General features: G+C 36.5%; 52 protein-coding genes, 2 tRNA genes and 1 pseudogene. 37 read left to right on the forward strand and 18 right to left on the reverse strand.

Translation table 11 applies throughout. From position 1 onward, the window contains the following. Window positions 1-149 precede the first annotated feature (149 nt). Window positions 150-899, forward strand: coding sequence for an N-acetyltransferase (locus tag G7Y57_RS15025; protein WP_165025947.1), 750 nt, complete (start codon window positions 150-152; stop codon window positions 897-899). On the opposite strand, the gene G7Y57_RS15030 is transcribed toward G7Y57_RS15025, so the two are convergent. Then, window positions 876-1,259, reverse strand: coding sequence for a Crp/Fnr family transcriptional regulator (locus G7Y57_RS15030; RefSeq protein WP_165025948.1), 384 nt, complete (start codon window positions 1,257-1,259; stop codon window positions 876-878). The two genes, G7Y57_RS15025 and G7Y57_RS15030, sit on opposite strands and share 24 nt — an antisense overlap. 134 nt (window positions 1,260-1,393) lie before the next feature. Between G7Y57_RS15030 and G7Y57_RS15035 the strand changes: the two genes are divergently transcribed. Beyond that, on the forward strand, window positions 1,394-2,029 hold the full coding sequence (locus G7Y57_RS15035; protein ID WP_165025949.1) for a viroplasmin family protein: 636 nt from the start codon (window positions 1,394-1,396) through the stop codon (window positions 2,027-2,029). A gap of 26 nt (window positions 2,030-2,055) precedes the next feature. After that, window positions 2,056-2,874 carry an FRG domain-containing protein gene (locus G7Y57_RS15040; protein ID WP_165025950.1) on the forward strand — a complete coding sequence of 273 codons (819 nt, stop codon included), beginning with the start codon at window positions 2,056-2,058 and terminating at the stop codon, window positions 2,872-2,874. Window positions 2,875-2,881: 7 nt separating this feature from the next. On the opposite strand, the gene G7Y57_RS15045 is transcribed toward G7Y57_RS15040, so the two are convergent. After that, complete coding sequence (locus G7Y57_RS15045; RefSeq protein WP_165025951.1) at window positions 2,882-3,211, reverse strand: hypothetical protein; 330 nt, start codon at window positions 3,209-3,211, stop codon at window positions 2,882-2,884. A 175-nt stretch (window positions 3,212-3,386) separates the two neighbouring features. Here G7Y57_RS15045 and pheS point away from each other — a divergent pair, with 175 nt between their 5' ends. Next, window positions 3,387-4,406, forward strand: a complete 1,020-nt coding sequence (gene pheS / locus G7Y57_RS15050) for a phenylalanine--tRNA ligase subunit alpha (protein WP_165025952.1) — start codon at window positions 3,387-3,389, stop codon at window positions 4,404-4,406. A gap of 86 nt (window positions 4,407-4,492) precedes the next feature. Further along, window positions 4,493-5,203 carry a DNA alkylation repair protein gene (locus G7Y57_RS15055; RefSeq protein ID WP_165025953.1) on the forward strand — a complete coding sequence of 237 codons (711 nt, stop codon included), beginning with the start codon at window positions 4,493-4,495 and terminating at the stop codon, window positions 5,201-5,203. 13 nt (window positions 5,204-5,216) lie between these two features. Here the strand turns inward: G7Y57_RS15055 and G7Y57_RS15060 are convergent, their stop codons facing one another. Continuing rightward, window positions 5,217-6,308 (reverse strand): FISUMP domain-containing protein, encoded by a 1,092-nt coding sequence (locus G7Y57_RS15060; RefSeq protein WP_165025954.1) that lies wholly within the window; start codon window positions 6,306-6,308, stop codon window positions 5,217-5,219. A 576-nt stretch (window positions 6,309-6,884) separates the two neighbouring features. Between G7Y57_RS15060 and ilvD the strand changes: the two genes are divergently transcribed. The 9 genes from ilvD to G7Y57_RS15105 all read left to right on the forward strand — a co-directional run bounded on the left by ilvD (window position 6,885) and on the right by G7Y57_RS15105 (window position 15,102). After that, entirely contained in the window at window positions 6,885-8,714 is a 1,830-nt protein-coding gene (ilvD, locus tag G7Y57_RS15065; RefSeq protein WP_165025955.1) for a dihydroxy-acid dehydratase, read from the forward strand. 147 nt (window positions 8,715-8,861) lie between these two features. After that, complete coding sequence (gene ilvB / locus G7Y57_RS15070; protein ID WP_165025956.1) at window positions 8,862-10,562, forward strand: biosynthetic-type acetolactate synthase large subunit; 1,701 nt, start codon at window positions 8,862-8,864, stop codon at window positions 10,560-10,562. Further along, on the forward strand, window positions 10,555-10,947 hold the full coding sequence (locus G7Y57_RS15075; protein WP_165025957.1) for a VOC family protein: 393 nt from the start codon (window positions 10,555-10,557) through the stop codon (window positions 10,945-10,947). The genes ilvB and G7Y57_RS15075 overlap by 8 nt, the downstream gene beginning before the upstream one ends. A gap of 9 nt (window positions 10,948-10,956) precedes the next feature. After that, complete coding sequence (gene ilvN / locus G7Y57_RS15080) at window positions 10,957-11,505, forward strand: acetolactate synthase small subunit (RefSeq protein ID WP_165025958.1); 549 nt, start codon at window positions 10,957-10,959, stop codon at window positions 11,503-11,505. Window positions 11,506-11,517: 12 nt separating this feature from the next. Beyond that, on the forward strand, window positions 11,518-12,255 hold the full coding sequence (locus G7Y57_RS15085; protein WP_165025960.1) for an acyl-[acyl-carrier-protein] thioesterase: 738 nt from the start codon (window positions 11,518-11,520) through the stop codon (window positions 12,253-12,255). A 41-nt stretch (window positions 12,256-12,296) separates the two neighbouring features. After that, window positions 12,297-13,343 carry a ketol-acid reductoisomerase gene (gene ilvC / locus G7Y57_RS15090; RefSeq protein ID WP_165025961.1) on the forward strand — a complete coding sequence of 349 codons (1,047 nt, stop codon included), beginning with the start codon at window positions 12,297-12,299 and terminating at the stop codon, window positions 13,341-13,343. Between the two features lie 195 nt (window positions 13,344-13,538). After that, complete coding sequence (locus tag G7Y57_RS15095) at window positions 13,539-14,102, forward strand: hypothetical protein (protein WP_165025962.1); 564 nt, start codon at window positions 13,539-13,541, stop codon at window positions 14,100-14,102. Window positions 14,103-14,275: 173 nt separating this feature from the next. Beyond that, on the forward strand, window positions 14,276-14,887 hold the full coding sequence (locus tag G7Y57_RS15100) for a 30S ribosomal protein S16 (protein ID WP_165025963.1): 612 nt from the start codon (window positions 14,276-14,278) through the stop codon (window positions 14,885-14,887). A 139-nt stretch (window positions 14,888-15,026) separates the two neighbouring features. Further along, a tRNA-His gene (locus tag G7Y57_RS15105) sits at window positions 15,027-15,102 on the forward strand. A gap of 383 nt (window positions 15,103-15,485) precedes the next feature. Here the strand turns inward: G7Y57_RS15105 and G7Y57_RS15110 are convergent. Beyond that, complete coding sequence (locus tag G7Y57_RS15110) at window positions 15,486-15,653, reverse strand: DUF362 domain-containing protein (RefSeq protein ID WP_165025964.1); 168 nt, start codon at window positions 15,651-15,653, stop codon at window positions 15,486-15,488. 338 nt (window positions 15,654-15,991) lie between these two features. On the opposite strand from G7Y57_RS15110, the gene G7Y57_RS15115 reads away from it, so the two are divergent. Genes G7Y57_RS15115 through G7Y57_RS15125 form a run of 3 tightly spaced genes read left to right on the forward strand, consistent with a single transcriptional unit; the run spans window position 15,992 to window position 17,378 of the window. Then, window positions 15,992-16,645: a porin family protein gene (locus G7Y57_RS15115; protein ID WP_165026055.1), complete on the forward strand. Its 654-nt coding sequence runs from the start codon at window positions 15,992-15,994 to the stop codon at window positions 16,643-16,645. 14 nt (window positions 16,646-16,659) lie between these two features. Continuing rightward, a complete protein-coding gene (locus tag G7Y57_RS15120) occupies window positions 16,660-17,085 on the forward strand; it encodes a GNAT family N-acetyltransferase (RefSeq protein ID WP_165025965.1) in 426 nt (141 codons plus the stop codon). Then, window positions 17,082-17,378, forward strand: coding sequence for a nitrous oxide-stimulated promoter family protein (locus G7Y57_RS15125; protein ID WP_165025966.1), 297 nt, complete (start codon window positions 17,082-17,084; stop codon window positions 17,376-17,378). Before G7Y57_RS15120 ends, G7Y57_RS15125 begins: the two co-directional genes overlap by 4 nt. Here the strand turns inward: G7Y57_RS15125 and aroC are convergent. The 10 genes from aroC to G7Y57_RS15175 form a co-directional block, all read right to left on the reverse strand. Further along, entirely contained in the window at window positions 17,371-18,447 is a 1,077-nt protein-coding gene (aroC, locus tag G7Y57_RS15130) for a chorismate synthase (protein WP_165025977.1), read from the reverse strand. The two genes, G7Y57_RS15125 and aroC, sit on opposite strands and share 8 nt — an antisense overlap. Window positions 18,448-18,482: 35 nt before the next feature. Then, window positions 18,483-19,046 carry an L-threonylcarbamoyladenylate synthase gene (locus G7Y57_RS15135; RefSeq protein ID WP_165025980.1) on the reverse strand — a complete coding sequence of 188 codons (564 nt, stop codon included), beginning with the start codon at window positions 19,044-19,046 and terminating at the stop codon, window positions 18,483-18,485. Further along, window positions 19,039-19,578, reverse strand: a complete 540-nt coding sequence (locus G7Y57_RS15140; RefSeq protein ID WP_165025982.1) for a GNAT family N-acetyltransferase — start codon at window positions 19,576-19,578, stop codon at window positions 19,039-19,041. The genes G7Y57_RS15135 and G7Y57_RS15140 overlap by 8 nt, the downstream gene beginning before the upstream one ends. Before the next feature lie 3 nt (window positions 19,579-19,581). Next, window positions 19,582-20,037: a BT0820 family HAD-type phosphatase gene (locus G7Y57_RS15145; RefSeq protein ID WP_165025985.1), complete on the reverse strand. Its 456-nt coding sequence runs from the start codon at window positions 20,035-20,037 to the stop codon at window positions 19,582-19,584. A 3-nt stretch (window positions 20,038-20,040) separates the two neighbouring features. After that, the gene (locus G7Y57_RS15150) at window positions 20,041-20,514 is read right to left on the reverse strand and encodes a hypothetical protein (protein ID WP_165025987.1); all 474 of its coding nucleotides are present in this window, start codon (window positions 20,512-20,514) and stop codon (window positions 20,041-20,043) included. Window positions 20,515-20,522: 8 nt separating this feature from the next. Next, entirely contained in the window at window positions 20,523-21,146 is a 624-nt protein-coding gene (gene recR, locus G7Y57_RS15155; RefSeq protein WP_165025990.1) for a recombination mediator RecR, read from the reverse strand. A 111-nt stretch (window positions 21,147-21,257) separates the two neighbouring features. Beyond that, complete coding sequence (locus tag G7Y57_RS15160) at window positions 21,258-21,743, reverse strand: hypothetical protein (RefSeq protein WP_165025992.1); 486 nt, start codon at window positions 21,741-21,743, stop codon at window positions 21,258-21,260. Between the two features lie 187 nt (window positions 21,744-21,930). After that, window positions 21,931-22,767, reverse strand: a complete 837-nt coding sequence (locus tag G7Y57_RS15165; RefSeq protein WP_165025995.1) for a hypothetical protein — start codon at window positions 22,765-22,767, stop codon at window positions 21,931-21,933. A gap of 153 nt (window positions 22,768-22,920) precedes the next feature. Continuing rightward, window positions 22,921-24,537 carry an ABC-F family ATP-binding cassette domain-containing protein gene (locus G7Y57_RS15170; protein WP_165025997.1) on the reverse strand — a complete coding sequence of 539 codons (1,617 nt, stop codon included), beginning with the start codon at window positions 24,535-24,537 and terminating at the stop codon, window positions 22,921-22,923. A 99-nt stretch (window positions 24,538-24,636) separates the two neighbouring features. Beyond that, a complete protein-coding gene (locus tag G7Y57_RS15175; RefSeq protein ID WP_165026000.1) occupies window positions 24,637-25,830 on the reverse strand; it encodes a lactonase family protein in 1,194 nt (397 codons plus the stop codon). Between the two features lie 164 nt (window positions 25,831-25,994). On the opposite strand from G7Y57_RS15175, the gene G7Y57_RS15180 reads away from it, so the two are divergent. Next, the gene (locus tag G7Y57_RS15180; protein ID WP_165026002.1) at window positions 25,995-26,255 is read left to right on the forward strand and encodes a type B 50S ribosomal protein L31; all 261 of its coding nucleotides are present in this window, start codon (window positions 25,995-25,997) and stop codon (window positions 26,253-26,255) included. Window positions 26,256-26,330: 75 nt separating this feature from the next. Here the strand turns inward: G7Y57_RS15180 and G7Y57_RS15185 are convergent, their stop codons facing one another. Then, window positions 26,331-27,044, reverse strand: a complete 714-nt coding sequence (locus G7Y57_RS15185; protein WP_165026005.1) for a DUF4276 family protein — start codon at window positions 27,042-27,044, stop codon at window positions 26,331-26,333. Between the two features lie 6 nt (window positions 27,045-27,050). Further along, on the reverse strand, window positions 27,051-28,196 hold the full coding sequence (locus tag G7Y57_RS15190; protein WP_165026007.1) for an AAA family ATPase: 1,146 nt from the start codon (window positions 28,194-28,196) through the stop codon (window positions 27,051-27,053). 152 nt (window positions 28,197-28,348) lie between these two features. Here G7Y57_RS15190 and G7Y57_RS15195 point away from each other — a divergent pair, with 152 nt between their 5' ends. The 9 genes from G7Y57_RS15195 to G7Y57_RS15235 all read left to right on the forward strand — a co-directional run bounded on the left by G7Y57_RS15195 (window position 28,349) and on the right by G7Y57_RS15235 (window position 43,500). Then, the gene (locus G7Y57_RS15195) at window positions 28,349-30,631 is read left to right on the forward strand and encodes a cation:proton antiporter (RefSeq protein WP_165026010.1); all 2,283 of its coding nucleotides are present in this window, start codon (window positions 28,349-28,351) and stop codon (window positions 30,629-30,631) included. Window positions 30,632-30,651: 20 nt separating this feature from the next. Next, window positions 30,652-32,865, forward strand: coding sequence for a tetratricopeptide repeat protein (locus tag G7Y57_RS15200; protein ID WP_165026012.1), 2,214 nt, complete (start codon window positions 30,652-30,654; stop codon window positions 32,863-32,865). Between the two features lie 94 nt (window positions 32,866-32,959). Then, window positions 32,960-34,705, forward strand: a complete 1,746-nt coding sequence (locus tag G7Y57_RS15205) for a phospho-sugar mutase (RefSeq protein WP_165026015.1) — start codon at window positions 32,960-32,962, stop codon at window positions 34,703-34,705. Window positions 34,706-34,945: 240 nt separating this feature from the next. Beyond that, complete coding sequence (locus G7Y57_RS15210; RefSeq protein ID WP_165026017.1) at window positions 34,946-35,410, forward strand: MarR family winged helix-turn-helix transcriptional regulator; 465 nt, start codon at window positions 34,946-34,948, stop codon at window positions 35,408-35,410. Window positions 35,411-35,424: 14 nt separating this feature from the next. Next, window positions 35,425-36,531, forward strand: coding sequence for an efflux RND transporter periplasmic adaptor subunit (locus G7Y57_RS15215; RefSeq protein ID WP_165026020.1), 1,107 nt, complete (start codon window positions 35,425-35,427; stop codon window positions 36,529-36,531). A 54-nt stretch (window positions 36,532-36,585) separates the two neighbouring features. Then, a complete protein-coding gene (locus G7Y57_RS15220; RefSeq protein ID WP_165026023.1) occupies window positions 36,586-39,759 on the forward strand; it encodes an efflux RND transporter permease subunit in 3,174 nt (1,057 codons plus the stop codon). A gap of 7 nt (window positions 39,760-39,766) precedes the next feature. Further along, entirely contained in the window at window positions 39,767-41,176 is a 1,410-nt protein-coding gene (locus G7Y57_RS15225) for an efflux transporter outer membrane subunit (RefSeq protein WP_165026025.1), read from the forward strand. 160 nt (window positions 41,177-41,336) lie between these two features. Further along, window positions 41,337-42,464: a UDP-galactopyranose mutase gene (gene glf, locus G7Y57_RS15230; protein ID WP_165026028.1), complete on the forward strand. Its 1,128-nt coding sequence runs from the start codon at window positions 41,337-41,339 to the stop codon at window positions 42,462-42,464. A 4-nt stretch (window positions 42,465-42,468) separates the two neighbouring features. Next, the gene (locus G7Y57_RS15235; RefSeq protein WP_165026031.1) at window positions 42,469-43,500 is read left to right on the forward strand and encodes a galactofuranosyltransferase; all 1,032 of its coding nucleotides are present in this window, start codon (window positions 42,469-42,471) and stop codon (window positions 43,498-43,500) included. A 29-nt stretch (window positions 43,501-43,529) separates the two neighbouring features. On the opposite strand, the gene G7Y57_RS15240 is transcribed toward G7Y57_RS15235, so the two are convergent. Further along, window positions 43,530-45,233: a SulP family inorganic anion transporter gene (locus G7Y57_RS15240; RefSeq protein ID WP_165026033.1), complete on the reverse strand. Its 1,704-nt coding sequence runs from the start codon at window positions 45,231-45,233 to the stop codon at window positions 43,530-43,532. A gap of 259 nt (window positions 45,234-45,492) precedes the next feature. Here G7Y57_RS15240 and rbr point away from each other — a divergent pair, with 259 nt between their 5' ends. Then, the gene (rbr, locus tag G7Y57_RS15245) at window positions 45,493-46,071 is read left to right on the forward strand and encodes a rubrerythrin (protein ID WP_165026036.1); all 579 of its coding nucleotides are present in this window, start codon (window positions 45,493-45,495) and stop codon (window positions 46,069-46,071) included. A gap of 193 nt (window positions 46,072-46,264) precedes the next feature. Here rbr and G7Y57_RS15250 read toward each other — a convergent pair whose 3' ends face one another. Then, window positions 46,265-46,708, reverse strand: a complete 444-nt coding sequence (locus tag G7Y57_RS15250) for a hypothetical protein (RefSeq protein WP_165026038.1) — start codon at window positions 46,706-46,708, stop codon at window positions 46,265-46,267. Window positions 46,709-47,085: 377 nt separating this feature from the next. Between G7Y57_RS15250 and G7Y57_RS15255 the strand changes: the two genes are divergently transcribed. The 9 genes and pseudogenes from G7Y57_RS15255 to mobV form a co-directional block, all read left to right on the forward strand. Next, window positions 47,086-49,182 carry a S9 family peptidase gene (locus G7Y57_RS15255; RefSeq protein WP_165026040.1) on the forward strand — a complete coding sequence of 699 codons (2,097 nt, stop codon included), beginning with the start codon at window positions 47,086-47,088 and terminating at the stop codon, window positions 49,180-49,182. 430 nt (window positions 49,183-49,612) lie between these two features. Then, window positions 49,613-49,686: transfer RNA gene (locus G7Y57_RS15260), tRNA-Asp, on the forward strand. 187 nt (window positions 49,687-49,873) lie between these two features. After that, entirely contained in the window at window positions 49,874-51,205 is a 1,332-nt protein-coding gene (locus G7Y57_RS15265) for a HEPN domain-containing protein (RefSeq protein WP_165026042.1), read from the forward strand. Further along, window positions 51,206-51,943 carry a hypothetical protein gene (locus tag G7Y57_RS15270; protein WP_165026044.1) on the forward strand — a complete coding sequence of 246 codons (738 nt, stop codon included), beginning with the start codon at window positions 51,206-51,208 and terminating at the stop codon, window positions 51,941-51,943. Window positions 51,944-51,970: 27 nt separating this feature from the next. Next, on the forward strand, window positions 51,971-53,434 hold the full coding sequence (locus G7Y57_RS15275; protein WP_165026046.1) for a S41 family peptidase: 1,464 nt from the start codon (window positions 51,971-51,973) through the stop codon (window positions 53,432-53,434). Window positions 53,435-53,653: 219 nt separating this feature from the next. Further along, window positions 53,654-53,938, forward strand: a complete 285-nt coding sequence (locus G7Y57_RS15280) for a helix-turn-helix domain-containing protein (protein WP_165026048.1) — start codon at window positions 53,654-53,656, stop codon at window positions 53,936-53,938. A gap of 5 nt (window positions 53,939-53,943) precedes the next feature. After that, entirely contained in the window at window positions 53,944-55,158 is a 1,215-nt protein-coding gene (locus tag G7Y57_RS15285; protein WP_165026049.1) for a VapE domain-containing protein, read from the forward strand. A 257-nt stretch (window positions 55,159-55,415) separates the two neighbouring features. Then, window positions 55,416-56,390: a toprim domain-containing protein gene (locus G7Y57_RS15290; protein ID WP_165026051.1), complete on the forward strand. Its 975-nt coding sequence runs from the start codon at window positions 55,416-55,418 to the stop codon at window positions 56,388-56,390. A gap of 264 nt (window positions 56,391-56,654) precedes the next feature. Then, a pseudogene (gene mobV, locus G7Y57_RS15295) lies at window positions 56,655-57,029 on the forward strand (MobV family relaxase); the annotation flags it as partial. Window positions 57,030-57,156 lie beyond the last annotated feature (127 nt).

A 57,156-nucleotide genomic window follows, 5' to 3' on the forward strand; every position in this document is an offset into this window, starting at 1 on the left:
GTTTTTTTACAATACTCTATTAATTTGTTATCTTGTTCGTCTTTATCTTTCATGTTTTTTGTTTTTAAATTAGTGAGTGGGGGTTAACCCCCTTGACATTTTTTGTGTAAAGTACTATATAGTTACCTTAATTTGAAGCAAGGGTGTACATGAATACTGATTTTGTAAATTTAACAACAGAAAATCTTGCTAATGAGCATTTATGCTGCATTATCCGCAGTAAAAAACCTCATCAAGGTGTTGACGCTAAGCGACAATGGCTTTCAGACCGACTAAATGAAGGTCATGTCTTTAGAAAGTTAAATGCAAGAGCTACGGTTTTTATTGAATATGCTCCTCTTGAAACAGCTTGGGTTCCCATAACTGGTGACAACTATTATTACGTGTATTGCCTATGGGTTTTAGGTGATCACAAAGGAAAAGGATATGCTAGATCGCTGATGGAGTATTGTTTGGCTGATGCCAAAGAAAAGGGTAAATCCGGCATTTGTATGCTTGGAGCAAAAAAACAAAAATCTTGGCTTTCTGACCAATCATTTGCGAAGAAGTTCGGCTTTGAGGTGGTCGATACGACCGATAATGGATATGAATTGCTTGCACTTTCTTTTGACGGAACAACGCCAAAGTTCGCTCTAAATACTAAAAAACAAGAAATTGAAAGTGAAGATCTAACAATTTATTATGATATGCAATGCCCCTATGTCTATCAAAACATTGAGATGATAAAACAGTATTGTGAAATGAATGACGTTCCTCTATCTTTAATTCAAGTGGATACGCTACAAAAAGCAAAGGAACTGCCTTGTGTTTTCAATAACTGGGGTGTGTTTTATAAAGGAAATTTTGAGACCGTAAATTTGCTAGATATCACCTACTTAAAGAGAATACTCAAAAAATGAAAATACGATTTCGTTTTTTTGATAAAATGTGCAGCGACCATAAAATAATTCACTTTCTTCTATTGCTTTGATATTAAGGATAGATGGGGATTTTTTCAGACGACTAGGGTTATTTGTAACCCATTCTTCATCAAAAGCAAAGTCTGTAGTCACCTCATCTGCATTATCAAGAGTTTTTGTGTAGATTAAAACACCACTATTTACAAATGCAATAAAGTCTGATACTTGATCTTCCTTTAATAAATAGTCATTTTTCTTAAGTACCTTAGTATTTATATAACTAAGAAATAATGATAACTCATCACTAGTCAATGATATTATCGAGTTTATACAATTTACTACTTTAGCTGTTTTATCCAAAAGTTCTCTAATTATTATAAAGCGTAAATTTAGCTTTTTTACTTTATAATTTGGAAGAGTATGTATCTTATCATTTTCTACTCTCCTACTTTATTCGTTAATTTGTAACTATAACTTATAACTCTCATTCCCCTGTGGCAAAGAAAAAATTTTATACGGTATGGAACGGTGTCAAACCCGGTGTATACAGCGATTGGAAAGAATGTAAGAACCAGATTGATGGCTACGATGGGGCTATCTATAAATCGTTCCCCACACTCGAAGATGCCGAAAGAGCCTATAATGACACACCATGGAGTTATGTAGGGAAAAATGCCGAAAAGAAGAAATCTTCCTCATCAGCCTCTATACAGAACAATCCGGAGATTATTAAAGACAGTTTGTCTGTAGATGCTGCGTGTAGTGGCAATCCGGGATTGATGGAATATCGTGGAGTATATGTAAAAACAGGCGAAGAGGTCTTCAAACAAGGACCATTCGAAATGGGAACTAACAATGTCGGCGAGTTTTTAGCATTGGTACATGGCTTAGCTCTATTAAAGCAAAAAAAGGCAACGATACCTCTCTATTCTGATAGTGCAAACGCTATAAAATGGGTGAAAGACAAAAAGTGCAAGACAAAATTGGAACGTCTGCCTGAAAACGTTTCTCTCTTTTATATGATTGAACGTGCCGAAAAATGGCTGAAAGAAAACTCATATACTACCCGTATTATTAAATGGGAAACGGCTAAGTGGGGTGAGATCCCCGCCGATTTTGGACGAAAATAGAATTCCATAAACATAAAAGCTATATTATGAGACGCATAACACCCGAACTTACAGCCGAGTTGTTCAACCATTTTGGCAATCCTCAACAAGTACGTGTAGGGGCAGGTGAAGCGTACAAAATAGCGACCTTCAGAGAACTTGTAGAATGTATAGCAAAACTATCGTTCAAAAATAAAGACCATCTGCTTTTCTATCGCGGACAAAATAAAGATTATAAAAATAAAGCTGGAGTATCATCTTTTTATCCAACCATCTATCGTGGAGATTATCTCCCACAAAAAGAACTAAATAAACGATTCGATACTTTAAAGACGGCAAGTAAAACACTAGTCGAATTATTCGAAACACAAAAAATAGAAGGTTATAAAGATGTAAAACGCAGAAAATCCATTCAATGGAGCATACTCCAACATTATGAAGTATGCCCTACCCCATTACTCGACTTTACCCACTCGCTCCGTGTAGCATGCTCGTTCGCCACGATTGACAACAACACTGATAAGGCTTATATATCGGCCTTTGGATTACCTTATCTTACGAATCGAATAAGCGTCAATTCGGAACATGATACTATTAATGTACGTTTACTGAGCATCTGTCCTCCAACAGCTTTACGTCCTTACTTTCAAGAAGGATATCTCATTGGGACAGATGGTATATCAAATAGTTATGACACAAAGGGGGAATTGGATTTTAACAATAGACTTGTTGCAAAATTTGAAATACCAAACAACCCATCATTTTGGGGCGATGGCTTCCATCAAATACCTAGAAACTCTCTTTATCCACAAAACGATCCGATAGAAGATATTTGCAAACAGATAAAGAATATCATAAATAGATAACAAGTATTTATTTTTTCTTATTCCTATGGATATGAAATAAGACTAATACAAAAACAGCATTTAGTATAACCATTGATATAAATATGCCTCTGCCTATTGGAATAAGAGACTCGACTTCCGATGCAATCATAAAAGATGGAATCAATCCGATTGCTCCAAGACTGAACCAAAAAATTCCCAATCTGTGATTGAACCGTTTAGCATCTACAATGTCATCGGTTTCGCGAGGACGCATCCGTAAAGGATCGAAAGGTATATCTGACAGATACGTTCTTAATGCTTGTATCCATACGACAGCAATTAGGGCGAAGAAAACCAGAAGAAGAATATAGTCCATGGATGTGTTCTTTTTGCGTAAAGTTAAGATAAAAGAAGAATGAAAAACATTCTACACTTAACAAATGTCCCTTACATCCATCGCCAATAGAAAAGAAAAATGTATTTTTGTATTCCATTAGAAAATTACAAAAACAGCCGTCAACTTATTACAGTTGACTGTTAACTGAAAAAATATGATTGACAAAATTAACAAGCTACTTGCCGAAATTGAAACGATCAAGGCAGATAAAGCAGACGAAATTGAGAACATACGTATCAAATACCTCAGCAAAAAAGGCGAAATATCGACATTGATGAACGATTTTCGCAATGTTGCAGCAGAGCAAAAGCGCGAAGTAGGTATGATGCTTAACGAACTGAAAGAAAAAGCTCAAGAGCGTATCAATAAACTGAAAGATGCACTTGAAAGCGGACAAACAGGTGACGATAGCATCGACCTTACACGTACTGCTGCTCCCGTAGCACTAGGCACTCGCCACCCTTTATCAATTGTAAAAAAAGAAATCTGTGATATATTTAAACGCCTTGGGTTTTCTATAGCCGAAGGTCCCGAAATAGAAGATGACTGGCATGTGTTCTCTTCGTTGAACTTTGCCGAAGATCATCCTGCTCGCGATATGCAAGATACATTTTTTATAGCTCGTGATCCTGAAATAGTATTACGTACACATACTTCTTCTGTACAAACACGCGTTATGGAGAAACAACAACCTCCTATCCGTATTATTTGTCCCGGACGAGTATACCGTAACGAAGCTATTTCTTACCGAGCACATTGTTTCTTCCATCAGGTAGAGGCACTATATATAGACAAAAACGTATCGTTTGCCGACCTTAAGCAAGTATTGATGTTCTTTGCCAAAGAAATGTTCGGTGCAGATACTAAAATACGACTTCGTCCGTCCTACTTCCCATTTACAGAGCCTAGTGCCGAAATGGATATTTCATGTAATATCTGTGGAGGGAAAGGATGCCCGTTCTGTAAACACACAGGTTGGGTAGAAATACTTGGTTGTGGCATGGTAGATCCTAATGTTCTTGAAAATTGTGGTATAGACAGCAAGGTATATTCGGGTTATGCCCTAGGAATGGGTATTGAGCGTATTACTAATCTAAAATATAGGGTAAAAGACTTGCGCATGTTCTCGGAGAACGACAAACGCTTCTTAGAGCAATTTGAAAGCGCACATTGATATTTGCCGAATAAAAAATATTGAAAAGGTTATCCGGATGGGTGACCTTTTCTTTTTTAGGAAAGGAATTTATTATTCAACAGCATATGAAAAACATATTAGCCGATATCCGCCAGACACTCATTGATGGTATTGACGAAAATACACAAAAGACCAGTCAGAATTACTTTAAAGAACAAATAAAGTTTTATGGAGTAAGAGTGACACTTGTTACCAAGATCAGTAAAGATGTTTATGGTCTGATTAAAGAAAAATCTAAAAAAGAGATATACATCCTTTGTGATGAATTATGGCAATCAGGATATATCGAAGAATCGTTCATTGCCTGTAATCTATCCTACTATATACATGAAAGGTATGAGTCTGGAGACATCGAAGTATTCGAAAAATGGGTAAACCAATATGTAACCAACTGGGCATCATGCGATACCTTATGTAACCATACGATAGGAACATTTATCGAGATGTTTCCCCAACATATATCTATTTTGAAGGAGTGGGCTAAATCTCATAATCGTTGGATGAGGCGGGCATCTGCCGTAACCCTTATCATCCCCTCTAGGAAGGGCCTATTTCTTAATGATATATTTGATATTGCAAACACTTTATTACTTGACGAAGATGACCTTGTTCAAAAAGGCTATGGCTGGATGCTTAAAGCTACAAGCGAAGCTCACCAGAAAGAAGTATTTGGCTATGTAATATCTAAGAAAGCAATAATGCCACGAACATCACTTAGATATGCTATAGAAAAAATGCCGCAAAGCATGCGGGCTGAAGCAATGAAAAAAGAATAGAATATTTTATTCGTTAGTTCTTCACGCAACGAACAGAAAAATAATTGAATGTATTATTAGTTCCTTGAGCCATTCCTACAACATTCAAAGCAAAATAGTTTGCAAAACCGTTAACAGCGATACTACTCCAAAAATAGCCTGTTGCACCATAACTACCTACATTTGCTGATGCATAACCTGCTAGTAATGCATTAAAACCACCTTCTGCATAAGAACGGCTAGCTCCTTGAGTAGCTGTTGCACTTAGCGGTACTTTAGTCGGAGACTTCATATTTCTCACATAATCCGCTGTACTAGCACTATTGCCATGTAAACAAGGATTATTGGTTACAGAAGCAATCAATGCCGCTTGCTCTACAACATTGGGTATATGCCAACCATTAGGACAAATACCTTGGTATTTAACACCTTCTACAGATGATGAAATATCTATTGTGCCAGTTGCTGCAAACCAGTTATAAAGAAATCCCATTTCCTTCATTTGATTGAAATAATAAGGATCCGCACCATCTATCAACCCTGTGCCATAAGGATTCGGATTAAGAGCTGGATAACACCAATAAGGTGTTGTGGTTCTCATCGCCCAAGGGCCCTTTAGTGTAGGAGGAGAAACAATCCCTGTATCATATTGTGTTGCACGCAGATTCTCAAGCATCCACCAATTATCACCGAATTTCCCAATGTGATAAGTTATTGGATTAGCTGGATCTCTTTTATCTACTAATACATCTACTTCTGCCGGAAAGCCATTACCAATGGCATCCCATTCATTTCCATCCCAAACATGAAGACCTTTGAATAAATTCTTACACAGATTTTCATTTATATTGTAAACAACAAGCCCTGTGTGATCCGCATTGAGAACTTTGCTTATTGTATCTGCCACCGATAACATCGGATATAAAGCGGTACGGCTTTGCAGTGCTACCCGAGGTAAACCCAAACCTTTTTCAGAATTAGCATTACCGGTAAATGTGCCATCCTGTTCGAGATCAAGCAAAGAACCTTTAACCGGCATTTTTCCAGAACCGATTGTAACCTGTGCTTTAACCGACATATTGCAAAAAACAATAATCGAAAGAATTAAAAATAAAAATTGCTTCATAGTGGGAATGTGTAATTTATGTAAACAATAACACTCAAAATCAAACATTTGTCATCTAACTTACTTTTTTGCCATAACAAAGATATTTTATTTTAGTTATTTCACCACCATAGATTTACATTATTTTCTGCCAATTAATTTTCAATGCAACATCCTGATATATAATACCAATCGTCGGGACCAGCATCTTCATATCTTCCATTATTTAGAAACAACAAAACTATTAGAAAAGAGTAGAGTATTACTAATCCACAAATAAGCTGTCTCTCCATAATAATGGATAGATATTAGAGATATTACACACACATTTTAGCTTAATAACTAAAAAATAACTGATAATCCTTGTTTATAAAAAAAGAATCTATAACTTTGTGTAATACTTTTAGATGATAATAATGACAAATTGTATTCTACATGTCCTCGTCCTCAATGTTCTCCTCGTCGATCAGAGCAATTGAGAAAGGTATGTACATATGATAATGTATAAATATAAGGAAATAACAACATAGACCTTTCTCATTTGCGTGAGAAAGGTTTTTTTTTAGCAACTATCAAGAGATAAAATAGAATAAAATTATGGGATTCCAACTAAGAAGTTCTACAAGTACACAAGGACGCCGCATGGCAGGGGCTAGAGCCCTATGGCGAGCCAATGGCATGAAAGAAGAACAGATGGGCAAACCACTGATCGCAATAGTAAACTCTTTCACACAATTTGTTCCGGGACACGTACATCTGCACGAGATAGGGCAAAAAGTAAAAGCTGAGATAGAGGCATTAGGTTGCTTTGCAGCCGAATTTAATACAATAGCTATTGACGATGGTATCGCTATGGGACACGATGGTATGTTATATTCCCTACCCTCTCGCGACCTGATAGCCGATAGCATAGAATATATGGTAAACGCACACAAAGCCGATGCAATGGTATGCATCAGCAATTGCGATAAAATCACTCCGGGTATGTTAATGGCCTCGATGAGATTAAACATCCCTACTATTTTCGTTTCGGGTGGACCGATGGAAGCCGGTGAGTTAGATAATAAACACCTCGACTTGATAGATGCCATGATAAAGGCAGCCGATGACAGTGTATCGGACAAAGAAGTAAACGCAATAGAACGTGCTGCATGCCCTACTTGCGGTTCATGCTCGGGTATGTTTACTGCCAACTCGATGAACTGTCTTAACGAAGCAATAGGTTTGGCACTACCGGGTAATGGAACAATCCTTGCGACACATGCCAACAGACTAAAACTTTTTCATGATGCAGCAAAACAAATAGTAGAAAGTGCATACCGCTACTATCGCGATGGAGATGAGTCGGTTCTTCCACGTAAAATCGCTACTAAACAAGCCTTCCTTAATGCTATGACACTTGATATAGCAATGGGTGGCTCTACCAATACAATACTTCACTTACTGGCAATAGCACAAGAGGCTGAAACAGATTTTACGATGGATGATATCGACAGACTGTCACGTAAAACTCCTTGCTTGTGCAAAGTTGCACCCAATACTCAAAAATATCATATACAAGATGTAAACCGTGCAGGCGGCATACTCAGTATAATGAACGAATTGGCAAAAGCTAATCTGATAGATACATCTACCAGTCGTGCTGACGGACTTACACTGGCACAGGCTATTGACAAATATGATATAACAAAAGCTAATCCATCGGAAGAGGCTATAAAATTATATAAATCTGCACCGGGCAATAAATTTAACTTGGTGATGGGTTCACAAGACAATTATTATAAAGAACTCGATACTGATAGAGCCGAAGGGTGTATTCGCGACGCAGAACATGCCTATACTAAAGATGGCGGCTTAGCTATCCTTAAAGGAAATATAGCACTTGATGGCTGTGTAGTTAAAACTGCAGGTGTAGACGAGAGCATATTCAAATTTTCAGGTATAGCCAAAGTATTTCATTCTCAAGATGCTGCATGCGAAGGAATCCTAAGAGACGAGGTAGTAGCAGGTGATGTTGTAGTTATTACATACGAAGGACCGAAAGGTGGCCCTGGTATGCAAGAGATGTTATACCCAACCTCATATATAAAATCAAAACATTTAGGTAAAGAATGTGCTTTGATTACCGATGGTCGGTTCTCAGGTGGTACATCAGGGCTATCTATCGGCCATGTTTCGCCCGAAGCAGCATCAGGAGGAGCAATCGGGCTAGTTCGTAATGGCGACATGATCGAAATAGATATACCGAATCGCTCTATAAATGTGAAGTTGACTGATGCCGAATTGCAATCGCGCCGCCAAGAGGAAGAAGCGAAGGGTCAGAATGCATTTAAGCCAAACAGAGAAAGGTATGTATCGAAAGCACTGAGAGCTTATGCAAGCATGGTTAGCTCAGCAGATTTGGGTGCTATACGTATTATAGAATAAATGAATATTACTATTCCACTGTTTTTTAACTTGGGCTAACTATGTATATAATAAAAAACAATATATACAATAGAAAGTACAAAAACAGAGTTTGAATACAGAAAGTGAAATATTTAATCAAAGTTTCATAAGAAGAAAAATATAACCATGAATAAAGAAATTACAGGAAGTGAAGCTCTTTTACAATCGTTGGTAAACGAAGGGGCAGATACCATATTCGGGTATCCGGGTGGTGCCATCATGCCCGTATTCGATTGTTTATATGATTATAAAGATAAGATAAATCATATCCTTGTTCGTCATGAACAGGGAGCAACTCATGCCGCACAAGGCTATGCACGTACTTCGGGCAAAGTAGGTATAGCATTAGTGACATCAGGTCCCGGTGCTACAAATGCCGTAACAGGCATCGCAGATGCTATGATAGACAGCACTCCACTGATCGTGATATCGGGACAGGTAGCTTCGTCACTATTGGGTAGCGATGCTTTTCAGGAGGCTGATGTAGTTGGTATTACGCAACCAATAACCAAGTGGGCATATCAGATACGCCGCCCCGAAGATATACCATGGGCAGTAGCCAGAGCATTTTATATTGCCTCCACAGGTCGTCCCGGTCCGGTTATACTCGATATAACCAAAGATGCCCAATTTGGTAAAATGCCAAGTTATGAATACAAGAAAGAAACTTTCATACGTAGCTATCAACCTAAACCGGAAGTTCGCGATTCAGAAATAGAGGCAGCTGCGCAGATTATAAATCAAGCCAAGAGACCTTTGGCATTGGTAGGGCAAGGCGTAATACTTGGCAGTGCAGAAAAAGAGCTGCTTGCTCTTCTCAACAAATCGGGTATCCCTGCCGCATCTACAGTATTAGGACTTTCAGCTATCCCAACAAATCATCCGTTGAATGTGGGAATGTTGGGTATGCACGGTAATATTGGACCTAATAAAATGACAAACGAATGCGATGTGCTTATTGCCATCGGCATGCGTTTCGACGACCGTGTAACGGGCGATCTAAAGACTTATGCCAAACAAGCTAAAGTAATACATTTCGATATAGACAAAGCTGAAATTAATAAGAACGTAGCTGTAACAGCCCGTGTATTGGGTGACGTGAAAGAAACATTACCCAGAGTTACAGAGTTGCTTCAAGACAATAGTCATACCGAATGGCTAAAAGGTTTTAAAGCATGTTACAAAAAAGAATACGATGTTGTTATCAATAACGAACTCCATCCTACTTCGGGTCAGCTCAAGATGGGCGAGGTAATCAATAAAGTATCTGAAGCCACAGGCAACGACGCAGTTATGGTAACCGACGTAGGCCAACATCAGATGATGGGTGTTCGCTACTTCAAATATAACCAGACACGCAGTGTAGTTACATCAGGCGGACTAGGTACAATGGGATTCGGGCTTCCAGCCGCTATTGGTGCTAAATACGGAACTCCCGATCGCACAGTATGCCTCTTTGTCGGTGATGGCGGTATACAGATGACAATACAGGAACTAGGCACAATCATGCAATACGATGTCGATGTAAAGATAATTATTCTCAATAATCACTTCTTAGGCATGGTACGCCAATGGCAGGAATTATTTTTCGACGAAAGATATTCCGAAACTGTAATGAAGAATCCGGACTTTGTAAAGATATCCGAAGCATATAGCATCCCTGCCAAAAAGGTAGAAACACGTGAGGAACTTGATCTGGCAATAGCTGAAATGCTTAGCCATAAAGGACCTTACTTATTGGATGTACAGGTTGAAACAAAAGGAATGGTATACCCGATGGTACCTGCCGGAACTTCTGTAACAAATATATTGCTGGGAAATGAGTAATCTATCTAGAATCCATCATATTGCTATTATTTGCTCGGATTATGAGCAATCGAAAGATTTCTATGTCAACAAATTAGGATTAAAGATTATATTAGAAACTTATCGTGCCGAACGAAATTCGTATAAACTGGATTTGGCTGTTGGCGAGTGTGGACAAATAGAACTATTTTCGTTCGATAATCCCCCACCCCGACCTAGTTTTCCCGAAGCACGAGGATTAAGACATCTGGCTTTTGCGACTAGTGATATAGAAAAAGAAATAGCTGATCTGGAAGCAAAAGGAATTAGTGTTGAGCCGATAAGAATAGATGAATTAACAAACTGTAGATTTGCTTTTTTTAGTGATCCCGATGGTTTACCATTAGAGTTGTATGAAACAAAATAAATGTCTGTTATGGAAAATAAAACATTATATACAGTAACTATATTTTCAGAAAACACCGTTGGCTTACTAAGCCAGGTAACAAGTGTGTTTACTCGTCGACAATTGAATATTGAAACACTTTCAGTATCCCCCTCTGCAATACCGGGCATACACAAGTTTACAATAACAATCTTTTGTGATGAAGAAATGATCAAAAAGGTCGTTCTCCAAATAGACAAACGTGTCGATGTACTGAAATCGTATTATAACACCGATGACGAACTGATACATCAGGAGATAGCACTTTACAAGCTTTCTACTCCCGATTTCTTAAAAATAGACTCGGCAGAAGCACTTATCCGTACATACAATGCACGCATTCTCGAAATTAACGAAGTATGCGTGGTTATCGAAAAAACCGGTCATCATGCCGAAACTCAAGCCTTGTTTAAGGATTTGAGTGAAAAGATCGGTGTGCTACAATTTATCCGTTCGGGACGTGTAGCTATAACAAAATCGAAGATTGAACGATTGAGTGACATGCTTTCAGAATTAGATAAAAAAACATTAAATCAGTAATTTATTAGATTAATGCAAGCTCCTATAGGAATATACGAATTTAGAATAGACGCATATCTTACAGATTTTAGAGGTAAAGCAACTCTACCGATGATCGGAGGCTTTATGCTACAAGCTGCAACAAAACATGCCGAAGAACGTGGGTTTGGCTATTCGTTTATGACAGCAAAGAAAAGAGCATGGGTACTGTCACGAATGGCGATAGAGATATTCGAATATCCCAAAAATGATAGTATATTTATTATCAAAACCTGGGTCGCTGGCGTAAACAGGCTATTTACAGAGCGTTATTTTTCATTTGAAAACAGCGAAGGTAAAGAAATCGGTTTTGCTAAATCACTATGGGCCTTGATAGACCTTGTGAGCCGTAAACCGACTAATGTACTGGAACTTGATGGACTCACGAGCTATATAGATAATAATAAAAGTTGCCCGATAGAAGGCATGACAAAAATCCCTGTATTAAAAGAGAATTATACTAAAGAAGGCGATTTCGTTGTTAGGTATAGTGATGTAGATATTAATAAACATTTGAACAGTATGAAATATATTGAGCATTTTGTAGATATATTTGATATTGATATGTTCAGAGAAAAAGAAATAGAACGCTTCGAGATAAATTATGTATCAGAGGGTCGCTATGGAGCGAAATTAGATATACTCAAAAGAGAAGAAAGCGATTCTAAATTTATTTTAGAGATGAAAGAAGGTGACACCGATGTGTGTTCATCAAGAGTGATTTGGAAATAATTTTCAGACTAAATAATATTTTATTAAACAATTAATCAATTATGGCAGAAATGAATTTTGGTGGCACATTAGAACAAGTTGCTACCCGTGATGAATTCCCTTTGGAAAAAGCAAGAGAAGTACTAAAAGACGAAACTATTGCAGTTATTGGCTATGGCGTACAAGGTCCCGGTCAAGCACTTAACCTACGCGATAACGGATTCAATGTAATCATTGGCCAACGCAAAGGTGGCAAAACTTGGGATAAAGCTATTGCTGACGGATGGGTTCCGGGAGAAACATTATTTGATATAGAAGAAGCTGCCGAAAAAGGTACAATCATTCAATACCTATTGTCTGATGCTGCTCAAATAGAAGTATGGCCAAGACTTAAACCGTATCTGACTGCGGGTAAAGCTCTTTACTTCTCTCATGGCTTTGGTATCACATACAAAGAACGTACAAACATTATTCCTCCTGCTGATATTGACGTAATCCTTGTTGCTCCTAAAGGATCGGGAACAAGCCTTCGTCGTATGTTCCTTGAAGGACGTGGATTGAATTCTAGCTATGCTATTTTCCAAGATGCTACAGGACGTGCTAAAGAACGTGTTATCGCTCTTGGTATCGGTGTAGGTTCAGGATATTTGTTCGAAACAGATTTCAAACGTGAAGTATATTCTGACCTTACAGGTGAGCGTGGAACATTGATGGGTGCTATACAAGGTATCCTTCTTGCTCAATACGAAGTATTACGTGAAAACGGTCATTCTCCATCAGAAGCATTTAATGAAACAGTAGAAGAATTGACTCAATCGTTAATGCCTCTTTTCGCTGAAAAAGGTATGGACTGGATGTATGCAAACTGCTCTACTACAGCTCAACGTGGCGCACTAGACTGGATGACTCCTTTCCACGATGCAACTAAACCTGTATTTGCTAAATTATACTCGGAAGTGGCTAACGGAAACGAAGCTCAACGTTCTATCGATACAAATTCAAAACCTGATTACCGCGAAAAACTAGAAGAAGAACTTAAAGCTCTTCGCGAAAGTGAAATGTGGCGTACAGGTGCAGTTGTTAGACAACTAAGACCAGAGAATAACTAATAGTTAATCTGCACTATATAAGGAAGGCTACTTGAGAAATCGAGTAGCCTTTTTTGTTAAAATTTTGCTTTTTTTATTTTATTACTATCTTTGCATTTATTCACAAATCTCAAACTACATATAATAAATGAAAAAATCCCTTGCCTTTTTATCTCTAATTTGTATTGTTATATTAGGGTTTTCATCTTGTTCAAGTTGTGTAAAAAGGTTTCTAAATCAGTTACAGAATTAGGTCTTGATGCCGTTGAAGGTGTTGCTGAAGCTGTCGATGAACATGGTGCCAAAGTTGCGGAGAAAGCAACAGATGCAGCAGGAACGTTAGCTGAAGGTGTTGGACGTAGCCTTGATCGTCAATTGAATGAACATGCTGCTACTGTAGCTTCAGCTGCAGGTAGAACATTTGTTCAAAGTGTTGATGGATTCACACAAGGATTTAATGAAGAAGTAGAAAAACACTATGATGTTATACCCCACACCGAAGCTTTTTGTTCAGGTGTTTCATTAGATTATTTTGCTAAATACAAAACAATTGCTGTAGTAGATGCATACTTTATTATTTTCGAAAAAGGAGTATATAAATGTAAGTTCGAATGTTACGATTCTAACAATAAGCTATTCTTGACAAAAGATATAGAGGCTGATAAAACAAAAGAAATTGAACGTAAATATACACTTGTCAGTTTCGCTTTGAATGCACAGGAAGCTGCCGATTTCAAGGATATTAAAGAAGTAAAAATAACGGTTACAAAGAAAAAATAACAGACTTAAAATACCAATTATATTAGCGGCTATTCTTCGATAATTAGAGAATAGTCGCTTTTTCTATCATCAAAAGGCAATTAAAGGATAATATCATATTATAATTCAAAAAGTTATTCTTATCTTCGCACCCGCTAATAACAATTATGTATTAATTAAAAATTAACAAAAAAATGGCTACAAAGATCCGTTTACAAAGACGAGGACGTAAAGGTTATCCTTTTTATCACATCGTCATTGCAGATAGCAGAGCTCCACGTGATGGAAAATTTATTGAAAAAGTTGGTTCGTACAACCCGAACACTAATCCTGCTACAATAACTTTAGATTTCGACAGGGCTTTGTATTGGCTACAAGTTGGTGCTCAACCAACTGACACAACACGCAACATTCTTTCTGACGAAGGAGTATTGTACAAAAAACATCTTTTAGGTGGTGTTACCAAAGGTGCTTTCACAGAGGCTGATGCTGACAAGAAATTCGAAGCATGGAAATCTAACAAAGACAAAGGTACACTAGCTCAAATCAACAAAAATGATGCTAAAGCTAAAGCAGAAGAAAAAGCTCGTCACGAAGCTGAAGTAGCTGCCAACAAAGCTAAAGCAGAAACTGTAGCTCAAAAGAAAGCTGAAGAGAATGCTGCACAAGCAGAGGCTGAAGCTGAAGCTGCTCCGGAAGTAGAAGTGGTTGCTGAAACAACAGAAGTAGAAGCTGCTCCGGCAGAGGCTCCAGTTGTTGCAGAAGAAGCACCGGCTGCTACAGAAGAAGAAAAAAGTGCTGAGTAATTTAAATTTACCGCATAATGAAAAATGCTCTATTAAATAGAGCATTTTTTTGTTTTAAAGTGGCATTTTTTCTTCCGTAAGGCTTGCAAATACAATAAAAATGCATATCTTTGCAGCGCAATAATAGTTATTGCAACACGGTGATTGTAGCTCAGTTGGTTAGAGCGTCGGATTGTGGTTCCGAAGGTCGCGGGTTCGAGACCCGTCTTTCACCCTAGAGGGCATCTTTGGTAATTCAAGGGTGCTCTTTTTATTTATATAAATTCAACTTTAGAGTATAAAGAAAGAGACTACCACCATTGGTTCTTCACTTGTAAAAGCTATTCTCTACCCATACATGTTACTCAATATCTCACTACAAGTTTGCTATCCGCTTTAATGATTCAATTGTACTACATGGCGATAGCAATGAGTCTAACCTGAGCGATATGGAAATAAATAATACTTTATTATTATAGTTTTTATTTAAATTCTTGCTAAAGAGAAATTTCCTTAAGGAACTCAGTCTTTAAATAATGCACAAGTAAAATTCAAAACAAAAAAAAGGAACTAACCTTTCGGATAGTTCCCTTCTTTTATTTCTATTACCAACGCGATATTAAGCCGGATGAATTGCTTCAGTTGGACAAGCATCGGCACAAGTACCACAATCTGTACAAGCATCCGGATCAATTGTATAAATATCTCCTTCTGATATAGCATTTACCGGGCACTCATCGATACAAGTACCACAAGCAATACAATCTTCATTAATTACGTAAGCCATGATTTTTAATTTTTAATATTATTACTAACTTTGATGGAACAAATATATAGAGTTTTTTCGTTCATCCAAAATGGATAGTGTTAGATATTATTAATATAGATATAACTTTCATCTATAAGACATAAATATAAAATATCAACCCACTGTTTATTAACATATTACAATTAAATTTGTTTTTTAAGTGGGAAGAACATTAAATGCTTATTTTTAATCTTTCTAAGTAATAAAATAATATAATAAGCAGACAGAAATAACGTTACAATTAAAAGCAAACAGCAGTGAAACAAAACAAAATATACGTACTACTAATAATCGTATTCAGCTTATTAGCCATAAGTATGGAAGCTCAGATACAGAAGCCTAAAAAACAACCTTTTGCTGACCAGAAGTTATATCATTTTGGCTTTTTGGTAGGTATACACACTCAGGATATGATATTGTCGCATACGGGTTATACATCGCCTACCGGAGAAGCCTGGTTTGCCGAAATTCCATCATATTCTGTTGGATTTAGTGTAGGAATTATTGCAGATAGGTATATCAGCGAGCATTTTAATTTAAGGGTAAGTCCTAGTTTACACTTTGGTGAAAAAGGTTTTGTATTCAGAGAGCAGAAAACAGGTGAAGAGTATAAAAATACATTTAAAACTAATTATTTTTCAATCCCTCTTCATCTCAAGTTTAGCGCTAATCGTATACAAGACTATCGTCCTTATCTCTTAGCAGGGGGATATGCCAACATGGATATGAGTTCGAAAAAGGATCAGGCTTTACGCTTTAAGAGGGTTGATTATGGTTTAGAATTCGGTGTAGGATGTAATTTCTATTTAGCAATGTTCAAGTTGTGTCCCGAATTAAGATTTTCATTTGGATTAACAGATATAATCAGCAAAGATAATTCTGACCTAACGGATAAAGATCTATTAAAATTCAGGGATTCTATGTCGTCGGGTAAGACACGTATGATTTCACTGATCTTCAACTTTGAATAAAATAGCATTAAATCATGAATTTACGATATCAAGATAATTGCCAAAATATACCATGGCAAAGAGTACCTATTCTGCTCAATAAAGTAGGCATGTCATTTACTGATGCAGATAAGCATCGAATATCCTTTGAATCCAGTTATTCGGTCATTTTTGTTTTCGATGAGAATGAACTTATTGGATTCGGCAGAATTCTCTCAGATGGAGTTCGTCAATCAGCTGTATACGATATTGCTGTTGACCCATCCTATCAGGGGAAGAAGATTGGACTAGAAATAGTCGAAAAACTTATTGCAACAACTCCCGATTGTAATTTTATACTATATGCATCTCCAGGCAAAGAAGGATTCTACAAGAAATTGAACTTCAAGAAAATGAAAACAGGAATGGCACTCTTCTCTAATCCGCAAAGGATGGTAGATGGTGGATTTATAGAAGAATGAATACTACAGAGAAAAAAACGGTCGGAAAAATGATCTATATTTACTGTGCTGCAATGCATGGTACGTCACATAGTTTGTGCAACGAATGTTCTGAACTGAATAAATACGCTCAGAAACGTCTTACGCACTGTAAATATGGAGAGCAAAAACCCACCTGCAAGAAATGCCCGACACATTGCTATGCTTCCGAAATGAAAACTAAAATGCAGGAGATTATGCGATTTTCGGGACCTCGAATGATTTATCGAAATCCGATATTAGCTATAAAGCACTTACTTAAGAGCTTTAAATAAGTGCTTTGTTCAATTTACTCAATAAATAATAGTCCAATATAGTCATTGCTGCCATTGCCTCAACAATCGGCACTGCACGTGGTAATACACAAGCATCGTGACGTCCACGAGCTTTCAGATTCGTATCTTCACCTTTCGTATCGACAGTATCCTGAAGCATTAAGACTGTTGCTACGGGTTTGAATGCTACCCGGAAATAAATATCCTGTCCGTTCGATATGCCGCCCTGAACACCACCTGAATGATTGGTACGAGTATTTATCTTTCCATTATCGTTATAGAAAACATCATTTATTTCAGAACCTCTATGATTCACATCGAAACCATCGCCATATTCGAAGCCTTTTACAGCATTAATTCCAAGCATAGCAAATCCTAGGGCTGCATGTAGTTTGCCGAATACAGGCTCTCCAAGACCTACTGGTGTTCCTTTTATAACACAGGTAATTACACCTCCGATAGTATCACCCTTCGATTTCACGTCTTCGATCAGGGTAATCATTTCATTTGCTTTATCCATATCGGGACAACGAACAGGTGTCGATTCTATCTGAGATAGATCGTATAATGAGTAATCATTTTCTAGTTTGATATGACCCACTTGCGATGTGTAACCTGTCACATCGATCCCTAGTTGCTTAAGTGCTAGCTTAGCTAATGCACCACCTACACAGCGAGCTATAGTTTCGCGTGCAGAAGAACGTCCTCCTCCCCTATGGTCACGAACACCATATTTCTGGGCATAGGTATAATCGGCATGCGAAGGTCGGTATATATCTTTCAGATTGTCATAGTCCGACGAATGCTGATTATTATTCCGAATAACAAAACCAATCGGTGTGCCCGTAGTCATACCTTCGTATATCCCTGACAAAAACTCAACCTCATCAGATTCTTTACGTGGAGTTGTTATCTTAGACTGTCCGGGACGACGGCGATTCAGTTCTTCCTGAACAAATGCCATATCTACTTCTATCCCCGACGGGCAACCGTCAATAACTCCACCAATAGCAATACCATGCGATTCACCGTATGATGTCAATCTAAATATATTTCCAAATGTATTCATTCCTATAATTCTAACCGTTTGTAAAAAAGATTATTCTATTCACGAATAATCTTTATCTCGCCACCTTTTCCTAATTTAATAATCCCCGATGGCTTGGGTCTACTGGTTTCTTCCTGACGAAAATTAACAATGTAATCAACGCCATTTTTGATCTCATCGCTTATCTCATCGAAACGTGATGGTGCAGGCTCTCCACTTATATTGGCAGAAGTGGAAACAATCGCCTTGCGGAAACGTTTACACAATTCCTGAGAGAATTTCTCCTGAGTAACACGAATAGCGATACTTCCATCATCAGCTATAAGATTGGGTGCAAGATTTCGTGCATCATCATATATTATAGTAAGCGGCTTATCGGCAACTTCTATCAAATCCCATGCAATAGGCGGTACACCGTCCACATAAAAATCGAGCTTAACCGAATTATCAACAAGCACAATTAAAGCCTTGCTATCTGTGCGTTTCTTTAATTCATATACTCTTCTTACAGCATCTTCGTTAGTAGCATCACAACCAATGCCCCAAATAGTGTCGGTAGGATATAGAACCAATCCTCCGGCAACCAATACGTCAAATGCTTTTTTTATCTCTTCATTCATTTATTTGACCATTAATCAGTTGTGTTACCAAAACATCTTCATAATTATCATCCATCAATTGTATCCAATCTTTCAGAATACCAACAGGACTATAACCTATATTTTCGAAAAGTTTTAAACTTGGTTTATTATTCACCCCTATATATGCATATAACTGATGCAGCTTCAAAAAATTAAAAGCATATTCACGCATCAACTCTAAAGCTTGCGATGCATACTTTCTATTTCGGTATGCTTCATCTATAAGAATACCTATACCGGCATTTTTGTTACGCATATTTATATCGTACAGATCGACTGTACCGATCGTTGTATTTTCCCCGACAATATCTATCATCAGCCGCAATTGTTTACTCTGATAGATATCCATTTCGAGAGAATCGTTAATATACTGACGCAATGCTAACTTCGAATATGGCGAAACGGTGCTGCCGTATATCCACAATTCGGAATTATTCTCCCATTGATAAAGTAATTCTAAATCTTCCGGCTCTAATGCACGCAGTCTTATCTGCGAATTTTCAAGAAGCATAAATTAATAACCGTCTTTTTCGAACATTTCTCCTAAGCGGATAAAGAAGTTCTTCTTTCTGCGGCGCATTCTCTGATTTTCGCCCGATGCCATCATTATTTTCTCATACGATGTCTCTCCTTTTTCCATTGCTTTGATAGCATGGTAAATAACTCCCCAATCGGGTAAGCCACCTAAATTACGATCGTCAATAAACAAATCTGCGTCCAATTTTCTCGATGCTTGAGCAGGATCTTCCTCCGGATGATTCTTATTAGCTGCATAAAACCTCAGACCTTTGCTCTGACAGTAATCGACTGCTTCTTGAAGTAAACTTCCACTACGTACCGACCACATAAGAAGTGTATGTCCTTCTTTTTGAAGCTGAAGTAATGTTTCTATTGCAAAAGGTATTGCACGTCCAATCTTTGGGTATTCATGCTCAACGACAGTTCCGTCAAAATCTACTGCTATAATCATAGTTTATTCGTTATTTTTATTTTCTTCTGTTTCTATTAATGGTTCTTGTTCTGATTCTTTAATCAATAAAGAGTTCTTATTCGGATAGCAGAACATAAGTGCAAATATAGTAATAACAGTCATATAGATGCAGTTTTGCGATTCGAATAAATAAAGACCAATCATATTTAATACAATTACCGCGTCTAATATAGCCATACGGATCGAGTATATTAACATATACTTACCTAGATATTGTTCCAAAGATAATAGTCGAATCTTCTCATGTTGCGAATGAAAAAATTTCAAAGCCAGCGGTATTCCAATCATTGTGAAGACAATAGCATAACGCTCGAAAGTAACATTCGTTCCTGCACTCTCTCCAATATTAGGACCTTTAGAGTATAGTAATGCCAAAAAGATGAAGACGACAGACAGGATATTTATCCAAAAGAATGTCATGAGACGTAATTGTATTTTTTTCTGTGAATTTTCCATAGTTCAGGTTACATTCTGTATGATTCGTTAAAAAGAGTTCTGTTTAAGATGGAACGCCCTAATGTGATTTCATCTGCATATTCAATTTCATCCCCAATTGAAATTCCACGGGCTATCATAGAAACTTTAACATCGTAAGGAGCAAGTTTTTTATATATGTAAAAATTAGTCGTATCTCCTTCCATTGTGGTACTCAAAGCCAATATAATTTCTTTTATGCTACCATCTGCCACGCGCTCTATCAAACTATTTATTTCGAGATCGGCGGGACCTATTCCGTCTATCGGTGAGATAATCCCCCCTAGTACATGATATAAGCCTTTGAATTGCATCGTGTTTTCAACAGCCATTACTTCCTTAATATTTTCTACAACACATATAGTCGACGAGTCTCTTGATTTATCGAGACATATAGGGCAAACATCATTATCGCAGATATTATGACACGATTTACAATATTTTACAGTGTGCTTGAGCTCAGTCAGAGCCTGAGCAAATCCATCTACAGTAGTATTATCTTGCCGAAGCAAATGTAAGATAAGACGTAAGGCTGTCTTGCGACCAATCCCAGGGAGTTTGGCAAATTCATTTACAGCATTTTCAAGTAATACAGATGGGTATTTTGGATTCATAAACAGCTATTTCTATAGGTACAAAGATAGTAATAATTTAGTTTTTCTCTATACATAAAAAAAGAGACTGTACATCACACAGTCTCTTTCCTCAATACATATTAGTATATTTTAGCGAAGATCATAATTCTGATCTTTAGCAAAAGCAGCTTGAATACCACCCATTGCATCCACTTTAGTCGAGTAGTCATTCATTTGGGCGTTATACTCTTCTATAAGTTTATTAAAATCTTCCTCTGTTGAATTTTCTGTAAGAGTTGAAAATTTACCACCTACTTCGATTAACTTTCTAACAGCATCGAATGTAGTAAGTGCTGATTCTTTGAATGCTTCGCCACCTTTAGCGGTTCCCATTTCTTTAATTATCGCAATTTCTCTATCAACTCTAGCCAATGCACTATCGTTTTCTACCTTAAGAGCAGAATACGAATCCGACTCAATAGCATTAGTTAGTTTTGAATCGTATTCTATTTGTTGCTGTGCAATTTTTGCATTAGCATTAACAATTGCATCGTTAAATTCAATTGCACTTGGTCCATTACTACAAGATGTGAAGGCAGCTACTGCTACAACTAGAGAGAATAATACTTTTTTCATGTTTTGAAAATTTGATGTTTTAAATAAATAAAATAAGTTTTGTAAAAGTTTTTTAGAATGAACTGCAAAGGTAAATAAAAAATATCAAATAATTATCACTTTGCTTCTACATGGGGTATATCACTATTTCCTGTATATTACACAATCCAAATTTTGAATTTAACTTTAGCTATTAACATATTGATGATCAACAATCAAACTCATATGTTGATTCACCGGCGCAATGTACAATTTCACCCTTCTGTGCTTTTGATGACAAGAATAGCACCACATGCCTCGATTCATAGTCTCGTGACACACTGAATATAAAATCAGGCTTACCATCTTGATCCATGTCTCCCAACCATAGTAATTGGGCAAAAGTATAATTAAACGAGGGAATGGCAATAATAAACTGCTCGCCTTCCACTCCCTTCTCAGATAAATAGAGTCGATAGTTTATAACCTCGTCCCATCTTGCCGGATCTTCATCATCGCCCATAGAAGCTATACCACTCTTAGTGGTAATACCATCGCCACGTAGCATGTAGCTGTGATTATTAAAGTCGAACAGATATTTTTCACCTACCCAAATATAACTTTTTCGTTCGGGTACCTGAATACTTGCGATATGTTTGTTAGCAGGGCGTAAACCCTTTATTAAAAACAAACTTTTTCTTTTTGAACCTACATAAGTAGTTGAATCGTCAAGACAGTCATCATAAAACTTTCCTGTTTCTATCTCCGCACGTTCCATGTAGTATTTTCCGGAAATACTATCCTGATAAAAATCATACCATTCTTCTGCAAACATATGAGCATAATCGGATGGTTCTGTACCACGATATCCGGCAGGTTCCAGAAAATCGATCCCTATGTTTACAAAAATTGGCAATAGAAGGGTATCCGGCTTAACCTCAATTTCATCATTTACTATGGCAGAGGCTGTATCCGACAATAAGGAGTATAATCTGTTTTCCTGTATTGTTTCTTTTTGTTTGCAAGATAATAGGCAAATTACAGATAAAAGGAGTATTAATTTCATGTAGTCCATATGCTTGTGTATCTTATATTATTCTTTTTATGGCTGATATCTGCAAAGATATAATTTCTTAAATAAAAAAAAGAGACCATGCAGTACATGGCCTCTTTCTATATATTACTTACTCATTATGTCATCGAACAAATATCAGTAGCATCAAGAAGACAAAACACGTTTCTTTGCCAAGAATTCTTTTATTCCACCAATATGCTCTCTTACCTTTTTATCTGAAAATTCGAACACTTTAGTTACAAGACCATCCAAGAAATCCCTGTCATGCGATACAAGTATAACTGTACCGGCATAGTCTAACAAGGCATTTTTCAACACCTCTTTTGTTTTCAAATCCAGATGATTAGTCGGCTCATCGAGAATAAGCAGATTAACAGGTTCCAGTAATAGTTTAATCATTGCCAGACGAGTCTTCTCTCCTCCCGACAATACCTTTACTTTTTTCTCCGAATCATCTCTGTTAAACATAAATGCTCCTAATATACTACGTATTTGTGTACGTATATCTCCTTCTGCGACACGATCTATCGTTTCGAAAACAGTAAGATCTTCATCTAACAATTCAGCTTGATTCTGCGCAAAATAGCCTACCTGAACATTATGTCCAAGCATCATGGTTCCATCGTAAGGGGTCTCTCCCATTACACATTTTACGAATGTCGATTTACCTTCGCCATTTTTTCCGGCTAATGCTATTTTTTCTCCACGCTCGATCATCAGATTAGCGTTTTCAAAAACCAAATAGTCATCATATTTCTTAGTAACACTATCTACAGTCAGCGGATAATCACCCGAACGGGTTGCAGGTTGAAAACGAATACGAATCTGTGATTTGTCTTCTTCATCAATTTCCACACGTTCCATTTTTTCTAACTGGCGAACACGACTTTGTACAAGAACAGCTTTCGCTGCCTGTGCTCTGAATCGCTCCACAAACTCCTCTATTTCGGCAATTTGCTTTTGCTGCGACTCCCAAGCATGAATTTGCTGCAAACGGCGCTCCTGACGAAGTTCTACATATTTAGTATAATTTACTTTATAATCATAAATACGCCCCATAGTCAGTTCGATAGTACGGGTAGTGACAGCATCTATAAAAGCACGGTCATGCGATATTAACACGACGGCTTTAGCTTGTGTCATAATAAAGTCTTCTAACCAACCTATAGACTCGATATCAAGGTGATTAGTCGGCTCATCGAGTAACATCACATCAGGATTACGTAATAAGAGTTTAGCCAATTCGATACGCATACGCCACCCTCCGCTAAATTCGCTGGTAGAACGATCAAGGTCTTCTCTCTTGAAACCTAATCCAAGCAATGCTTTCTCAACCTCTCCTTCGAAGTTGATACCTTCGACCATCCCTAGGCGCTCGTGAGCATGTGTGAAATCGTCTATCAACTTGGCATAATCGTCAGATTCGTAATCGGTACGAGTTTCCAATTGTTTGTTCATATCCTCAATCTGCATCTGCAAATCGGAAATATGTGAAAAAGCCAATGAAGCTTCTTCTCTTACAGTTCGCTCGTCCGTTACCTTCATTACCTGAGGAAGATACCCGACTGTTACTCCATCAGGTCCGGTTACTGTTCCTTTATAATGCGTGTTGACACCAGCCAGAATTTTAAGCATGGTACTCTTACCTGCTCCATTTTTTCCAACCAATGCAATTTTATCTTTATCGTTAATTATAAAACTGATATTATCGAATAGAGTTCTGTCCCCTAATTCTACTTTTAAGCTATCTATTATTAGCATTCTATGTCGTATTTTATTTTGAAGGTGCAAAGGTAATTAAAAAAGTAAACCGTACGAATTTAGAATCACTCGCACGGCTTACTTTTTATATTTAGTATTTTATTTAAATGAAGCGAACTTCAAACAAACAGGCATGTCGAGTTTAATATCTTTATATACATTCTCTAATAAACCCGTTTTTTTATCGATCTCGAAAATTTGAATAATATCGTTGTCACGACTAGCTACAAGCAAATATTTGCCATTTGGTGTAATTGCAAAATTACGAGGGTGGATGCCCGTATCCTGATAACCGACTTTAGTAAGCTTTCCATCAGTTTGATTGATTGAATATATTGCCAATCCATCGCCTTTCAAACGATTAGATGCGTATAAGAACCGCCCATCGGGTGATATATGTATATCGCCACTTCCTTTTGCATTAAGTGTATCTGCTTGTATTGATTGGAATTCTTTCAAATCTCCGTTATTATATTCGAAAGCAATAACAGAACCTGATAATTCAGTTATGAGGTATGCGTACTTTCCATTGGGATGAAACTCTAAATGACGAGGTCCCGATCCGTCTTTTATTTTAAAAGCGGGAGGTGTACTGATCTTCAAAAAGTCTTCGGTACTATTATCGTTAACTTCAAATTTATGTATTTTATCTGTTCCTAGATCGCTCGCAAATAAATACTTTTCGTCTGGTGAAAATACTACACAATGCAAGTGAGGTTGACTCTGGCGCTCATCAACACCTTTACCCATAAAGCTTATAACACTCGACGCAGGCGCTAATGTTCCATCTTCATTTGTATTAAACAAAGTAATGCTTGCTCCAAGATAATTCGCTGTTACCACATGCTTTCCCGCTCTGTCTACAGTAATATAGCAAGGGGCTCCCCCACCCGTCAGCTGGGTATTTAACAATTTGAGTTTACCATCCTTTTTATCGAAAGATAGAGCATTGGCAGCAGAAGTATTATCATCGTTCTCTGTTACTGCATACACAAACTTCTCATCTTTACTTATAGCTAGATAAGACGGATTGTCTACCTTCGCCATACTTACATATTTAGAGTATCCGGAAATTGTGTCGAATTGATAAACATATATACCATCACTTTCGCCCGATGTATACGTGCCTACCAGAAGATACATACTTGTGTCGTCAGAAATTGATTCCATAGCCAGTTTAATTGAGTCAGCTTCGGTTAAAGCTTTATTTTCAGTAGTATTTGTCGTCCCTTTATTGGTACATGCAATCATTGACAAAGCAATAATAGGTGCTATAAAATATTGTTTCAACATACTTATTATTCAGTTTTAATTTATTCAATAAACAAAAGAAACGAAAAAATATCAATTTAAAGACTATTTGCGAACAAAATCAAATAGAATATTTTTGTTTAATTAGATAAATAGTCTATCTTTGTCGTCCGAAAAAGAAGAAATAATTTAAAATACACTATAAAATGAAGAAAGATATTCATCCTGAAAATTACCGCGCAGTTGTTTTCAAAGATATGTCAAACGAAGAGATTTTCATCACTCGCTCAACTGTAAATGCAAAAGAAACAATTGAAGTTGATGGTGTAACTTATCCTCTTGTAAAACTTGAAATCACTAGTTCTTCTCATCCATTCTATACAGGTAAACAAACACTTGTGGATACAGCAGGACGTGTTGATAAGTTTATGAATCGCTACGCTAAACGTACGCAACCTAAGAAATAATATTTTATTTCACACGAATAATAAAAAAGCCCTAATGTTCAAACATTAGGGCTTTTTTATATCTGATAGTGTTTATTATTTTCTATTCTTTGTCTTCTCGAGAACTTTTATCAGCCTGTTTAAGGGAGCGATCTCGTAACGAATATTTTTCATAATGTTATTAAAGTCCAGCTTACTTACTATTTTTTCGGTCTGTCCATAACGTTTTGTATACGACCTCCCCACCAATTGATAGATATTATCCAAGTCTTTAGCCGGATGCACTCTTGCTTCGGGATTCATCACATAAGGATCGATACCTAAATGTTTCTTTATAAAATTACCATCTAAGCGTCTGTCAATTTTCTTAAAATGATTTACTTCAGCCAAGAACCATGCTTCTATTTCGTGTACTGCTACAATAACGTCAAAATACGGTGCTTCATGCTTAAACCTGTTAGGCAAGAATCTCAAACCCATCTCCAATTTACCCAACTCGGCAAACGGGATTGGATAAAGATCTCTTAGTCCCACTATCTTACTGTACCCTCTCTCGCGTAGATTCTGTATATTCTCCAATATTTCAGATTTAACACGGTTATCCGAACCGCAATCGAATATCAGAACTTCATATAGCGGGGTACGCGACAATGATAAACTTCTAACAATCTCCTGCTTAGGAATATTTGTCCCTCCGCGAAATTGTTTCTGTATTATATTGGTGTCTTGTGGGCCTAAAATTTCTCTGACTAAGCGATTAACGAAAATTTGTTCCGTTTGCCCTTCAACAAAAAAAGCAATTCTATTCATTAATATTTATCCGTTCTCCTCTTCTTCTATGTTACCAAATCCTTTTTTATAAAAGTCAGTTGTCAGAAAGTCGAAATTATTCAATCCTGTATATTTGAAATCGTCAAATTTTTCTGTCGAATTTACAATGTCATAAAATATTGACTTATTTTTTTCTCTTTCAATAACAGACCAAAACCGTAAAGGAATATGATTCATTATATGACGATCATTAGTCGTCATAAAATATTGAATATTTGAGTTATGTATTTTATTTGTAACAATATCAATCAATCCTTTCGAGCGTTCAAAATCAAGTCCTTCACCCATATCGTCTACTAATATGCAAACAGACATATTACTCATATGAGCGTAGGTAAGAAATATAAATAAAGCTAACGCCCGAAACATGCCTTGCGACATATCACGCTGAGAAACAATATAACGACCATCCTCCTCGACACAAATACCGTATCCTCCTTTGGCTTCCTGTATATCGATATCAGATATTTGAGAATATCCCAATTCATACATACAAGATTTCACTTCGGAAATAAATTTATCGCCGAATGTTTTTTTACCCATATAGAGAGTATAGACCAGAATACTCGTATCCTCTACATCCTGATCTTTTTCTTCGATCACTCTATAATCCTTAACCAAATGAGCTTTTTCGATCTGATTGGAGAAAAAATAATTCTTCAATGACTTTCCCCACTGCACGAATGGTTTATAATAATTATTACCATTCACATCTGTAGCTGTAATAGCCAGATGAGTGTCATCTACTGAAATAGAAACATTCTTGCTTTCTGCCAGTTCTATAAATAAACCTTTCGCTCTATTCATATATTCTTTCCCATCGACAAGCAGTATTTCGGAGACAACAATTCTATCTTTAAAATCAAGAAAATAATTATATTCTTTCTTATCTCCTTCGAATATAAGTTCAAATCGCTGCGTTGCTGTATTTGCTTTACTCAACGAAATTTTACCCGATAATAATCCAGCAATCTCCCTGACAACATTCAATGTACGGCTTTTGCCCGATGCATTTTTACCGACCAGTAGATTAATATTGCCAAAATATGCAAAATCATCTCCATTGCCGACAATACTCCATTCGCGGGCATCTTTGGTGTAACGTGTATATTTTAAAGCTCTTAATATCATAAGAAAATAGTTAAGCTAATACATATTATATCCCCCAAATATACACATAATTTACTACAACATGAGTATAAATCTATATAACGTATTGTCATATTTAATTGTATCTTTGTACCAAATAGATTATCAAATAATCATAAACATGTTTTTCGTTTATGAAAAATTATAAAAACCTCATTTTTTATGCTTCAGTAGTAAGCATTTTTTCTATTCTGGTATATATTATTATTAACCTTGGATCAGAAAATCTCGAAATTACACATGCCCCGCAAGACATTGTTTCTGAAGGGAGTGCATGGTTTAATTTCATACGGAATATGGCCTCGAATTTATTGAGCCCCTTATCGATTTTACTCCTCCAGATAGTCGTTATTCTTCTTGCTGTTCGTATTTTTGGATGGATATGTCAAAAAATAGGACAACCCACTGTTGTAGGTGAGATATTTGCCGGTGTAGTATTGGGTCCTTCCCTTCTAGGTGCATACTTCCCCGAAATTTCAGATATGTTATTTCCGGTTTCATCACTCGATAACATCAAGTTTCTAAGCCAAATAGGGCTAGTTCTTTTCATGTTTATCGTAGGTATGGAATTGGACTTGAAGACGATAAGAAATAAAGCTCACAATGCCGTTATTATAAGTCATACGAGCATTGTTGTTCCTTTCACATTGGGTGTATTCCTTTCCTACATATTGTATGGTGAATTCACAAATAAAGATACACAATTCTTACCCTTTGCTCTATTTATGGGAATAGCAATGAGTATTGCCGCCTTTCCTGTCATGGCTCGTATTGTGCACGAAAGAGGTATAAACAAAACTCCGTTAGGTCCTGTAATAATTACATGTGCAGCCATAGACGACATTACTGCATGGTGTCTATTAGCCGCGGTAATTGCGATTGTAAACGCGGGCTCGTTCAGTAGTTCATTCTTTGTAATTCTATCTGCTATTATATATGTCATCGTTATGTTTAAGGTAGTACGTCCATTCCTGAAACGTATAGCAGATCTTCAAACATCAAAAAGAGTAATAAATAAATCCGTAATAGCTGTATTCTTCCTCGTTCTCTTCCTATCGGCTTATGCTACCGAGGTAATTGGCATTCATGCCTTATTCGGCGCTTTCCTTGCCGGAGTAATTATGCCATCCAATATGGGGTTCAGAAGCTTATTTACAGACAAGATAGAAGATGTAGCCCTTGTATTACTGCTACCGATGTTCTTCGTATATACCGGATTAAGAACACACATCGGACTGCTCAACGAGCCGCATTTGTGGATAATGTGTGGAGGTATTATATTCCTTGCCGTTGCCGGAAAATCTATGGGGAGCGCCTTAGCTGCACGCTTCGTAGGTAACACATGGAAAGACAGCCTTACCATAGGTGCTTTGATGAACACACGCGGATTGATGGAGCTGGTTGTACTCAACATAGGGCTCGACTTAGGCATACTTACCCCCGAAGTATTTGCAATGATGGTTGTTATGGCTTTAACCACCACATTTATGACATCGCCTCTATTAACACTGATAGACAAGATATTTAAGAAGAGGCAAACAGAAACAGGAGAAGTCGAACAAAAGAAATACAAGATACTTGTTTCATTCGACAATTCCGATATGGGACGTAAACTTCTGTTCTTAGCCAATTGCTTTATCAGAAAGAGGCAAGCTCATTCCGAACTAACGATGCTTCATCTATCGGAAGGTAGTTTATTATATCAAAATACGCTGGACGAAGAGGAAGAAGAAATGTTTCAACCTGTTATAGATGAAGCTAATTCTTTGAGTCAGACCATTGTTCCGATGTTCAAGATTGGCAGTGATCCTCATGCCAATGTGGCAAAGATTGCCAATAAAGGCGATTATGACTTTTTAATCATCGGGCTTAAAGAATCTGTTTTTTCAAAAAATATGTTTGGTCGCTTTTTAGGATTCTCTAATCAACTGATACACATCCCCAACTACCTGCTTTCGAGGTTAGCCAACTATAAAAGATGGCGCAAGACCATCACAGCTCCGATCATGGATGAAGGCACACGTACCATTGTTTCCAAAACAGACATGCCGGTTGGCATATTTATTGATAAGGGAATAGTAGGTATAAGAACAGTATTTGTACCTATATTAGATGAAGGTGACATTTTTGTTGGAGAGTTCATGGAACGATTGGCTGAAAATTCATATGTGAGGATAACACTATGGGATCCCATTGGGCTTACTGATAGCTCCATAGAATTTATAAAATCGGTCAGAGCCATTAAAGCAGTTAATCCATATCTATTCCAATTATGGAATAATAATATCCCTATCGATAGTGATATTCTGAAGAAACAAGATCTGATGATGATAAGTTTAAACAGCTGGAAAAAACTGGAAGATAAAGGAACTCGATGGATTAAAGATGCACCATCTACTTTTGTTTTGACTAACTGATAACCAAAATAAGTTGATAAATGGAGAATCGAGATATAATATCGTTAAAGAAAGACATACTGCATTTTCTGTCAAAAAGGCAGTTAAAAGATGCGTTCGAATCACTTATTAAGTTGACAGTTAACACGCAAGACTGGCAAATATCAGAGCATTTGAGCGAACTTGAGACCAATTATAAATACATGCTTCACTATCTTATTGAAGGTATTGAAGACCCTCTACGTGAAGATGTATACCGCAATCTGCTTCGCTCGTTATATGAACTGACTGACGATTCTGCCGATGAATTATTAAAAATAACATCATCTAATGTATTCTACGAGAAACAACGTATTAATGATTTAAAAACAACCACATTACTCGATTATCGTAATTTACTAAAAGATATATCAGACTCTATTTCCTTAACCGACTTAGTAGCTAATGGCCCTGAACAGGAAGCCAGAAAAAGAGATTTATCTATCAAAAGAGAACGTATAGCATCCGATATGTTCAATTGTGTATTTGTTTCGCCACGTGCAGATGAAAAAGCATTACAAGATTATTATTCTATTATAGATAGTTTGGATTTACCAAGCAGAGAGAAATCTTTATTTATATCAGCATTAAGTCTAAGTGTTTTTCACCGCTTCGATGCCCGTAAAGTACAAGCATTAATGCATGCATGCGGATCAGAGAATGTAGGTTTGCGCGTTAGAGCCATTGTAGCTCTGGTTATTGTGATGCAAATGTACGACATTCGTTGGTCGCTGTATCCCGAATTGCAGCATCGGTTAGATACTTTATCCGAAAGACCGGAATTTAGAAAAGGAATATTAAGCGTTATTATACAACTGATTCGCTCTCGCGAAACAGAAAAAATAAGTAAACGATTGACAGAGGAAATCATTCCTGAAATGATGAAATTCAATAATTTAGCCGGCAAAAAGCTAAACATGGAAGATATGATGGGTGAAACCGACTTTGCCGATAAAAATCCCGAATGGCAAAAAGAACTTGAAGAATCAGGCTTAAGCAAAAAATTGCAGGAGTACTCGAACTTACAAATGGAAGGAGCCGATGTGTTTCATTCCACATTTTCGGGATTGAAAAGCTTTCCTTTCTTTTCAGATATGTGTAACTGGTTTCTGCCATTCGATCCCTCCTACTCCGAATTGACACCACTATTTACCAACGATCATAAGAATAATCTATTGCACGCTGCCATTGTCGATTCAGGACATATGTGTAATTCAGATAAATATTCTTTTTGCCTTAGCTTATTGCAAATATCATCAACACAACGTGAAATGATGATGGGGCGTCTGAATGCAGAATCGGAAGAAATAAAGCAACTTCAAAAAGATGCGAAAGATTTAAACCCTACTATTGACGACGAAGTTATTTCAAATCAATACATACAAGATCTTTATCGTTTTTTCAAACTAAATCCTCATCGTAACAGTTTTTTCGATATATTCAATTTGAGTCTCAATTTCTACGAAAAGAAATCAATATCTCCATTGATATCTGATACTGATAGCATGAAGAAGATTGCACTCTACTACTTCGAAAAAAATAATTTCAAAGAAGCATTAGATGTATTTACCCGTTTGGTAGAAACTGATGAAATGAGTGATAATATTTGGCAAAAAATAGCTTACTGCAAGCAAATGCTCAATGATCTGCAAGGAGCATTAGATGCATATTTACAAGCGGATCTTATTACGCCCAGCAATTCATGGATTATCAAGCATATTGCACAGCTATATCGTACATTAAAAAAACCGGAACTAGCACTGGATTATTACAAAAAAGCTGCTCAATTAACACCTGACAATCTAGGCATAGAACTAAATATAGGACATTGTTATTTAGAACTAAAAGATTATGACAGCGCATTAAACAGCTACTTCAAGGTTGAATTACTGGACGCGAAAAGTACCAAGACATTACGCCCGATAGCATGGACCGCATTCTTGCTCCATAAATTTGACTTATCGCAGAAATATTATCAAAAGATAATAACCAGCAAACCTAATGTACATGACTACCTCAATGCAGGACATGTTGAATTATGTATAGGGAACAAAAAGACGGCAATTGCCTTTTATAAAGAAGCAGCCGTAATGGAAGGCAGTTTTGAACAATTTATAAATTTATTCGAAGCTGATAGAGATGTTTTGATCAATAGTGGAGTTGAGGAACAATTATTTCCATTTCTTTTCGACCAAATAAAGTACGAATTAGATTAAATTAAAAGAATCGTACTTTTCATTCGTATTTTGATGCGAATTTTAAATAGTTTATTACTTTTGTTATATATAGAAACTCTTAAATCACCATAAAATGGACAACAAGGATTTGATCGCACAAGTAACAGCCAAAGCACAAACATGGCTTTCAGATAAGTATGATGCTGAAACCAAAAAAGAAGTACAAGCATTATTAGATAATGAAGATAAAACAGAACTGATAGAATCTTTTTACAAAGATCTTGAATTCGGCACGGGCGGTCTTCGTGGTGTTATGGGAGTGGGTACAAACCGGGTAAATATTTATACAATTGGTGGTGCAACACAAGGACTAGCAAACTATTTACTAAAAGAATTTGCTGCCATAGAACAAATAAAGGTCGTTATCGGACACGACTGTCGTAATAACAGCCGCAAATATGCAGAAATATCGGCTAACATATTTTCAGCTAACGGAATCAAGGCGTATCTTTTCGAAGATTTACGCCCTACTCCCGAGGTATCTTATGCCATTCGCCATCTAGGTTGCCAAAGTGGTATTATGATCACTGCTTCGCATAATCCTAAAAAGTATAACGGATATAAAGTTTATTGGGATGATGGAGCACAAGTAATCCCTCCTCACGACAAGAACATTATAGCTCAAGTAAACCGCGTTACTGTCGATGATATTAAATTTAAAGGCAATAAAGCCCTGATAGAAATAATGGGTAAAGAGATGGATGATAAATATATCAAAGATCTTAAAACAATCCTTTTGTCTCCCGACTCCATTAAACGTCATGGCGATCTTGGTATTGTATATACTCCGCTACATGGAACAGGGTTTACAATTATCCCTAAAGCAATGAAAGCTTGCGGATTTACCAATATAATAAATGTGCCCGAACAAGATGTATTAAGTGGTGATTTCCCAACAGTGGTTTCTCCAAACCCCGAAGATCCTGCAGCAATGGCTCTTGCAGTTAAAAAAGCTGTGGAAACAAATGCTGATCTTGTGTTTGCAACCGATCCTGATGCCGACCGTTTTGGCGCAGGTATTCGTAATAGCAAAGGAGAATTCATTCTATTGAATGGTAACCAAACCATGCTAATTCTTATCTACTACATCATTACTCGCAGAAAAGAATTAGGACTGTTGACAGGAAATGAATATACAGTACGTACTATAGTTACCAGTATGTTAACTCAAACAGTATCAGAAAAAAATGGTGTAGAAATGTTTGAATGCTATACCGGATTTAAATGGATCGCAGCTGTAATCAGAGAACTCGAAGGTAAACGTAAATATATAGGTGGTGGTGAAGAAAGCTATGGCTTCCTTGCTCAGGACTTTGTCAGAGACAAGGATTCGGTATCTGCTGCTATTCTGTTTGGTGAAATTGCCGCGTGGGCTAAAGATAACGGTAAAACTCTTTACGAAATGCTACAAGATATATATGTAGAGTACGGCTTCTCGAAAGAGATAGGTATATCTGTTACCAAAGAAGGGCGTAGCGGAGCTGAAGAGATAGAGGCGATGATGAAAACATTCAGAGAAAACCCTATTAAAGAAATAGCAGGCTCTAAAATAGTGCTTATAAAAGATTTTGCAACTCTAAAAGCTCAAGATTTAGATCTTAACGAGACATTTACCCTCGAAATGCCGACAACCTCTAATGTATTACAATATTTAACTCAGGATAATACAAAGATATCCATTCGTCCATCAGGAACGGAGCCGAAGATTAAATTCTACATAGAAGTTCATTGTAAATTAAAGTCTAGAGAAGAGTTCGATACAGTAGACGAAGCTATGGAGGAAAAAGTAAAACAAATCTGTGCCGACTTGGGAATATAATTAAATTAATCGTAATATAAAATAGGCTGAATAGGATTAACTATTCAGCCTATTTTCGTATTTAGACAAACAACTACTTGTCAATATATTAGTTAAAACAAATGTGAATTTAATGTTAAATTAATGTTAAAGAACATATTTTACCAATGTCAACGCACACTTATTATAAGCATACTTACTATATTTGCATCCAAAATAAACTAAAAATAGAAATGGAAATAGAAAAGAAGGTATAACATAATGGAAGCAAATTGCAAATTTGGAAATCCAACAGACGATGTTGGATACTTAATATGGCGAGTTTCTAAATTTTGGCAAAGGGGAAAACATCGGGTATTAGAGGAATTTGGCCTTACTGGACCACAACTGGAAATACTTGGTGCTATATATCATATGACAATGTGTAAAATAGAAATTACCCAGATAATTCTGTCGCAAGAAACCGATATAGATCCAATGACCACGTCTACAATTATTAGGAATCTTCAAAAAAAAGGACTAATAAGTAGGCGAGAAAGCAAAACAGATACTCGCGCACGTATTGTAGGAATAACAGATGCTGGTGAACAATTATTTCAGAGAGCAATAACGAAGGTTAGAGAAATTCAGGAAGTATTATTCGAAGATATTGATAAAGATGCGTTGAAGACGCAATTAGTGATATTATTAAATGTATTAGATAAACAAAAAAAGGTAAACAATTAAAATAGGTATTAGGTATGAAATTTAAGAAGATTGTTTTTGGGGCAACGGCCCTTATGGTTATGGTTTCTTGCGGTAATAAGCAGGCAAACATGGGGCAGCAGGCTGAGGCTACTGAATATCCCACTATGGTTCTGAGCAAAGAGGAGGCAACATTAGAATCGGTTTATCCCGTTACAATCAAAGGTGCAGAAGATATCGAAATCAGACCACGTATAGATGGTTTTATCGATGCTATTTATGTCGATGAAGGTTCTGTTGTGAGAAAAGGACAGGCATTGTTCAGAATTAATTCTCCACAAGCTGAACAAGCGTTAAAATCGGCGAAAGCAGCTATTACAAGCTCTCAAGCATCTGTTAATACAGCTAAACTAAATGTTGACAGAATACGTCCGTTAGCAGATAAAGGAATTGTAAGTAAAGTACAATTAGACACTTACGAAAATGCCTATCAAACAGCTGTTGCTAGTATGGCTCAAGCACAAGCTTCGTTAGAAAATGCTCAGGCTACTATGAGTTGGACAAATGTTACTAGCCCTGTGGATGGCGTAGTTGGTACAATACCTTTCCGTCAAGGAAGTTTAGTAAATAGTACCAATGCATTGACTACTGTTGCAAATACAGGAAATGTTTTTGCATATTTCTCTTTAAATGAAAAAGACCTGATGGCATTCTTAGGTAATACAGAAGGTAAAACTCAAGTTGAGAAAATCAAAAACTTGCCACCCGTAACACTAGTTCTAGCTGATGGTACAATATATCCTGAAAAAGGAAAAATAGAAACAATATCTGGTGTGATCAGTGTAAGTACCGGTTCTGCAAATTTCAGAGCAGAATTTCCTAACTCTCACGGATTATTGCGCAGCGGGTCTAGTGGTAAAATATCTATCCCGAGAACATTGAAGGATGTATTTGTTATTCCACAAAAAGCAACTTTTGCACAACAAGATAAAATTCTAGTATACAAAGTTCAAGGAGATTCTGTGGTTCAAACTATCATTTCTGCAATTGGAATGCCGGAAGGTAAAAATTACGCAGTAACCGCTGGTCTAAATGAAGGTGAAAGAATAGTATCAGACAATGTTGCTACTCTTAGAAATAATATGAAAATAAAAGTGAAATAATTATTTGTAAAAGTAGTTAGCACTATTATTCTTTTAATTTAAAATAAAAAATCGATGTTAAAAACATTTATAGATAGACCCGTATTATCAACTGTAATATCCATTATTATAGTTGTATTGGGTATCATAGGCCTATTCACACTGCCTGTTGAGCAATATCCAAATATTGCACCACCCACAATACAAATTCAAGCCTTTTATAGTGGTGCGAATGCTGACGTGGTGATGAAAAGTGTTGTAATCCCAATTGAGGAGCAAGTCAATGGTGTGGAAGGTATGACATACATGACCTCTTCGGCAACAAATAATGGTCAGGCAAATATCACTGTTTATTTCAAGCAAGGTATAAATCCTGATATTGCCGCTGTAAACGTTCAAAATCTTGTAGCCAGAGCGAATCCTTTGCTACCTCAAGAGGTGTTGAATACAGGAGTAACAGTAAGGAAACAACAAAGTAGTACAATCCTGTTTATAGCCTTGTCTAGTGACAATCCGGACTATAACAGACGATTCATTCAGAACTATGCGAACATCAATATTCTGCCGCAAATCAAGCGTGTATATGGTGTTGGTGATGCAAATGTATATGGAGCAGAAGACTACTCTATGCGTATCTGGTTGAAACCTGATGTAATGTCTACATATAGAATTACACCTACAGAAGTTATTGCAGCATTACAAGATCAAAATATAGAGGCTGCACCGGGTGAATTAGGACAAAATAGTAATCAAACATTTCAGTATACACTTAAATACACTGGCCGCCTTCAAACAGCAGAGCAATTTGGTGACATTGTCATTCGTTCTAATGAAGGTCAGGTATTGAGAGTAAAAGACGTAGCTAACGTAGAATTAGCTTCGCTTAACTATACCATAATATCTCAAACTAATGGAGCTGAATCTGTCGTTATTGCTATTAGCCAAACTGCCGGTTCTAATGCACAAGAGGTTATTAACAATGTTCAGGCTGAAATAAATAAAACTGCAGAATCATTTCCTCCAGGAATGAAAGTTGTTTACTTAATGAATGCCAACGAATTCTTAAGTGCATCCATTAATAAGGTTATACATACACTGATAGAAGCTTTCATTCTTGTATTTATAGTAGTATTCGTATTCCTTCAAGATTTCAGGTCTACATTAATTCCTGCTATTGCAGTACCGGTAGCAATTATTGGTACATTCTTCTTCCTTCAAGTATTTGGGTTCTCGATTAACTTACTTACGTTGTTTGCTTTGGTTCTCGCAATCGGTATCGTAGTCGATGATGCGATAGTCGTCGTCGAGGCAGTCCATGCACAACTCGATGCAGGAGAAACCGACCCGAGAGCAGCAACAATGAAAGCGATGAAGGAAATTGCTCCGGCAATTGTATCTATCACCCTTGTTATGTCAGCTGTATTCGTTCCGGTTAGTTTTATTGGAGGAACTAGCGGGATATTTTACAAGCAATTCGGTTTAACACTCGCTATAGCAATTTTGATTTCGGCAGTAAATGCATTGACATTAAGTCCGGCTCTATGTGCTTTATTCCTAAAACCGCACAAAGAAGGTGAACATGAAAAGAAAAGTTTCTTAAAACGTTTCTATTATGCTTTCAATGTTGGATTTAGTTCTGCTACTCAAAAATACAAGTCTTCGCTACAATTCTTAGGAAAAAAAGGCCATCGTTGGATTACAGTAGCTATTATATTAGTTAGTGGCGGTATATTATTCGGCTTGATGGGAATGATTCCAAAAGGATTTGTTCCTCAAGAAGATGGTGGAGGTGTTATGGGTATGGTTACATTACCACCGGGAGCATCACTAGAAAGATCTGATTCGCTTGTACAAGACATTATTAAGATAGCACAAGACATAGAAGGTGTAGAATATGTGACTAATATTACCGGGATGAGCTTCATGAGCGGTATGGGTAGTTCATACGCCTCTCTCATTATAAAAATGGTTCCGTGGGATGAACGAGATATTACTGCTGACCAACTATCTGCAATATTAAAAGAGAAAACAGATTCTATAAAGGATGCTACTTTTATGTTCTTCGGTATGCCTACAATCCAAGGGTTCGGTTTAAGTACAGGGGTTGAATTACAATTACAAGATAAAACCGGTGGAGATATTCATGAATTTTATGATATAACCAATAATTTCTTGGATAAGATGAAGGCTCGTGACGATGTAATGATGGCAATGACCACATTTAATCCAAACTTCCCTCAAAAACAAATTGATGCCGATATACCTAAAATAAAAGCAGCAGGCCTTACTCTTAATGAAGTTATGACCACAATGCAAGCCTATGTAGGTAGTATGTATATCTCGAACTTCAATCTATACGGTAAGCAATTTAGGGTTATGGTACAAGCACCACCTGAATATAGATCAAAACTGGATGACTTGAATGGTATGTTTATTAGAACAGCAGATGGTGAAATGGCTCCGATAACTGAATTTTTAACTATTACAGATGTTACTGGCCCACAAACATTGAATCGTTTCAATATGTTCTCGTCTATGAGTCTTACCATTATACCTAATTTCTTTAAAGGATATAGTTCGGGTGACGTTATCAAGGCGGTTGAAGAAGTTGGCGCAAGCACACTCCCTGCCGGTTATGGTTATGACTATTCGGGTATGACCAGAGAAGAAGCAAGCAGTGGTAGTGAAACGGTATTGATCTTTGCTTTATGTTTGATCTTCGTTTACTTACTATTAGCAGCTCTATACGAAAGTTATATATTGCCACTTGCCGTATTGTTCTCTTTACCTGTAGGTCTGGCGGGCGTATTTATCTTCATATTTATTAGTATGATGTCAGGTACCGGTATTGTAAATAATATCTATGTACAGATATCGCTAATCATGCTAATCGGACTCTTGGCTAAAAATGCTATCCTAATTGTGGAATATGCGATTCAGCGTCGTCAACAAGGTATGAGTATTGTAGACGCTGCGGTAAATGGTGCGGTAGCCCGTTTACGTCCGATCTTGATGACATCATTTGCATTTATATTTGGTCTAATGCCTCTTGCTTTCGCTTCGGGTGCAGGTGCTATCGGTAACAGATCGATCGGTATCAGTGCTATTGGAGGTATGTTCATTGGAACAATGATTGGAGTATTGGTTATACCATCATTATACATCATATTCCAAACTATACAGGATAAAGTAAGTAAGTCGGGTATGATAAACTCCACTGACGAAGTTGTAACTAAGAAAAAAGATTAATAACAAGATGAACAGAAAATATATTAAAGGAGCAGTTCTATTGGGAGTTACACTCTCAATAGGATTTACATCCTGCCAGGTTGTTAATAAATACAAATCGCCTGAAGTCGATAGTCAGGATTTATTCAGAGAAGAAAACTCTACGGATACAACTACTATTGCAAATATTCCTTGGAATGAGTACTTCAAAGATCCTATTCTACAAAGTTTGATAGAAGAAGGTTTAGATAAAAATTATGATTTACTAATTGCTTCAACGCGTATTCAACAAGCCGAAGCAGGACTTAGCATGGCTAGAGCAGCCTACTTTCCTGATGTAGCTTTGGTTGGTCAAGTGCAGCAAACAAGAACTAGTTCGGATAAAGGTAAGAATCAAGATATATTTGGTTATCATTCTACTAATATACAACTAGGTATTGCTGCTACATGGGAAGCCGATATCTGGGGTAAGTTGAACAGAAAATCGAGAGCAGCTTATGCTCAATTTTTAGGAACTCATGCTTATCGTAACTTGGTACAAACATCTCTGATTTCGAACATTGCTACTTCTTACTATTCTTTGATGGCTCTTGACGAGCAATTGAAGATTACCAAAGAAACTGTAGAATTACTGAAAGTGAATACTGAAACTACAGAGGCTATGAAAGAAGCCGGTCTTCTTAACGGTGCTGCTGTGGAGCAAACGAGAGCATTACTTTACAGTACTCAAGTAACTATTCCTGATCTTGAAATGCAAATCAATCAATTAGAGAATAATATATGTGTACTATTGGGCAGAAAGCCCGGATATATAGCTAGAACAAGCATTGATACTCAAACTGTTCCTGCTGAACTTGAGCATGGTATTCCTGTTCAAATGCTAGCAAAACGACCTGACGTTCAACAAGCCGAGTTAGCATTCAGATCAGCATTTGAATTAACAAATGCTGCACAAGCAAGCTTCTATCCTTCTATTACATTAGGTACAGGTTCTATGATCGGATATAGCAGTTCGGCATTAGCAGGATTCTTCAGACCAGAAAATCTGTTAGCAAATATTATCGGTGGACTTACTCAACCAATATTTGCAAGAAAACAACTGATCGGTAATCTGAGAATCGCTAAGGCTCAACAACAAGAAGCATTATATACATTCGAGGAATCTGTCCTATCAGCAAGTGCAGAAGTATCGAATATTGTTTTCTCTTATAAGGCATCGTTAAGCAAAAACGAAATCCGTGAAAAACAAGTACAAGCATTAAGTACATCTGTCGAATTTACTCAAGAGCTACTAAAAGCAGGCGAGGCTAACTACATAGAGGTATTGAACGCCGAACAAAATTCACTGAATGCGCAATTAGGACAAGTAAGTGATAAATTGGAGCAACTTCAATATAGTGTATCTCTATACAGAGCTTTAGGTGGAGGTATTGAGTAATCTATAATTGATATATAAAAAGCATTTAAGGCTGTTTTCTTTAGAGAGAACAGCCTTATTTTTTTCGCGAAAAACTTGTTCTCCGACAATCGGTGAAAATTAATATGCTTTATTTTATAAGCAACAATCGTTCAACATTTTTTATTACATTTGCGATCATATGGAGAAAAGTAAGAAGGGTAAGAAACCGTACGATTATCTCGTTGTAGGAACTGGAATTTTCGGTGCCGTATTCGCCTATATGGCTAAGCAAAAAGGAAAAACTTGTTTATTGATAGACAAACGCCCACATACCGGAGGGAACATATATTGCGATAGTATCAATTCGATCAATGTGCATAAATATGGTGCACATATATTTCATACAGCAAACAAAGAGGTTTGGGATTTTGTAAATTCTTTCGTTGAATTTAATCATTATATCAACTCTCCTTTGGCCAACTATGAAGGAAAGCTTTATAACCTTCCTTTCAATATGAATACATTCTGCAAATTATGGGGAGTAAATACTCCGGCCGAAGCCATGATAAAGCTCGAAGAGCAACGTAAAAATTATGCGGACATAGTGGAGCCTGCAAATCTAGAAGAACAAGCATTAAAACTATGTGGAGAAGATATATACAACATATTTATAAAAGGATACACGGAAAAGCAATGGGGACGGTCTGCACTCGAACTGCCTGCCTTTATTATCAAACGCATTCCTTTTCGGTTCACATTCGATAATAATTATTTTAACGATCCTTACCAGGGTATTCCCAAAGGTGGCTACAATAAATTGACTGACGGTTTGCTTGAAGGAATAGAAGTCAGACTCGATACAAATTATTTTTACGATAGAGATTACTTTGATTCTTTAGCAGAGAAAGTTATTTTCACAGGACGCATCGATGAATTCTTTGGGTTTGAATATGGTGAACTCGAATATAGAGGGTTGCACTTCGAACACAAATGCCTTGAAACAGATAACTATCAAGGAAATGCCGTAGTCAACTACAATGAGCGTAAAGTTCCTTATACAAGAATTATAGAACATAAGCACTTTGAATTTGGAACTCAGCCAACAACAGTTATCACACACGAATATCCGGGAGAATTCGCAAAAGATAATGAACCTTATTATCCTATAAATGACGAGAGAAATACTGTAATTTATAAAAAGTACAAAGAAAAAGCCGATCAGATTCCACATCTATATATTGGTGGGCGCCTAGGGCAGTACGCTTACTTTGATATGGACGATTCGGTAGAAGCAGCGATGAACCTCGCTAAAAAAGAATTAAAATAAGATTATGAATAAATGTTACCTTTCTAAAAATTACAAAGGTCTCGGTAGTGCCGGTAATAAAGCTAAAACCGATATAGAAGCTATCCTTAAAGAAATCGGATATAGAAATGTAGGACTTAAACAAAGTTCTTATGACAATAAAATAATCGGCTTCCTTGTTACTCTGTTGGGCGTACTCAAAACTCCCTTTAGCTTGCGCAAAGGTGACATATTGGTATTGCAATATCCGTTGAAAAAATATTACGAACTTGTATGTAATATTGCTCACATGAAAGGATGTAAAGTTGTTACCATTATTCACGATCTGGGCTCATTTCGCCGTGGACGACTGACTATCGAACAAGAGATCGAGCGCCTGAATCATTCCGACTACATCATTGCTCATAATGAAGCAATGGCTCAATGGCTCCAACAGCATAAGACCTCAGCACAGATAGGCTGTCTTCAAATATTCGATTATCTCTCTAAAGATAAGGCTCAATTTAAAGAGACTGCTCCCACTCCGTATTCAGTAGTATATGCAGGTGCATTGAGCAGCAAAAAGAATGCATTTCTGTACGAGTTAGGTAACTATATGCATTCTTATCGATTCAATCTTTATGGCGGTGGTTTCGATGCCTCGTCTGCAAAAAATGAAGAGTTATTTACTTACAAAGGCTTTATTCCTTCGGATGAGCTTATAACAAGTGCTTGCGGACATTTCGGGTTAGTTTGGGACGGAGATTCAACATCTACATGCAGCGGTACTTATGGAGAATACTTACAATATAATAATCCGCACAAAACATCACTTTATATACGTTGCCTACTACCTGTTATTATCTGGAAAAAGGCGGCATTAGCACCATTTATAAAAGAGAATAATATTGGTATCTGTATCGACTCTCTTGAAAATCTCGACGAAGTTCTTTCATCTGTTAGTCAAGAAGAATATGAAACAATGAAGAAAAATATCGTTACAATCAGTGACCGATTATCCACAGGATATTATCTCACACATGCTGTAGACGAGGCATATCAGTATTTTAAGAAATAGAGTGGTTAAAACAGAAAGATACGCTATAATTATTTGGCATTTATTTCTGTTAAGACAACTTCAGCCCTGTCAATCGCAACTTTGATATTATTGCAGATATTCTCCTCTCCTATCATCGAAGGAATTATCGATTTTTCGATCATCTTATGAACTTTAGGTTTTACGCCCGATAAGATAATATGTATTCCATCATTTATAGATTTTTCGCACAGGCTTTCGAGATTGTGCAAACCGGTAGAATCTATAAACGGAACCTTTCGCATACGAATAATCCGGATTTTAGACTTATCCCCTATCTCGCGCATACTTTCATCAAATTTATTAGCTATTCCAAAAAAGAATGGCCCGTCTATCTCGTAAATCTCAACTCCTTTGGGTAAAGTAAATATATCATCGTCATGTCCAAATTCATTTTCATCAGTCAAATCCAATTCATCTTTGATAACAGACACATGAGTCACTTCGTTCATCCGTTTTAAGAATAAGAACACAGCTAAAAGTATACCGATCTCAATAGCAATCGTCAGATCGAATATAAGCGTCAAAGAGAATGTGGTGAGCAATACAGCAACATCCGCCTTAGAGTTCCTTAAAAGATCTACAAACGACCTCCATTCACTCATGTTGTAGGATACAATAATCAATATTGCGGCAAGACATGCCATCGGGATATGTTTGGTAAGACTGCCCAGAAACAATACAATCATCATTAGAAAAATAGAATGAATGACTCCTGCAACAGGACTACGACCTCCATTGTTTACGTTGGTCATAGTACGTGCCAGTGCACCTGTAGCCGGTATTCCACCAAAGAGAGGTGTCACTATATTTGCAACCCCTTGTGCTATTAATTCAACATTCGAATTATGTTTTTCACCTGTTACACCATCTGCAACACTGGCAGATATGAGAGATTCAATCGATCCTAACATGGCAAGGGTAAAAGCTGTAGGAAACAGGTCATTAATCAGACCTATGTTAATGGAAAAACCATCTGTAACAGTCGGCAGATCACTGCTAATATTAAATTTGTCTCCAATTGTAGAAATAGATGTAATATCTAAATAATTTCTAAGTAGGTATACAAGAACGGTAACAACTACTACTGCGAGTAATGAGCCGGGAATCTTTTTTGATATTTTATGAGAAAACACTATAATCAAGACACTTAAGACCCCTATTATCAAAGTATATATATCAGTTGTACTAAAATGGTTAATATACACCGACCATTTACCAATAAAATCAGGAGGTATAGCTTCTGTGATAGTCATACCAAAGAAATCTTTCATTTGAGTCGAGAATATAATGACGGCAATACCACTCATATACCCTACAATAATAGGATAAGGGATAAACCGGATAACAGCACCTAATTTTAAAACACCCATCAGTATAAGCATCAACCCCGACATTACCGTTGTTACGATAAGCCCTTCAAATCCATAGTTCTCGATTGTATTATATACGACAACAATAAAAGCTCCCGTAGGTCCTGCAATTTGGACAGAACTTCCGCCAAGCATCGATACTATAAATCCGGCAATAATAGACGTCATCAGCCCTTTTTCGGGACTAACGCCTGACGCGATACCAAAAGCCAAAGCAAGAGGTAAAGCTACAATACCAACAATAAGACCTGCCATGAGGTCATTTAAGAATTTCTCCTTATTATAAGTTCTAAGTGATTTTATTAATTGAGGAGTGAAGTCTTGGAAAATATCTTTTTTCATGTTAAAAATTGATAGCAAATAGATTTTAACTATTAACACTTATTGAAACTTAACACATGGATGGATAATTATCTATTAAAGAATGGTTTGTTTGCTTAACAAATCTCTTTGTTTAGAATGAGTCTAAGTAACTTGTTTTAAGCACATTTTATTTAATATTTTTAAGCATTGCAAAGGTATGAAATCATTTGATCATAGCACAATAAATATTACTTTTGTATTATCTAAAGCTAAAAACTATCATTAAAATATCATAATTATGGAAAAAAGTATTAAAGGCACCGAAACTGAAAAGTGTCTATTAAAATCTTTTGCTGGTGAATCACAAGCAAGAATGCGCTACACTATGTTCGCAAGTGCTGCTAAAAAAGAAGGTTTTGAACAAATTGCTGCAATTTTCTTAGAAACTGCAGACCAAGAAAAAGAACATGCTAAACGTATGTTTAAATTTCTGGAGGGTGGAATGGTTGAAATTACAGCCTCTTATCCTGCCGGTAAAATCGGAACTACTGCTGAAAACTTAGAAGAAGCTGCCGCAGGAGAACACGAAGAGTGGGCACTAGATTATCCTGCTTTTGCAGAAATTGCAGAAAAAGAAGGATTTAAAGAAATCGCTGTAATGTATCGCATGGTTGCTAAAGTAGAAAACATGCACGAAGATCGTTACAGAGCTCTTCTAGCAAGAGTTACCAGCAATGGTGTATTCTCTCGCGAAGAGGCTATCGACTGGCAATGTCGCAATTGTGGATGGGTAATAAAGAGCAAAAGCGCTCCTAAAACATGTCCTGCCTGTCTTCATTCTCAAGCATACTTCGAGCCGCTTAAATGGAATTTCTAAAAAGAAATGTTTGAAATACATAAAAGGTCGCAAAATTTGCGACCTTTTTTCGTTTTAAAATACTTACCAATAATCAGTTTCTAATGTGTCGCTTCACCGATCGTCAACTGTAACAACTAAACTTTTAGTACAACAAAGGAGCATGAGAAACCAGTTAATACGAAAAAAGAAAGAATCAATTTTATCATATTCTTCACCAGTATAAAGAACTATATTTGTGTAATGCCGAAGTATCACTCACAGACCATTCGTTATTAGTGAATATATAAGGAATAGTAACTTCAGTCTTTGATTCCACCTTGAAATCAAAAAAACCATCGTCCAGTTGTACGATGATACCATCTTCTAAGAAATAATGCATTTTTAATGTATCATTAATTATTTCAAATTCAGATGTAAATGCATGGCACTGTTCACCAAGTGTCGCATTCCATAACGATTCTATTATGGGATTTCCCATGTTATTAATATCTTTAAACAGATAAAAACACTCAGAATCATACGCTGGTCCTTTATCGCAGACCATTGTTAAATAGTAATAATCACCTCTTTTAAGAAAGCTTGTTGAAAAATCCTTCTCATAATCAGTACTAAATGAGTAATCACCGACTAGAATAGTTCTATCAACTATATTCACCTTCAGCAGTTGATATCTATTTAATTGGGAGTTATAAACATAGGCTATAAAATTATTTTTCGATAAATCTTTATAGTATTTTCCAGAATAAACAACGCTATCACTATTTTCTTTTAGGTATAAGGTATCTAAAACCTTGGCTTCCTTCAGCAATAGACGGGTATCTTGGATTGATATATACCCCGAATCCTGAGTAAATATCGTAGCAAATATATTTGAATTAGAATTGTTTGTACGAACACATCCAAAGCTACTATATAACAATATAATAGCAATGAAGACAAACACGAATAATATAGATTTTCTCACCTGAAATAATAAACTTGTAGTTATTGTAAAAAAGGAATAACTTTGAAACCATAAAATTAATAAATAATATGAAATACGGATCAATTATGGCACTAGCTTTAAGTGCAACTATGCTTGCTTGTAATTCGACTACTCAAAAGAATGAAAAGGAGGCAGAAGCTCCTATCATCGAAAAATCTACTATTAAAGTAGAAAATGGCATCATGACTCCAGAAGTACTTTATAGTTTTGGTCGTCTATCAGATGTGCAAATCTCACCTGACAAATCAAAAATTTTATATGGTGTCACCTATGTTGGTATAGAGCAAAACAAAACAAATAAGGAATTATTTGTAATGAATGTAGATGGTTCTGACAAGAATCAAATAACTAAAACCGCAAAAAGCGAAAACAATGCAGTATGGGTAAAAGATGGCTCTAAAATAGCTTTTTTAAGCGTCGAGAGTGGTTCTTCTCAGATATGGGAAATGGATACCGATGGGTCTAGCCGGAAGCAAATTAGTGATATAGAAGGTGGAGTAAATGGCTTTATCTATTCACCTGACGGTAAAAAAATATTATATATAAAGAATGTAAAATCGGGTGAACGCACTGTTGATAAATACCCTGATCTGCCAAATGCATCCGGACGTATTATAGATGACTTGATGTACAAACACTGGTCCGAATGGATAGACGAAATTCCACATAGTTTTGTAGCCGATTTTGATGGTGAAAAATTATCTAATGATACTGACATATTAAATGGAGAACCTTACGAATGCCCTATGCTTCCCTTTGGTGGAACTGAACAACTGGCGTGGAGTCCCGATAGTAAAACCATAGCTTATACTTGTCGTAAGAAAAAAGGCCTAGATTATGCCCTTTCTACAAATTCTGACATATATCTATATAATGTCGATACTAAAGAAACAAGTAATATGACCGAAGGCATGATGGGATATGACATAAATCCGATCTTCTCGCCTGATGGTAAATATATCGCTTGGCAGAGTATGGAGCGTGAAGGTTACGAATCAGACAAGAATCGCCTATTTGTAATGAGCTTGGAGACTAAAGAGAAAATATATGTAACCGAAAATTTTGATTACAATACCGATAATGCTATTTGGAACGATGATAATCAGAGTCTGCATATTGTCTCTTGTGTAGAAGCTAAAACCCAATTATATAAAGTTTTTATCCACACTAAAGAGATCAAATCTATAACAACGGGTATTCATGACTATGAGTCGTGTGCTATTGCAGGAGATAAGCTAATCGCTGTCAGACACTCTATGTCTAAACCGAATGAGATATACTCTGTCAACATATCTTCGGGCGAGGCTACTGAATTGAGTTTTGAAAATAAAGAGATTTTAGATCAATTACAGATGGGTAAAGTTGAAGAACGATGGATAACAACCACAGATGGAAAGAAGATGCTTACATGGGTTGTTTATCCGCCAAACTTCGACCCAAATAAGAAGTACCCTACCCTACTCTATTGCCAAGGCGGTCCCCAAAGTACTGTAAGCCAATTCTGGTCTTACCGTTGGAACTTGCAGATGATGGCTGCAAATAATTATATTATTGTTGCTCCTAATCGTCGAGGATTACCCGGATTTGGTCAGGAATGGCTAGAGCAAATAAGTGGTGATTATGGTGGCCAAAATATGAAAGATTATTTATCAGCGATTGATACTGTCTCGAAAGAGCCTTATGTTGATGCCAATAAATTGGGTTGCACTGGTGCTAGCTATGGAGGCTTTTCAGTTTATTGGTTAGCTGGCAACCACAACAAACGTTTCAAGGCATTTTTAGCACATGCCGGAATATTTAATTTAGAGGCTCAGTATTTGGAGACTGAAGAGATGTGGTTCGCAAACTGGGATTTAGGTGGCTCATACTGGGATCGTAATAATAGTATTGCACAACGTAGCTATGCTAATTCACCACACCTTTTTGTTGAAAAATGGGATACCCCAATTATGATTACTCATGGTGAATTAGATTTCAGGATCTTAGCATCGCAAGGTATGCAGGCTTTTAATGCCGCCAAATTAAGAGGTATTCCTGCCCGCATGCTTATTTATCCAAATGAGAACCACTGGATATCTCAACCTCAAAATGGGATATTATTTCAAAGAGAATTTTTCAGATGGTTTGATACTTATCTGAAATAAAAAATCTTTTGACGAAACTGATACTAAATGTAGAAATACTAATTATATACATTAAAAAAGCAACTGGAACATATCCAGTTGCTTTTTTAATGTGAGATTCTGAATGTTTGAGATCGTTGAATGGATAGCAATAATATTTATAGTTTATTGTAAAGCTTAGATTCTAACAAATCCTCCCCTATTTAATGATTTTTATAATTCACCTATTCAATAGAGAAATTTATTATTTTACAGGTATGAGTACTACTTACACATGTCACCCTTTGTTCCCAATAAAATTCTTTCATTTTTAACTCTTTGAAAAGCAACATCTTGTCATTTTTATTAAAAAATATCCTCAAACCTATTGCAGGAATCAAATTCTTATCATATCTTTGCATCGCATTTCAGAGGAAATGACACTTCTAATAAGAAGTAAAAAAATAAAAATGGTGTGGTAGTTCAGTTGGTTAGAATACCTGCCTGTCACGCAGGGGGTCGCGGGTTCGAGTCCCGTCCATACCGCCTCTTAATTAAGCAATCTATTGATTATCAATAGATTGCTTTTTGCATTTATGCAGTTGTGTTGCATTTGTGTTGCAAATTGGAAAAATATTACCCTTTTACCCCTCCTAGGAAGCTATTAGTAATTGATAGAAATTACGAGAAAAACAAAAAAACTTGCTACTTTTATATTTAAATAATTACAACCATGGATAAGCAGTCGGTAGAGAGGTTCGAATATAAAGGGTATTGGTTTTTACCTAATGATAATGAAAATCGTATTGCCGGATATCTAACTTTTATACCTAATGAAAGAATGGAGTTAGAACTGATTGGAGGTTTTGAAAAAGACTTTTTCAAAAAGCAACCACGTTACGCTATTATACACGGTATAACATCTGATTCGCAAAAAGTAACTTTAGTTCATTGTCATTCTTATGGATCTATAAATCTCAGTTGTTCCTTTCCGATAACAAAATATTCTTGTCGATACCTAATAGTGGGCAAGCATCTAACAGATATAAATGAGCATTGTTTTAATAGAATTAAAGTTCATGCGCCTTTCTTAACGAAATGGATACATCCGGCACTTATTCAACCAATCATACAACTAGTTGATAATAATAACAAAGAAGAATCAATTAGCTATTCATTCTCTAGCGATCATAAAATGAAATGCGAAGTTGACATTGATTCTCAATTCAGACTGGTTATTAAAAGTTGCGTCGATTTAAATGAATCAAATAATCTATTAGATGTTTCGTTATCACAATTTACCTATTTTGAGATAGAGAGCATCTCAAACAAAACAAATATTGATAACCTATTAAGCAGAGCTAGGCTTTTCCTCGAATTTATATCTTTAGCATCTTTGCATCTAGCCAATTTATCAAGCATTACATTATATGACAGTGATAATTTTCAGGAGTTCAAAAATGGTGCAAAATCAGAATATCCCATTCAGTTTTTTGAACGTTATGAAAATTTCAGAGGTAATAGAACAAAGAATATTAAGATTTATGACTTCTTATTTATATATTCAGATATAAAAGAAATATTTTCTGATATTCTCATTAAGTGGTTTGAAACTAAGTCTGATATGGCTCCAATCAGAGGGCATTTAATAAAGAGTGTCCAAGAGAAAGAATATTTTGACAGCTTAGATTTCTTAATTATTGTACAGGCTTTGGAGGGTTATCACACAAGGTTTTTACCTCAAAATAGACCTACTAAAGCGAATGGGACGCTCGGATATATTAAATTACCTCAGCGAATAAAAGAATTGTTATTGCTGTTCCACAATGTTGTAAAAATAAATGGATCACAAATAGACGAAAAAGCGACAGTTGATTCTCGTAATTATTACTCACATTTTTATAAAAGAAATAAAAATCATAAGATTCTAGATGGGATTGAATTATTTGAACTTTCAAAAAAGTTGAGAATATTGCTGATTTGTTGTGTATTACATTTTGTAGGGTTTGAAAATGATAAAATAAACGAGTTGCTAAATAAAAGCAATAACAATAAATTGAGATAGATGACAACCGATCTAATGTCTATATTCAAATCAATATACCTGTTTTTGATGGATAACCTCCATCAATCACTCTACCTTGAATACAGGCTTTTAAAGCGTGGATATCTATTATATAGACATGAGGTCTTGAAGAAGGGTAAAACATTCGAAATATATGTAAAGGATTACTTGGCTGAAATATATAACTTCAGCTATAAAAACCCGAGGGAACTAGCCGAAAAAACACGCATTCACTCCAAAGTAATAGATATATTTACTCTTCGCCCCGACCTTATACAACAATATTTTGCTGAAGACTTTGATTTCAATTCATATAAACAATTGATAAAGGAATATGATACTTCAGAATTTATCCCTAGCAAAGTTGACATACCAGATTCTACTTATATTGAATTAGCTGAACCAAATCCAATCGTTGAACAATTTCCCATATTAGATAAAGAAGAGCAGCTTGCTAAAGTTCGTACAGAAATACTTAAATATGAATCAGGAGAAAAACAACCTAAGCATATAGGACAGCGAATGTTCGGTTATTTACTCAAAGCTAATTATTTTAGTGCATATAACGATGAACAACGAAATGAAGCTTGGCAAAAGTTCACAGGATTAGATTCTAAACCGGAAATGAGTTATCTACGTGATCCCTCTTATAATAAAAATTCAATAGTAAAAGAAAAATTTTCAGCACAACTTAAGCAGATTGATGAGTTTTTCTATTTAGTGGGGCTAAAAATGTAGTTTGTCAAAAATACCTAATCTTAATATATGAAACCAATAAGTAAATATTTTCACATCGCATTTTTGGTTTGCCTTGTAAACAATCCGATACAAAGTCAAACGCTTTCTCAGAAGCAAATGCAGGACGATCTGTCCTTTTTGCAAGGACACATTCACCAATATTTCTTTCCGTTATCATTATTGGAGCAACGGACAGGCGTAAATGTGGATAATGAATTCAAAAAATTAAACGAAGAAATAACACCTGCAACCTCTATCGAAGACTTTGTCCAAATCATCCGACAAGGATTAAATCTACTGAATGATGCACACTCCCAAATCATACCCGGTTCTTCTCTAGTAAACTATGTTTCGCCCGATTATTATTTATCATCGATAGGAAACGTTTCATTGTCAGATACGACCAATGCCGATTATTATTACCGTTTACTTAACAAAAGTATGAATGGAAAGCTACAAATCAATATCATGACTAAATTCATGAATGGAGAATATTACAATATACGTCCTTTTCGATACAATAGTGTCCGTGTTAATGGAGGAGAAAAAATAAGCAGCATTGACGGTCTACCGATGAACCAGTTTGTTGGGGACAATTCCGCTAAAATGTACTATTTATTTTGGGATCCAATCAGTCAAAAATACTATTCGCGGCTTTTCACAATGGCTTTACCGCTTTTGAATATAGAGAAATTTACCCTAAACATGGGGGATAAAGATATAGCATTATCATTGGATACAACAGTAGAGACTTTGCAAGAAAGACACTCTCAATCCAATTATGGAAACGTAATGCTTATCGACAATAATATTCTTTATTTACGAATGCCTGCAATGTCTGACAGAGAGTGGTACATCAGCGAATTACTTCGTATATATACACCTAATGTAGAAAAAATAATATTTGACATAAGAGGGAATTCAGGAGGTTATGACGGTGTATGGATTGATCTGCTTCGCAAAATAATCGATAAACCCTTAGAATATAAGTATCATGTAGGGATGAACCATAATCCAGCCATTGAAAATTCAATTTTATCTTCGTTCAGTGAATTAAAAATGATACGAAAAGGAGATAAAACAGAAATGTACAGGCAAACGGTGCAATTACCTGACAGCAATAGCGTCCACTTTAAAGGTAAAATGTATGTATTGCAAGATGAATTCACTTACTCAGCTGCGGCAGCATTAGCATCTGTAGCATGGCAAAGCGAAAATATGGAGGTGGTAGGTGCTCCCTCTGCTATGATAGGAGGCTATACCCTACCTGCAATCGCATTTAAACTCCCGAATTCGGAAATCGTTTTCACTTTAGCATTCACCGCTGATCTGGCAGGAGAAGAAAAGAATCCGTATATGGATAAAGTAGAAGTGGAAATTTTGGAAAATGATATAGATGCCTATGTTGACAAAATATTGAACTACGATTGTTACAGTGAAGAATACCTGTTGAATAAGGATAAGCTGATAGAATATGTAAGAGAAAGATAAATGATTATAGAATTTGGTCTTCATTATAACCATATCTAGCAGGCTCTCCGCCTGCTTTTTTTATGCCTGTTTTCTAAAATTTCACCCTATTTCCCTATGACGAAAACAAAGGATATAGCACAAAAATGTCATATATTATCATTAAATATCGCAAACTTTAGAAAGCTGATTTACAGCCTTATATTGCATAAAAATTCGGAAAACTAAATTCTTATTTTTATGCGAAACAAAAACTATTCATGTTGGCAAAAGCCGGAAAAAGAAGAAACTATCAAGGATAATTCTTCTACCGAAAAAATGTCGCTTATAGATATAGCGATGAGTAACCTAATCAAAATGAAAGAAGCGACCAGACTTCTCAAAGCCTCTGCTCCCACTGTTCGTAAATACGCCCGGCTAGGTCACTACAAAGAATACCGATTCGGGGAGAAACTTGTCTTCTATGATAAAGAAGAAATATTAAACTTTATCCTAAAGAGATTCAAAACCGCAGAAGATAGCTAACTACCATGAAAGGAAAAGAAACTACTTCCGCCCGTCAATCGAAAAACGAACGGATCGAGCAGCAGTTACGTACGCTGTATAGCTTTCGTTACAATAGCGTAAAGAGCCGTACGGAGTATAGGGAAGTCCATGCACAAGGGGAGTTCAAGCCTGTAACCAAATATTTTTTGAACTCCCTTCGCAGGGAAATTGATGTTAAAGTGGGTATTACAACCTCTGCGGATAATATTCGGACTATCCTCGAAAGTAATTTTGCAGAGAAGATACATCCTATCAGGGAATATCTCTCTCAACTGCCAATGCTGAATCCTCGGGAATCTTGTTATACGGAACAGCTTTTACAGACAGTGATTGTGTCCAATCCTGACAAATGGGAAGAATATCTGATTAAATGGCTGATAGGTGTTGTCGCCAATGCGATGAACGATGTCGGTTGTCAGAACCATACCTGTTTGGTTCTGACAGGCGAACAGGGCAAATTTAAAACGACATGGCTCGATCACCTTTGTCCTACACCCTTAAAAAGCTATCTCTTTACAGGTAAAATAGACCCGCAATGCAAAGATGTACTGACCTTGATAGCCGAATATTTGTTTATCAACATTGACGACCAGTTAAGGGCATTGAATAAACGGGACGAAAACGAACTGAAGAACCTGATAACCACTCCGGCAGTAAAATATCGCAGACCATATGATACGTATATTGAAGAATATCCACACTTAGCCAGTTTTATGGCATCTGTAAACGGAAATGACTTCTTGACAGACCCGACAGGCAGCAGACGCTTTCTGCCTTTTGAGGTTGTCCGCATTGATATTGACAAAGCCCTCTCTATCAATATGGATCATGTATTCTCTGAAATTATGTATTTGTACAAACAGGGAGTACGTTATTGGTTTGATGATTCGGAAATAGAAGAGCTACACCGTTTAAGTTCAGGCTTCCATGTGCAGACCGTAGAGTTTGAGATGCTGATGCAGGGATTTGAAAAACCAACTATGGAGAATGAAAGTGAACATTTTATGACTACCGCCCAAATACTAAATTATCTGCGGATGTTCACCAATGTACCATTGTCAGAAAAACGGATGGGTGAAGCGATTCGAAAAGCAGGATTCAAACGGTTGCAAAAGCGAATTAACAACAATCCATCTCCTGTATATGGTTATCGGATAAAGAAGATTAAACCCAATCCCTTTATTGATTATGAACTGTAATTAATAGACATTATTTTCTCACATTACTATCTTACTACATGACAAGCTAATCCCATGAAAGAAAAAAGATTAGTTGTAGTAAGTGAAGAAAGTGCCGTCTTACTCTCTTGTTACTACTTACTACATTTTAAGATATGTAGTTACACTATTACTTATAAAAAATACACTTTATATGCTATCAATAAGCGAGTTAAAGTGACTGTAGTATGTAGTAAGAATATATCTGTAAAAAACAAAATCTAAAAAGAATAAACATCATGACCACAATAGAGTTAAACAACCTGTCCATTAAAAACTATCTAGCCGAGCTAAACATCCATCCCGTCAAAGACAGAGGATACTACGGCATGTACCACTCACCATTCAGAACAGATAACAACGCCAGTCTCAAAGTAGACTATCAAAAGAACCTATGGATAGACTTTGGCAGCAACCAAGGAGGCACAATGATAGACCTTGTTATGCGATTGGATAACAGCACCCTAAAAGAAGCAATAAGCAAGCTTGAATGCAGATACGCAGACCTGCAAACAGGCAACAATCCAAGTAATCAGCCCGAATCCTTTTCTTTTCACGGTAATAACCATTTGGAAAAAGTCGAAAACAATCAACAATCAGGAATATCCATCCAAAAGATAGTACCCATTACCAACCAAGCATTACTCGATTATCTCACAGAACGAAAAATCAATATTGATATCGCTAAGCATCACTGTAACGAAGTCCATTACTCAGCCAACAACAAACCCTATTTTGCCATCGGATTCAAAAACGATGCAGACGGCTATACCCTCAGAAATAAATATGCAAAAGTATGTACCGCAAGCGATATAACCACCCACAAAAAATCCGACACCAATACCGAAGCCTGTATCGTTTTTGAAGGCTTTATGGACTACCTCTCCTATCTGACCATGAAAAACATCCAACACTCAAAAGTAGACGTTGTCGTGTTAAACTCCATATCCAACCTGTCCAAAGCCATGGACTTTATAACATCCCATCAAAAAATATATACCTATTTAGATAATGACGGAGCAGGAAAAAACGCAACCCAACAGATCAACAAGTATAGCAGTACACACAACTGTATACACATAGACAAGTCAACAGACTATGCCAATTACAAAGACCTGAACGACTGGCTCTGTAAAACCAAGCTAAAAGAGAAAGAACAGCAAGTACAAAAACAAGAGCAGACACGGAAACCCTCCAGAGGAATCAGGCGGTAATCTTCCTTAGCTACCAACGGGCTTTTAAAGAAAAGCCATAGCTCATTAGGGCATTTTCTTAACGCTCCGTTGCACTACACTAAAAAAGCCCTCCTGAGTCAAGGGGTTTCACCCCTTTGAAATCCCCTTAGCGGTCTGGTGACCGCAGTCGCCTTAGCGACTTGAAGAAGGCTAAAGGTAAAAATAAAGATCGGGAATCTTCCCGATTTATATAAGGATGATCAGTAATTATATTAATACAAACCGATAATTATTACTTAAGATATGGGATATGCAGTACTTCATTTACAGAAAGCCAAAGGGAACGATGCCCCTATGTCGGCACATATCGAACGGACAATCGATCCGCATAATGTCGATAAAACCCGTACACACCTCAATAAGGAATTAATACACTTTCCTGAAGGAGTTAATAGCCGGACAGAAGCAATCCAACATAGAATAGAAAACGCAGATATCAAACGAAAGATATCCAAAGATCAGGTACGTGCTATCCGTATTATGCTCTCAGGAACACATGAAGATATGAAAGACATCGAAGAGTCAGGAAATCTCGATAACTGGTGTACTGATAATATCGATTGGTTAAAACAAACCTACGGAGAAAAGAACCTTGTATCTGCCGTTTTGCATATGGATTGTATAATATAATTGAAAAGTAGTCCACTTAGTAATTGAAAAGTATACCACTAAGTGTCTCGGATGAGATTGGCTAAAGATATTTATTCTTCATCAGGTTGTAACATTTTTTTAGTTTCTTTAACTC

It is taken from the genome of Dysgonomonas sp. ZJ279 (genome assembly GCF_011039205.1).
In the GTDB taxonomy this organism is placed as follows: Bacteria; Bacteroidota; Bacteroidia; order Bacteroidales; family Dysgonomonadaceae; genus Dysgonomonas.

Coding starts and splice junctions, on each gene's coding strand:
- ilvB (WP_165025956.1), top strand. CDS start 8,862: ATGAATAAAGAAATTACAGGAAGTGAAGCTCTTTTACAATCGTTGGTA.
- ilvN (WP_165025958.1), top strand. CDS start 10,957: ATGGAAAATAAAACATTATATACAGTAACTATATTTTCAGAAAACACC.
- G7Y57_RS15270 (WP_165026044.1), top strand. CDS start 51,206: ATGACAACCGATCTAATGTCTATATTCAAATCAATATACCTGTTTTTG.
- G7Y57_RS15205 (WP_165026015.1), top strand. CDS start 32,960: ATGGACAACAAGGATTTGATCGCACAAGTAACAGCCAAAGCACAAACA.
- G7Y57_RS15240 (WP_165026033.1), bottom strand. CDS start 45,233: ATGAAAAAAGATATTTTCCAAGACTTCACTCCTCAATTAATAAAATCA.
- G7Y57_RS15290 (WP_165026051.1), top strand. CDS start 55,416: ATGACCACAATAGAGTTAAACAACCTGTCCATTAAAAACTATCTAGCC.
- G7Y57_RS15120 (WP_165025965.1), top strand. CDS start 16,660: ATGAATTTACGATATCAAGATAATTGCCAAAATATACCATGGCAAAGA.
- G7Y57_RS15025 (WP_165025947.1), top strand. CDS start 150: ATGAATACTGATTTTGTAAATTTAACAACAGAAAATCTTGCTAATGAG.
- G7Y57_RS15285 (WP_165026049.1), top strand. CDS start 53,944: ATGAAAGGAAAAGAAACTACTTCCGCCCGTCAATCGAAAAACGAACGG.
- G7Y57_RS15125 (WP_165025966.1), top strand. CDS start 17,082: ATGAATACTACAGAGAAAAAAACGGTCGGAAAAATGATCTATATTTAC.
- ilvC (WP_165025961.1), top strand. CDS start 12,297: ATGGCAGAAATGAATTTTGGTGGCACATTAGAACAAGTTGCTACCCGT.
- G7Y57_RS15215 (WP_165026020.1), top strand. CDS start 35,425: ATGAAATTTAAGAAGATTGTTTTTGGGGCAACGGCCCTTATGGTTATG.
- G7Y57_RS15160 (WP_165025992.1), bottom strand. CDS start 21,743: ATGAAAAAAGTATTATTCTCTCTAGTTGTAGCAGTAGCTGCCTTCACA.
- G7Y57_RS15150 (WP_165025987.1), bottom strand. CDS start 20,514: ATGGAAAATTCACAGAAAAAAATACAATTACGTCTCATGACATTCTTT.
- G7Y57_RS15140 (WP_165025982.1), bottom strand. CDS start 19,578: ATGCTTCTTGAAAATTCGCAGATAAGACTGCGTGCATTAGAGCCGGAA.
- G7Y57_RS15145 (WP_165025985.1), bottom strand. CDS start 20,037: ATGATTATAGCAGTAGATTTTGACGGAACTGTCGTTGAGCATGAATAC.
- G7Y57_RS15225 (WP_165026025.1), top strand. CDS start 39,767: ATGAACAGAAAATATATTAAAGGAGCAGTTCTATTGGGAGTTACACTC.
- recR (WP_165025990.1), bottom strand. CDS start 21,146: ATGAATCCAAAATACCCATCTGTATTACTTGAAAATGCTGTAAATGAA.
- G7Y57_RS15185 (WP_165026005.1), bottom strand. CDS start 27,044: ATGAATAGAATTGCTTTTTTTGTTGAAGGGCAAACGGAACAAATTTTC.
- G7Y57_RS15060 (WP_165025954.1), bottom strand. CDS start 6,308: ATGAAGCAATTTTTATTTTTAATTCTTTCGATTATTGTTTTTTGCAAT.
- G7Y57_RS15195 (WP_165026010.1), top strand. CDS start 28,349: ATGAAAAATTATAAAAACCTCATTTTTTATGCTTCAGTAGTAAGCATT.
- G7Y57_RS15255 (WP_165026040.1), top strand. CDS start 47,086: ATGAAATACGGATCAATTATGGCACTAGCTTTAAGTGCAACTATGCTT.
- G7Y57_RS15040 (WP_165025950.1), top strand. CDS start 2,056: ATGAGACGCATAACACCCGAACTTACAGCCGAGTTGTTCAACCATTTT.
- G7Y57_RS15110 (WP_165025964.1), bottom strand. CDS start 15,653: ATGGCTTACGTAATTAATGAAGATTGTATTGCTTGTGGTACTTGTATC.
- G7Y57_RS15175 (WP_165026000.1), bottom strand. CDS start 25,830: ATGTTGAAACAATATTTTATAGCACCTATTATTGCTTTGTCAATGATT.
- G7Y57_RS15165 (WP_165025995.1), bottom strand. CDS start 22,767: ATGAAATTAATACTCCTTTTATCTGTAATTTGCCTATTATCTTGCAAA.
- G7Y57_RS15085 (WP_165025960.1), top strand. CDS start 11,518: ATGCAAGCTCCTATAGGAATATACGAATTTAGAATAGACGCATATCTT.
- G7Y57_RS15210 (WP_165026017.1), top strand. CDS start 34,946: ATGGAAGCAAATTGCAAATTTGGAAATCCAACAGACGATGTTGGATAC.
- rbr (WP_165026036.1), top strand. CDS start 45,493: ATGGAAAAAAGTATTAAAGGCACCGAAACTGAAAAGTGTCTATTAAAA.
- G7Y57_RS15265 (WP_165026042.1), top strand. CDS start 49,874: ATGGATAAGCAGTCGGTAGAGAGGTTCGAATATAAAGGGTATTGGTTT.
- G7Y57_RS15235 (WP_165026031.1), top strand. CDS start 42,469: ATGAATAAATGTTACCTTTCTAAAAATTACAAAGGTCTCGGTAGTGCC.
- G7Y57_RS15180 (WP_165026002.1), top strand. CDS start 25,995: ATGAAGAAAGATATTCATCCTGAAAATTACCGCGCAGTTGTTTTCAAA.
- glf (WP_165026028.1), top strand. CDS start 41,337: ATGGAGAAAAGTAAGAAGGGTAAGAAACCGTACGATTATCTCGTTGTA.
- G7Y57_RS15055 (WP_165025953.1), top strand. CDS start 4,493: ATGAAAAACATATTAGCCGATATCCGCCAGACACTCATTGATGGTATT.
- pheS (WP_165025952.1), top strand. CDS start 3,387: ATGATTGACAAAATTAACAAGCTACTTGCCGAAATTGAAACGATCAAG.
- G7Y57_RS15045 (WP_165025951.1), bottom strand. CDS start 3,211: ATGGACTATATTCTTCTTCTGGTTTTCTTCGCCCTAATTGCTGTCGTA.
- G7Y57_RS15170 (WP_165025997.1), bottom strand. CDS start 24,537: ATGCTAATAATAGATAGCTTAAAAGTAGAATTAGGGGACAGAACTCTA.
- G7Y57_RS15135 (WP_165025980.1), bottom strand. CDS start 19,046: ATGAATGAAGAGATAAAAAAAGCATTTGACGTATTGGTTGCCGGAGGA.
- G7Y57_RS15100 (WP_165025963.1), top strand. CDS start 14,276: ATGGCTACAAAGATCCGTTTACAAAGACGAGGACGTAAAGGTTATCCT.
- ilvD (WP_165025955.1), top strand. CDS start 6,885: ATGGGATTCCAACTAAGAAGTTCTACAAGTACACAAGGACGCCGCATG.
- G7Y57_RS15220 (WP_165026023.1), top strand. CDS start 36,586: ATGTTAAAAACATTTATAGATAGACCCGTATTATCAACTGTAATATCC.
- G7Y57_RS15200 (WP_165026012.1), top strand. CDS start 30,652: ATGGAGAATCGAGATATAATATCGTTAAAGAAAGACATACTGCATTTT.
- G7Y57_RS15075 (WP_165025957.1), top strand. CDS start 10,555: ATGAGTAATCTATCTAGAATCCATCATATTGCTATTATTTGCTCGGAT.
- G7Y57_RS15275 (WP_165026046.1), top strand. CDS start 51,971: ATGAAACCAATAAGTAAATATTTTCACATCGCATTTTTGGTTTGCCTT.
- G7Y57_RS15115 (WP_165026055.1), top strand. CDS start 15,992: ATGGAAGCTCAGATACAGAAGCCTAAAAAACAACCTTTTGCTGACCAG.
- G7Y57_RS15190 (WP_165026007.1), bottom strand. CDS start 28,196: ATGATATTAAGAGCTTTAAAATATACACGTTACACCAAAGATGCCCGC.
- aroC (WP_165025977.1), bottom strand. CDS start 18,447: ATGAATACATTTGGAAATATATTTAGATTGACATCATACGGTGAATCG.
- G7Y57_RS15280 (WP_165026048.1), top strand. CDS start 53,654: ATGCGAAACAAAAACTATTCATGTTGGCAAAAGCCGGAAAAAGAAGAA.